53 protein-coding genes (2 of these 53 only partly in view) are annotated in these 56954 nt (G+C 71.3%); 16 read left to right on the top strand and 37 right to left on the bottom strand.

The genetic code is table 11. The features are described from left to right. Positions 1-152 carry the 5' end (the start) of a phosphoribosyl-AMP cyclohydrolase gene (gene hisI, locus ACZ7L4_RS14750; protein WP_472102524.1) on the bottom strand. 226 nt of this gene lie to the left of the window's left edge, so 152 of the gene's 378 nt are visible here — the first part of the coding sequence; it begins with the start codon at positions 150-152; its stop codon lies beyond the left edge, outside the window. Between the two features lie 71 nt (positions 153-223). Between hisI and ACZ7L4_RS14755 the strand changes: the two genes are divergently transcribed. After that, positions 224-859 (top strand): TIGR03085 family metal-binding protein, encoded by a 636-nt coding sequence (locus ACZ7L4_RS14755; protein WP_472102526.1) that lies wholly within the window; start codon positions 224-226, stop codon positions 857-859. Here ACZ7L4_RS14755 and ACZ7L4_RS14760 read toward each other — a convergent pair. The 11 genes from ACZ7L4_RS14760 to hisD form a co-directional block, all read right to left on the bottom strand. Next, positions 831-2087, bottom strand: coding sequence for a PucR family transcriptional regulator (locus tag ACZ7L4_RS14760; RefSeq protein WP_472102528.1), 1257 nt, complete (start codon positions 2085-2087; stop codon positions 831-833). The two genes, ACZ7L4_RS14755 and ACZ7L4_RS14760, sit on opposite strands and share 29 nt — an antisense overlap. A gap of 102 nt (positions 2088-2189) precedes the next feature. Further along, positions 2190-4145, bottom strand: coding sequence for a LuxR C-terminal-related transcriptional regulator (locus ACZ7L4_RS14765; RefSeq protein ID WP_472102529.1), 1956 nt, complete (start codon positions 4143-4145; stop codon positions 2190-2192). Between the two features lie 110 nt (positions 4146-4255). Continuing rightward, positions 4256-5188 (bottom strand): bis(hydroxyethyl) terephthalate hydrolase, encoded by a 933-nt coding sequence (gene bdeA / locus ACZ7L4_RS14770; protein WP_472102531.1) that lies wholly within the window; start codon positions 5186-5188, stop codon positions 4256-4258. A gap of 127 nt (positions 5189-5315) precedes the next feature. Next, positions 5316-6071, bottom strand: a complete 756-nt coding sequence (hisF, locus tag ACZ7L4_RS14775) for an imidazole glycerol phosphate synthase subunit HisF (RefSeq protein WP_472102533.1) — start codon at positions 6069-6071, stop codon at positions 5316-5318. Next, complete coding sequence (locus tag ACZ7L4_RS14780) at positions 6068-6475, bottom strand: RidA family protein (RefSeq protein WP_472102535.1); 408 nt, start codon at positions 6473-6475, stop codon at positions 6068-6070. The genes hisF and ACZ7L4_RS14780 overlap by 4 nt, the downstream gene beginning before the upstream one ends. After that, on the bottom strand, positions 6472-7221 hold the full coding sequence (priA, locus tag ACZ7L4_RS14785) for a bifunctional 1-(5-phosphoribosyl)-5-((5-phosphoribosylamino)methylideneamino)imidazole-4-carboxamide isomerase/phosphoribosylanthranilate isomerase PriA (protein WP_472102537.1): 750 nt from the start codon (positions 7219-7221) through the stop codon (positions 6472-6474). The genes ACZ7L4_RS14780 and priA overlap by 4 nt, the downstream gene beginning before the upstream one ends. Then, a complete protein-coding gene (gene hisH, locus ACZ7L4_RS14790) occupies positions 7218-7865 on the bottom strand; it encodes an imidazole glycerol phosphate synthase subunit HisH (RefSeq protein WP_472102539.1) in 648 nt (215 codons plus the stop codon). Before hisH ends, priA begins: the two co-directional genes overlap by 4 nt. Beyond that, positions 7865-8029, bottom strand: coding sequence for a hypothetical protein (locus tag ACZ7L4_RS14795; RefSeq protein WP_422406778.1), 165 nt, complete (start codon positions 8027-8029; stop codon positions 7865-7867). The genes hisH and ACZ7L4_RS14795 overlap by 1 nt, the downstream gene beginning before the upstream one ends. Beyond that, positions 8026-8625, bottom strand: a complete 600-nt coding sequence (hisB, locus tag ACZ7L4_RS14800; protein ID WP_422406779.1) for an imidazoleglycerol-phosphate dehydratase HisB — start codon at positions 8623-8625, stop codon at positions 8026-8028. Before hisB ends, ACZ7L4_RS14795 begins: the two co-directional genes overlap by 4 nt. Next, complete coding sequence (locus tag ACZ7L4_RS14805; protein WP_472102541.1) at positions 8622-9722, bottom strand: histidinol-phosphate transaminase; 1101 nt, start codon at positions 9720-9722, stop codon at positions 8622-8624. The genes hisB and ACZ7L4_RS14805 overlap by 4 nt, the downstream gene beginning before the upstream one ends. Continuing rightward, entirely contained in the window at positions 9719-11044 is a 1326-nt protein-coding gene (gene hisD / locus ACZ7L4_RS14810; protein ID WP_472102543.1) for a histidinol dehydrogenase, read from the bottom strand. The genes ACZ7L4_RS14805 and hisD overlap by 4 nt, the downstream gene beginning before the upstream one ends. 153 nt (positions 11045-11197) lie before the next feature. Between hisD and ACZ7L4_RS14815 the strand changes: the two genes are divergently transcribed. From ACZ7L4_RS14815 to ACZ7L4_RS14835, 5 genes are all read left to right on the top strand, one after another. Further along, entirely contained in the window at positions 11198-12781 is a 1584-nt protein-coding gene (locus ACZ7L4_RS14815; RefSeq protein WP_472102545.1) for an oxidoreductase, read from the top strand. 963 nt (positions 12782-13744) lie between these two features. Then, a complete protein-coding gene (locus ACZ7L4_RS14820) occupies positions 13745-14722 on the top strand; it encodes a hypothetical protein (RefSeq protein ID WP_472104013.1) in 978 nt (325 codons plus the stop codon). Between the two features lie 5 nt (positions 14723-14727). Next, the gene (locus ACZ7L4_RS14825) at positions 14728-15513 is read left to right on the top strand and encodes an LON peptidase substrate-binding domain-containing protein (RefSeq protein WP_472102547.1); all 786 of its coding nucleotides are present in this window, start codon (positions 14728-14730) and stop codon (positions 15511-15513) included. A gap of 45 nt (positions 15514-15558) precedes the next feature. Beyond that, complete coding sequence (ybaK, locus tag ACZ7L4_RS14830) at positions 15559-16065, top strand: Cys-tRNA(Pro) deacylase (RefSeq protein WP_472102548.1); 507 nt, start codon at positions 15559-15561, stop codon at positions 16063-16065. A 41-nt stretch (positions 16066-16106) separates the two neighbouring features. Beyond that, a complete protein-coding gene (locus ACZ7L4_RS14835; protein WP_465270599.1) occupies positions 16107-16181 on the top strand; it encodes a hypothetical protein in 75 nt (24 codons plus the stop codon). Between the two features lie 30 nt (positions 16182-16211). Here ACZ7L4_RS14835 and ACZ7L4_RS14840 read toward each other — a convergent pair whose 3' ends face one another. Then, positions 16212-16907: a FadR/GntR family transcriptional regulator gene (locus tag ACZ7L4_RS14840; RefSeq protein WP_472102550.1), complete on the bottom strand. Its 696-nt coding sequence runs from the start codon at positions 16905-16907 to the stop codon at positions 16212-16214. A gap of 138 nt (positions 16908-17045) precedes the next feature. On the opposite strand from ACZ7L4_RS14840, the gene ACZ7L4_RS14845 reads away from it, so the two are divergent. Beyond that, positions 17046-17987: a dihydrodipicolinate synthase family protein gene (locus ACZ7L4_RS14845; protein ID WP_472102552.1), complete on the top strand. Its 942-nt coding sequence runs from the start codon at positions 17046-17048 to the stop codon at positions 17985-17987. Further along, on the top strand, positions 17984-19450 hold the full coding sequence (locus tag ACZ7L4_RS14850) for a sialate:H+ symport family MFS transporter (RefSeq protein ID WP_472102554.1): 1467 nt from the start codon (positions 17984-17986) through the stop codon (positions 19448-19450). The genes ACZ7L4_RS14845 and ACZ7L4_RS14850 overlap by 4 nt, the downstream gene beginning before the upstream one ends. Positions 19451-19575: 125 nt before the next feature. Here ACZ7L4_RS14850 and ACZ7L4_RS14855 read toward each other — a convergent pair whose 3' ends face one another. The 4 genes from ACZ7L4_RS14855 to ACZ7L4_RS14870 form a co-directional block, all read right to left on the bottom strand. Then, the gene (locus ACZ7L4_RS14855) at positions 19576-20268 is read right to left on the bottom strand and encodes a DUF2567 domain-containing protein (RefSeq protein ID WP_472102556.1); all 693 of its coding nucleotides are present in this window, start codon (positions 20266-20268) and stop codon (positions 19576-19578) included. Between the two features lie 34 nt (positions 20269-20302). After that, on the bottom strand, positions 20303-21112 hold the full coding sequence (locus ACZ7L4_RS14860) for an ABC transporter permease (RefSeq protein ID WP_472104015.1): 810 nt from the start codon (positions 21110-21112) through the stop codon (positions 20303-20305). Positions 21113-21117: 5 nt separating this feature from the next. After that, positions 21118-22143, bottom strand: coding sequence for an ABC transporter ATP-binding protein (locus ACZ7L4_RS14865; protein WP_472104017.1), 1026 nt, complete (start codon positions 22141-22143; stop codon positions 21118-21120). Positions 22144-22356: 213 nt separating this feature from the next. Next, entirely contained in the window at positions 22357-23619 is a 1263-nt protein-coding gene (locus ACZ7L4_RS14870) for an NYN domain-containing protein (RefSeq protein WP_472102558.1), read from the bottom strand. Between the two features lie 279 nt (positions 23620-23898). On the opposite strand from ACZ7L4_RS14870, the gene ACZ7L4_RS14875 reads away from it, so the two are divergent. After that, positions 23899-24069: a hypothetical protein gene (locus ACZ7L4_RS14875; protein WP_385768816.1), complete on the top strand. Its 171-nt coding sequence runs from the start codon at positions 23899-23901 to the stop codon at positions 24067-24069. A gap of 89 nt (positions 24070-24158) precedes the next feature. Here ACZ7L4_RS14875 and dnaE read toward each other — a convergent pair whose 3' ends face one another. Then, positions 24159-27695: a DNA polymerase III subunit alpha gene (gene dnaE, locus ACZ7L4_RS14880; protein ID WP_472102561.1), complete on the bottom strand. Its 3537-nt coding sequence runs from the start codon at positions 27693-27695 to the stop codon at positions 24159-24161. Positions 27696-27875: 180 nt separating this feature from the next. Between dnaE and ACZ7L4_RS14885 the strand changes: the two genes are divergently transcribed. From ACZ7L4_RS14885 to ACZ7L4_RS14900, 4 genes are all read left to right on the top strand, one after another. Then, entirely contained in the window at positions 27876-29201 is a 1326-nt protein-coding gene (locus ACZ7L4_RS14885) for a DUF2252 domain-containing protein (RefSeq protein WP_472102562.1), read from the top strand. 64 nt (positions 29202-29265) lie between these two features. After that, positions 29266-29946: a hypothetical protein gene (locus tag ACZ7L4_RS14890; protein ID WP_472102564.1), complete on the top strand. Its 681-nt coding sequence runs from the start codon at positions 29266-29268 to the stop codon at positions 29944-29946. Positions 29947-30016: 70 nt separating this feature from the next. Beyond that, the gene (locus ACZ7L4_RS14895) at positions 30017-30868 is read left to right on the top strand and encodes a thioredoxin domain-containing protein (protein ID WP_472102566.1); all 852 of its coding nucleotides are present in this window, start codon (positions 30017-30019) and stop codon (positions 30866-30868) included. Between the two features lie 86 nt (positions 30869-30954). After that, complete coding sequence (locus ACZ7L4_RS14900; RefSeq protein ID WP_472102568.1) at positions 30955-32598, top strand: alkaline phosphatase D family protein; 1644 nt, start codon at positions 30955-30957, stop codon at positions 32596-32598. A gap of 3 nt (positions 32599-32601) precedes the next feature. Here the strand turns inward: ACZ7L4_RS14900 and ACZ7L4_RS14905 are convergent, their stop codons facing one another. Beyond that, positions 32602-33171, bottom strand: a complete 570-nt coding sequence (locus ACZ7L4_RS14905) for a dienelactone hydrolase family protein (RefSeq protein WP_472102570.1) — start codon at positions 33169-33171, stop codon at positions 32602-32604. 62 nt (positions 33172-33233) lie between these two features. Between ACZ7L4_RS14905 and ACZ7L4_RS14910 the strand changes: the two genes are divergently transcribed. Next, on the top strand, positions 33234-34340 hold the full coding sequence (locus tag ACZ7L4_RS14910) for a mechanosensitive ion channel family protein (RefSeq protein WP_450817243.1): 1107 nt from the start codon (positions 33234-33236) through the stop codon (positions 34338-34340). Between the two features lie 181 nt (positions 34341-34521). On the opposite strand, the gene ACZ7L4_RS14915 is transcribed toward ACZ7L4_RS14910, so the two are convergent. The 6 genes from ACZ7L4_RS14915 to ACZ7L4_RS14940 form a co-directional block, all read right to left on the bottom strand. Further along, on the bottom strand, positions 34522-35268 hold the full coding sequence (locus ACZ7L4_RS14915; RefSeq protein WP_472102572.1) for an SDR family NAD(P)-dependent oxidoreductase: 747 nt from the start codon (positions 35266-35268) through the stop codon (positions 34522-34524). Positions 35269-35309: 41 nt separating this feature from the next. After that, complete coding sequence (locus ACZ7L4_RS14920; RefSeq protein WP_472102574.1) at positions 35310-36896, bottom strand: Na+/H+ antiporter; 1587 nt, start codon at positions 36894-36896, stop codon at positions 35310-35312. 118 nt (positions 36897-37014) lie between these two features. After that, complete coding sequence (locus tag ACZ7L4_RS14925) at positions 37015-37494, bottom strand: GNAT family N-acetyltransferase (RefSeq protein WP_472102575.1); 480 nt, start codon at positions 37492-37494, stop codon at positions 37015-37017. Beyond that, positions 37491-38432: an RluA family pseudouridine synthase gene (locus tag ACZ7L4_RS14930; protein ID WP_472102577.1), complete on the bottom strand. Its 942-nt coding sequence runs from the start codon at positions 38430-38432 to the stop codon at positions 37491-37493. Before ACZ7L4_RS14930 ends, ACZ7L4_RS14925 begins: the two co-directional genes overlap by 4 nt. Before the next feature lie 85 nt (positions 38433-38517). Then, on the bottom strand, positions 38518-39126 hold the full coding sequence (gene lspA / locus ACZ7L4_RS14935; protein WP_472102579.1) for a signal peptidase II: 609 nt from the start codon (positions 39124-39126) through the stop codon (positions 38518-38520). Between the two features lie 97 nt (positions 39127-39223). After that, a complete protein-coding gene (locus ACZ7L4_RS14940) occupies positions 39224-40579 on the bottom strand; it encodes a TraR/DksA family transcriptional regulator (protein WP_472102581.1) in 1356 nt (451 codons plus the stop codon). A gap of 297 nt (positions 40580-40876) precedes the next feature. On the opposite strand from ACZ7L4_RS14940, the gene ACZ7L4_RS14945 reads away from it, so the two are divergent. After that, entirely contained in the window at positions 40877-41068 is a 192-nt protein-coding gene (locus ACZ7L4_RS14945) for a DUF1059 domain-containing protein (RefSeq protein ID WP_385768844.1), read from the top strand. A gap of 375 nt (positions 41069-41443) precedes the next feature. Further along, positions 41444-44581, top strand: a complete 3138-nt coding sequence (gene ileS / locus ACZ7L4_RS14950; protein ID WP_472102583.1) for an isoleucine--tRNA ligase — start codon at positions 41444-41446, stop codon at positions 44579-44581. Between the two features lie 389 nt (positions 44582-44970). Here ileS and ACZ7L4_RS14955 read toward each other — a convergent pair whose 3' ends face one another. From ACZ7L4_RS14955 to ACZ7L4_RS15010, 12 genes are all read right to left on the bottom strand, one after another. Beyond that, entirely contained in the window at positions 44971-46143 is a 1173-nt protein-coding gene (locus ACZ7L4_RS14955; protein WP_399234692.1) for a DivIVA domain-containing protein, read from the bottom strand. Between the two features lie 55 nt (positions 46144-46198). Beyond that, the gene (locus ACZ7L4_RS14960) at positions 46199-46483 is read right to left on the bottom strand and encodes a YggT family protein (protein WP_385769862.1); all 285 of its coding nucleotides are present in this window, start codon (positions 46481-46483) and stop codon (positions 46199-46201) included. 74 nt (positions 46484-46557) lie between these two features. Further along, positions 46558-47202, bottom strand: a complete 645-nt coding sequence (locus tag ACZ7L4_RS14965) for a cell division protein SepF (protein ID WP_385769864.1) — start codon at positions 47200-47202, stop codon at positions 46558-46560. A gap of 126 nt (positions 47203-47328) precedes the next feature. Further along, complete coding sequence (locus ACZ7L4_RS14970; RefSeq protein ID WP_472102585.1) at positions 47329-48057, bottom strand: YggS family pyridoxal phosphate-dependent enzyme; 729 nt, start codon at positions 48055-48057, stop codon at positions 47329-47331. Positions 48058-48063: 6 nt separating this feature from the next. Beyond that, entirely contained in the window at positions 48064-48804 is a 741-nt protein-coding gene (pgeF, locus tag ACZ7L4_RS14975) for a peptidoglycan editing factor PgeF (protein WP_472102587.1), read from the bottom strand. Between the two features lie 10 nt (positions 48805-48814). Beyond that, positions 48815-50062, bottom strand: a complete 1248-nt coding sequence (gene ftsZ, locus ACZ7L4_RS14980; protein WP_385769870.1) for a cell division protein FtsZ — start codon at positions 50060-50062, stop codon at positions 48815-48817. Between the two features lie 298 nt (positions 50063-50360). Beyond that, the gene (locus tag ACZ7L4_RS14985) at positions 50361-51164 is read right to left on the bottom strand and encodes a cell division protein FtsQ/DivIB (protein WP_472102589.1); all 804 of its coding nucleotides are present in this window, start codon (positions 51162-51164) and stop codon (positions 50361-50363) included. 28 nt (positions 51165-51192) lie between these two features. Beyond that, on the bottom strand, positions 51193-52281 hold the full coding sequence (murG, locus tag ACZ7L4_RS14990) for an undecaprenyldiphospho-muramoylpentapeptide beta-N-acetylglucosaminyltransferase (RefSeq protein ID WP_385769874.1): 1089 nt from the start codon (positions 52279-52281) through the stop codon (positions 51193-51195). A 6-nt stretch (positions 52282-52287) separates the two neighbouring features. Further along, the gene (ftsW, locus tag ACZ7L4_RS14995) at positions 52288-53616 is read right to left on the bottom strand and encodes a putative lipid II flippase FtsW (protein WP_472102591.1); all 1329 of its coding nucleotides are present in this window, start codon (positions 53614-53616) and stop codon (positions 52288-52290) included. Between the two features lie 91 nt (positions 53617-53707). After that, positions 53708-55138, bottom strand: coding sequence for a UDP-N-acetylmuramoyl-L-alanine--D-glutamate ligase (murD, locus tag ACZ7L4_RS15000; RefSeq protein ID WP_472102593.1), 1431 nt, complete (start codon positions 55136-55138; stop codon positions 53708-53710). Next, on the bottom strand, positions 55120-56193 hold the full coding sequence (gene mraY, locus ACZ7L4_RS15005; RefSeq protein WP_385769881.1) for a phospho-N-acetylmuramoyl-pentapeptide-transferase: 1074 nt from the start codon (positions 56191-56193) through the stop codon (positions 55120-55122). The genes murD and mraY overlap by 19 nt, the downstream gene beginning before the upstream one ends. Beyond that, positions 56193-56954, bottom strand: partial view of a UDP-N-acetylmuramoyl-tripeptide--D-alanyl-D-alanine ligase gene (locus tag ACZ7L4_RS15010; protein ID WP_472102595.1) — the 3' portion only. It continues 639 nt past the right edge of the window; the window shows 762 of its 1401 coding nt (coding positions 640-1401); its start codon lies off the right edge, out of view — the gene reads right to left on this strand; the stop codon is at positions 56193-56195. The genes mraY and ACZ7L4_RS15010 overlap by 1 nt, the downstream gene beginning before the upstream one ends.

Below are 56954 nucleotides of genomic sequence, written 5' to 3' on the forward strand. Positions count from 1 at the left end.
TGCAGCGCCTCGTCGTCCATCCAGCCGAGCATGAGCACCTCGCCGGTGTCGTACTGCTGGGCGATGGCGGGGACCAGGCCGTCGGCGCTGCGCTTGAGGCGCGCGGCGACGGCCGGGTCGAGGCTGCTGCGGGGTGCGGGCGCGCTGGTCATGTGGACCATTGTGCCGCGCCGAGTCGCACGTCCACTGTCCGGTGCGGCGCGGCCGGTCGTAGGCTGGCGGCATGTCGACCCATGCCAAGCGTGAACGACTTCTGCTCGCCGATCTGTTGGAGGCCTCGGGCCCCGACGCCCCCACGCTCTGTGAGGGCTGGAACACGCGGGACCTCGCCGCGCACGTGGTGGTGCGCGAGCGCCGCCCGGACGCTGCGGGCGGCCTCCTCGTCAAACAGCTCGCCGGGCGCCTGGAGCGGGTGCAGGCCGAGTTCGCGGAGAAGCCGTACGAGGAGCTGATCCAGCTGATCCGTACCGGTCCGCCGCGGTTCTCGCCGTTCTCGCTCAAGCAGATCGACGAGGCGTCGAACGCGATCGAGTTCTACGTCCACACCGAGGACGTCCGCCGTGCGCAGCCCGACTGGACGCCGCGCGAGCTCGACCCGGTCTTCGCCGACGTCCTGTGGTCGCGCCTGGAGCGGATGGCGCGGGTGATGGGCCGCAAGGCGCCCGTCGGCCTGGTGCTGCGCCGCCCGGACGGGCAGACGGCGGTGGCCCACCGCGGCGCCCCCGTGGTCACGGTCACGGGCGCGCCCTCGGAGCTGGTGATGTTCGCGTTCGGCCGGCAGGAGGCGGCGGACGTGGAGATGGAGGGCGAGAAGTCGGCGGTCGAGCGGCTCACGGAGACGAAGGCGCTGGGCCTCTGACCGCCTGAGGCGCCAGCCGGTACGCGCTGAGTGCGAGTCCCAGTTCGACGAGGTCGGCGGGGCGGGCGAGGCTCCGCCCTGTGAGCTGCTCGCAGCGGCGCAGCCGGTTCAGGACCGTGTTGCGGTGGCAGTAGAGGCGGGCGGCGGCGCGCTGCGCGGAGCCGTCGCAGTCCAGCCAGGCCGTCAGCGTGTCGAGCAGCAGGGTGCGATCGGCCTGCGGCAGGGCGAGCAGCGGACCGAGCACGCGGTCGGCGAGGAGTCGGCCGAGCGCGGGCGCGGCGGCGACGAGCGCGGCGGGCAGCTGCTCGTCCAGGAGCACGGTGCCGCCGTCCTGCGGGCAGACGCGCAGCGCGGTCTCGGCGAACCGGCGGGCGCCGCCCACCGCGGCGAGCCCTTCGACGGCGGGGCTGACGCCGACGCGGAGGCCGGGCTCGCGGCGGCAGAACTCCCGTACTCCCGCCGCGAGTTGAGCGACCTCCAGCTCGCCCAGGTCGACGATGGCGCGTTCGGTGTCGGCGGCGGTGTGCCACACGGCCCGTACGGCGCCCGGCAGCGTGGGCCGCGGGGTGCCCCGGCCGCCGCGGACGGCGATCAGCACCGCGTACCGGCCGCCTTCCGGCAGGTCGAGCGCGGTGGCGGCGTCCGGCAGGTCGGCGATGCGGAGCGCGCCGTCGAGGAGGGCGGCGGCCATGAGGCGGCGCCGGTTCTCGCGCCGCCAGGTGAGTTCGCGCTCGGCGCGCCGATAGGACTCGGCGACGTGCGTGCAGTGCTCGTCGACGAAATTCCACACGTCGACGGCGAGGTGGACAAGGAGATGCGCGTCCTCGGGGTGCCGCAGGGTCACCTCGTCGACGAGCGCCTGCCAGACCAGGGCGCCGCCGAGCCGGAAGGCGTGCGACACGGCGTCGAGCGGGAAGCCGCGGGCCGCGCGGTCGGCGCCGATCCGGGCGGAGCAGGCGCGGGCGGCGTCCCGGTTGCGCGGCGGATCGAGCAGCGAGGCGATGCTGTGCCGCAGCGAGCGCTGGATCTCCGCGCGTACGTCGCCGGGGTCCGCCTCGATGGCGGCGCGGTAGGCCGGCTCCTGCTCGTACAGCTCGGCCGCCAACCGCGCGGTGAGCGCGGGGAGTTGACCGAGGAGCGGCCGCGCCGCACGCCGCAGCACGGCGACCGCGTCCGACCCGGCGCCGGCCCGTGCTTGAGGTCGGGGACGTACGAGATGCGCGGGCATGGCGGTCCTCCACGGCTCGGCTCACGAGTCCGCAGAATGACATACCGTCTGGTCGGTCTCCAGCCCTCGGAGGAAACGAGCAGGTCACCGTGTGGTGACGGCTCAGGGCTCGGTGCGGTCCACCAGGCGGGCCAGTTCGACGCGGGAGCGGATGCCGAGCCGGTCGAAGACGTTGCGCAGATGGTGGTCCACCGTGCGGGGGCTCACCGAGAGGCGGCGGGCGACCTCGCGGTTGGTGTCGCCCTTCGCGACGCGGCGGGCGATGCGCAGCTGCTGGGGCGTCAACTCGGCCAGCCTGCCGGGCGGTTCGCCCGCCGCCGCCGACTCCCCCGTGGCGCGCAGTTCGGCGCCCGCCTGCGCCGCCCAGACCGTCGCGCCGCACCGCTCGAAGGCCACCAGGGCGTCCCGCAGCACCGCACGGGCCCGCGCCGGGCGCCGGGTGCGGCGCAGCCACTTGCCGTAGAGGGCGAGGGTGCGGGCCCGCTCGAAGTCGCCGCCCGCCCGCTCGTGCCGGGCCAGCGACTCCTCGAAGCGGGACTCGGCCGTCGCCGGGTCGCCCGCCGCCAACAGGGCACGGCAGCGCGCGAGTTGCGCCGGGGCGAGCGGATCGTGGCCGCGTTCGACCCACACCGTGAACTCGCCGACCGCGGCCTCGGCGCCGCCCGGTTCGCCCGCGAGCACCGCCGCCTCCACCAGGCAGGGCACGGCCAGCATTCGGATGCCGAAGTGCCCCCGCCGGGGGCCCGGGGCGACGAGCGGCCCGAGCCGGGCGGCGGCCCGTGCCGTGTCGCCGCGTGCCAGGTCCGCGCGGGCCAGGGCCCATTGGGCGAGCGTCGCGGCCTGTACGAGCCCGTGCCGGTGGGCGACGTGCTGCGCGGCGGCGGCGTGCCGGGCGACGGTGTCGACGTCGCGGTCGAGCGAGGCGACGAGGGCGAGGACGGCGTGCTGGTGCGCGAGCACGTTGCGCTGCCCCGCGGCGAGCGCGGCCCGCACACCTTCCTCGGCGTGGGCGCGGGCGCGGACGTGCCGCCCGGCGCGCAGCTCACCGTAGGCGAGCAGTTCCAGGGCGCGCGGCAGTTCGGCGTCCGCGTCCCGGTCCCGGGCGGCGGCCAGGGCCCTGCTGCCCAAGCGGCAGGCCGCCTCCACGTCCCCGGCGACGAGGGCCGCGGCCCCGGCCCGCAGCAGCGCCCCCGGCTCCCGCTCCCCTGCCGAGCGCGCCACGACCCGCCGCAACGCGACCCGCCCCACCCCCGCACGCGCCCCGAGGGACGCGGCCATGCCGACCCGGTAGTCGACAGCGGAGAGCGCGGGGGCCGCCGCGCGCGCACGGCCGCCGTGCTCGACCGCCTCCCGGTAGCCGCGCGCGTCCCCAAGGGCCCAGGCCGCCTCCGCCGCGCCGAGGCGCGCTTCGAGGGCGGCCGGTTCGGCGCACAGGCGGGCCGCCAGCAGGAGGGATTCACGGGCGTCCGCCACCGGGCCGTCCCGCAGCGCCAGCAGGCCGCGGACCAGCGCGGCACGGCCACGTACGACGTCGGAGCCCGCCGTGTCGCCCACCTGGCCGAGGAGTTCGCGCGCCCGGTGCGGGCGGCCCGCCAGGCGCGCGTGGTCCGCCGCCGCGACCAGGCGCTCGGCGCGGACCGCCGGGTCGTCGGCGAGGCCGGCCGCGTGGGCGAGGGCCGTGCAGCGCTCTCCGTGGGGCGCGTCCTGTGCCGCGGCCAGTTCCGCGCCGAGGGCCGGGTCCGGGTAGGGCGCGGCGAGCGAGCGGTGCAGCAGGCGCGCCGAGCGCTGCCGCTCCCCCGTCGCCGCGGCCGCGAGCAGCCGGTGCGCGGCCCTGCGCCGCTCCGGCCCCACGGCCTCGTACAGCCTGCGCCGCCCCGGCAGCCGCAGCCGGCCGTCGGGGCCGCGGTTCAGGCCCGCCCGCTCGGCCGCGTCGAGCGCGGCCGCGCCGAGCCCGGCCGCCGCGGCGGCCCGCAGCACGAGCCCCGCGTCGACACCGGCCCCCTCGGGGTCGGCCTCGTACGCGGCGGCGGCAAGCAACAGGACGGTTCTTCCGCTCACTTGGCGCACGGTAGCGCCGAACCGCCGCACGCACAGCGCCGGTTGGGCGGGAACCCAACCGGCGCTTGCGTACGCTGTACCGACGCACAGGGCGTCGGAGCCTCACAACGTCACGAGGTGTGCGGGCAGTTGCCCCGGTACTCCGCGATCGTCAGGCTCGAACTCGGCAGCGGGCAGAGGAACTGCTCGTACCGGGTGTCGTTGTCGATGAACCTCTTGAGCCACGAGATGCTGTACTTCGCGATCGTGGTGTTGGACGTGTTCGGCGTGAAGTGCGTGGCGCCGCGCAGCTCCAGATACGCCTTGTCCAGCGAGCCGGGAAGGCTCTGATAGAAGGGCTCGGAGTGCGAGGCGACCGGCGCGATGGTGTCGCCGTCGGCGCCCACGACGAGCGTCGGGGTCTTGACCTCGGGCCAGGTCTTGTCGAGGTTCCAGCCGGTCAGCGGGATCGCGGCCTGGAGCGAGGGCCGACTCTTGGCGGCCTCCAGCGTGCCGCCGCCGCCCATGGAGTGACCCATGACGCCGAGCCGGCTCGTGTCGATGCGGGTGCGCACCGAGCTCTTCTCGGTCAAGTAGTCGAGCGCGGACAGGAGTTGCCTGCCGCGGCTGTCCGGCTGGTCGAGCGTGGTGTTGGTGTCGATGGTGAAGACGACGAAGCCCTGCGAGGCGAGGCGCGGGCCCAGCCAGGCGATGGACGACTGGTACGCCGTGTAGCCCGGCGAGATGGCGACGGCGCCGAACGTGCCGTCCGACGTCGACGTCGGATAGTAGATGGTGCCGCCGCCGAAGCCGCTCACGCTCAGCGAGGACACGGAGGTCTGCGAGACGGCGTAGGAGCCGCGCGAGGCCTCGATGCTGGAGACGGTCGGGGCGGGGCCGCGCTCGTAGGGGTTCTCGGCCGCCTCCGCGGTCAGCGCCTGCTGGGTGGCGAGGCCGCCGAGGGCGAGGAGGGTGGCAAGTCCCGTACGGATGAGGCGGGTTCGGAATCTGCTCGCGGCTCGCCCTGCGTGCACGGGGGGCGCCGCACTTCTGTGCTGCTGCACGATGACGCGTTCCTCTCGGGAGGGCGGAGCCCGTCCCGAGGGCGCCGCCGTGGTCACTGACAGCGACCACGGTGGCGCCGGTTCCGCCTCACCCGCATCGGCGAAATCACCGGTCTCGCGGGAAAGTTCAGCGGACGGGGTGCCCGGCCTCGCGCAGCGTGTCCTTGACCTCGCCGATGCGCAGATCGCCGAAGTGGAAGACGGACGCGGCGAGCACCGCGTCGGCGCCCGCGGCGACGGCCGGTGCGAAGTGCTCCAGCTTTCCCGCACCGCCCGACGCGATCACCGGCACGGACACGTGCTTGCGGACGGCCTCGATCATCTCGATGTCGTAGCCGTCCTTGGTGCCGTCGGCGTCCATCGAGTTGAGCAGGATCTCGCCCGCGCCCAGCTCGGCGGCCCGGTGAGCCCATTCGACGGCGTCGATGCCGGCGGACTTGCGGCCACCGTGCGTCGTCACCTCGAAGGAGCCTTCAGGGGTGCGGCGCGCGTCCACCGACAGGACGAGCACCTGGCGGCCGAAGCGCTCGGCGATCTCGCGGATGAGGTCCGGGCGGGCGATGGCGGCCGTGTTGACGCCCACCTTGTCCGCGCCGGCGCGCAGCAGCTTGTCCACGTCGTCGGCGGTGCGCACGCCGCCGCCGACCGTGAGCGGGATGAAGACCTGCTCGGCGGTGCGGCGCACCACGTCGTACGTGGTCTCGCGGTTGCCGGAGGACGCGGTGATGTCCAGGAAGGTCAACTCGTCGGCGCCCTCGGCGTCGTAGACCTTCGCCATCTCGACGGGGTCGCCCGCGTCGCGCAGGTTCTGGAAGTTGACGCCCTTGACGACGCGGCCGTTGTCCACGTCGAGGCAGGGGATGACTCGGACGGCGAGCGTCACGGGGTGGCTCCTCGGAAGGCTTCGAGTTCTGCTTCGACCAGGATGCGCGGGTCGACGAAGCCCGAGACGACCACCAGGGTCGTCGCGGGGCGCACCTGTCCGAATACGTCGTTGTGGGCGCGGCCGACCTCGTCGACGTCCCGCGCGTGGGTGAGGTACATCCGGGTGCGGATCACGGACTCGGGGCCGAGCCCGAACTCCGCGATCGCCTCCAGGGCGTTGCCGAAGGCGACGGTCGCCTGCTCGTACGGGTCGCCCTCGCCGTAGAGGACGTCACCGCGGAAGGAGGTCGTCCCGCCGACGACGACCCGGTCGCCGGCGGCGACGGCGCGCGCGAAGCCGAAGGACTCCTCCCAGGGACTCCCGGACTGCACGCGCCGTACGCCGTCGTCGTCGGAGGTCATCGCGAGACGGCTTCCAGGGCCTCTTCCAGCGTGAACGCCTTGGCGTACAGCGCCTTGCCGACGATGGAGCCCTCGACGCCGAGCGGGACCAGCTCGGAGATGGCGCGCAGGTCGTCGAGCGAGGAGACGCCGCCGGAGGCGACGACCGGGCGGTCGGTCGCGGAGCAGACGTTGCGGAGCAGCTCCAGGTTCGGGCCCTGCAGCGTGCCGTCCTTGGCGATGTCCGTGACGACGTAGCGGGAGCAGCCCTCGGAGTTGAGGCGCTCGAGCGTCTCGTAGAGGTCGCCGCCGTCGCGGGTCCAGCCGCGGCCGCGCAGCGTCGTGCCGCGCACGTCGAGGCCGACCGCGATCTTGTCGCCCTGCTCGGCGATGATCTTGGCGACCCACTCGGGGTCCTCCAGGGCGGCGGTGCCGATGTTGACGCGGGTGGCGCCGGTGGCGAGCGCGGCGGCGAGCGAGTCGTCGTCGCGGATGCCGCCGGACAGCTCCACCTTGATGTCCATGGCGTTGGCGACCTCGGAGATCAGGGCGCGGTTGTCGCCGGTACCGAACGCGGCGTCCAGGTCGACCAGGTGCAGCCACTCGGCGCCGGAGCGCTGCCAGGCGAGGGCCGCCTCCAGCGGGGAGCCGTAGGAGGTCTCGCTGCCGGACTCGCCGTGCACGAGGCGGACGGCCTGGCCGTCGCGGACGTCGACGGCGGGGAGGAGTTCGAGCTTGTTGGTCGAGGAGCTCGGGGAAACAGTCACAGTACGGAGATCCAGTTCTTCAGCAGCTGCGCTCCGGCGTCGCCGGACTTCTCGGGGTGGAACTGCGTTGCCCACAGCGCGCCGTTCTCGACGGCGGCGACGAACGGGCCGCCGTGCGTGGACCAGGTGACCTTGGGCGCACGCATGGTGGGGTTGCGGACTTCGAGCTCCCAGTTCTGCACGGCGTAGGAGTGCACGAAGTAGAAGCGCTCGTCGGTGTTCACGCCCGCGAACAGCTGGGAGTCCTGCGGGGCGTCCACGGTGTTCCAGCCCATGTGCGGGACGACGTCGGCCTTCAGCGGTTCGACGACGCCGGGCCACTCGTCGAGGCCCTCGGCCTCCACGCCGTGCTCGATGCCGCGCGCGAACAGGATCTGCATGCCGACGCAGATGCCCATCACGGGGCGGCCGCCGGAGAGGCGGCGGCCGACGATCCAGTCGCCGCGGGCCTCCTTCAGTCCGTTCATGCAGGCGGCGAACGCGCCGACGCCGGGCACGAGCAGCCCGTCCGCGTTCAGCGCCTTGTCGTAGTCGCGGGTGATCTCGACGTCGGCGCCCGCGCGGGCGAGGGCGCGCTCGGCGGAGCGCACGTTCCCGAAGCCGTAGTCGAAGACGACGACGCTCTTGGTCTTGTCGGCCGACATCAGTAGAGCCACTCCAACCGCAGGATTCCGGCGACGAGGCACATCGCGGAACCGATCCCCATCAGCACCACGACGCTCTTGGGCAGTTGCTGCTTGTAGAAGGACCAGGCGCCGCCGGCGAGGAAGAGACCGACGAAGATCAGTACCGCCGCGAGGCCGCTCACAGCGCGCCCTTCGTGGAGGGAAGGATCCCGGCGGCGGCCGCGCGCGGGTCGATCTCGCTCGCGTAGCGCAGGGCCCGCGCGAGGGCCTTGAACTGGCATTCCACGATGTGGTGCGCGTTGCGCCCGTACGGCACGTGGACGTGCAGCGCGATCTGGGCCTGCGCGACGAAGGACTCCAGAATGTGCCGGGTCATCGTCGTGTCGTACTCGCCGATCATCGGCGCCATCTTCTCGGGCTCGGTGTGCACGAGGTACGGGCGGCCCGACAGGTCGACGGTCACCTGGGCCAGCGACTCGTCCAGCGGGACCGTGCAGTTGCCGAAGCGGTAGATGCCGACCTTGTCGCCGAGCGCCTGCTTGAAGGCGGCGCCGAGGGCGAGGGCGGTGTCCTCGATGGTGTGGTGCGAGTCGATGTGCAGGTCGCCCTCGGTCTTCACCGTGAGGTCGAACAGGCCGTGCTTGCCGAGCTGGTCGAGCATGTGGTCGTAGAAGCCGACCCCGGTCGCGACATCGACCTTTCCGGTGCCGTCGAGGTCGATCTCGACGACGACCGAGGTCTCCTTGGTCGCGCGTTCAACACGTCCTGTGCGGCTCATGCGCCGTACTCCTTCTTCACTTCGCGGGCCGCGTCCAGGAACGCGTCGTTCTCTTCGGGGGTTCCTACGGTGACGCGCAGCCGGCCCGGCACCCCGTTGTCGCGGATGAGGACACCGCGGTCGAGGATGAACTGCCAGACGGCGTGCGGGTCTTCGAAGACTCCGAACTGGATGAAGTTGGCGTCGGCGACGGTGACGTCGAAGCCGAGCGCCTCCAACTCCGCGACCACGCGGTCGCGTTCGGTCTTGAGCTGCTCCACGTACTGCAGCAGCGTGTCGGTGTACTCCAGGGCGGCGAGCGCCGTCGCCTGGTTCACGGCCGACAAGTGGTAGGGCAGCCGCACCAGTTGGACGGCGTCGACCACGGCCGGGTCGGCGGCGAGGTAGCCGAGCCGCAGCCCGGCGGCGCCGAAGGCCTTGGACATCGTCCGCGAGACGACGAGATTCGGCCGTCCTTCGAGCAGGGACAGCAGCGAGCTGCCGTGGCTGAACTCGGTGTACGCCTCGTCGACGACGACGATCGCGTCCCGCCCCGCGGCCTCGTACAGCGCGAGGACGTCCTCGGCCGCCACCGCGTTGCCGGTGGGGTTGTTGGGGCTGGTGATGAAGACGACGTGCGGCTTGTGCGTCCGGATCGCCTCGACGGCGGCCGGAACGTCGAGCGAGAAGTCCTCGCGGCGCGGGGCACTCACCCAGCCGGTGTTGGTGCCGCGGGCGAGCAGCGGGTGCATCGAGTACGAGGGCTCGAAGCCGAGCGCGAGGCGGCCGGGGCCGCCGAAGGCCTGGAGGAGCTGCTGGAGCACCTCGTTCGACCCGTTGGCCGCCCACACCTGCTCGTACGTGACCGCGTGGCCGGTCGTCCTGGTCAGGTACTTGGCGAGTTCGGTGCGCAGCTCGACCGCGTCCCGGTCGGGGTAGCGGTTGAGCTCGCGGGCCGCGTCGGCGACGCGCTCGGCGATCCGCTGGACGAGCGGCTCGGGCAGCGGGTACGGGTTCTCGTTCGTGTTCAGCCGGACGGCGACGTCCAACTGCGGTGCGCCGTACGGGGACTTGCCGCGCAGTTCCTCGCGTACGGGAAGGTCGTCGATCCTGGTCACTTGTTCTTGGGTACCTTCCACCCGAAACGGGCCTTGATCGCCGCGCCGTGCGCGGGCAGGTCCTCTGCGTCGGCGAGCGTCACCACGGTGGCCGCGACCTCGGCGAGGGCGTCCTTCGTGTAGTCGACGATGTGGATGCCGCGCAGGAAGGACTGGACGGACAGGCCGGACGAGTGGCAGGCACAGCCGCCCGTCGGCAGCACGTGGTTCGACCCCGCGGCGTAGTCGCCGAGCGAGACCGGCGCCCACGGGCCGACGAAGATCGCGCCCGCGTTCTTGACGCGCTGGGCCACGGCGGAGGCGTCGGCGGTCTGGATCTCCAGGTGCTCGGCCCCGTACGCGTCGACGACCTTGAGGCCGTCGTCGAGCGAGTCGACGAGGACGACCGCGGACTGCTGCCCCTTGAGAGCGGGCACGATCCGGTCCTCGATGTGCTTGGTGGCGGCGACCTGGGGTTCGAGTTCCCTCTCGACGGCTTCGGCCAGTTCGGGAGAGTCGGTGACGAGGACGGCCGCCGCCAGCGGGTCGTGCTCGGCCTGGCTGATCAGGTCGGACGCGACGTGCACCGGGTCGGCCGTGGAGTCGGCGAGGACCGCGATCTCGGTCGGGCCCGCCTCGGCGTCGATGCCGATGCGGCCCGTGAAGTAGCGCTTGGCAGCGGCGACCCAGATGTTGCCGGGGCCGGTCACCATGTTCGCCGGGGCGCAGGACTCGGTGCCGTACGCGTACATGGCGACGGCCTGGGCGCCGCCGACCGCGTACACCTCGTCGACGCCGAGCAGCGCGCACGCGGCGAGGATCGTCGGGTGCGGCAGGCCGCCGAACTCCTTCTGCGGCGGGGAGGCCAGGGCGACGGACTCGACGCCCGCCTCCTGCGCCGGCACGGCGTTCATGATCACGGACGACGGGTAGACAGACCGGCCGCCGGGCGCGTACAGGCCGACGCGCTCGACCGGCACCCACTTCTCGGTGACGGAGCCGCCCGGCACGACCTGCGTCGTGTGGCTCGCGCGGCGCTGCTCGCGGTGGACGATGCGGGCCCGGCGGATCGACTCCTCCAGGGCCGCGCGCACGGCGGGGTCGAGATCGGCGAGCGCCTTGGCGATGGCGTCGGCCGGAACCCGGACGGATTCCAGCGTCACTCCGTCGAATTTCTCTCCGTACTCGATCAGCGCCGCGTCGCCACGATGATGCACGTCCTCGCAGATCGGACGCACCTTCTCCAGGGCGGCCGAGACGTCGAAGTCGGCTCGGGGCAGCAGCGAGCGCAGGGCCTGGCCCTCGGGGAGGGCGGCGCCGCGCAGATCGATTCGAGAGATCACAGAACAATTCTCTCAGATGCGGGTTTACGCTCGGCGCCCCGTATCAGTGGCTGATATCGCGGCGGGTGAGCTGACCACCGGCGTTCAGACGGTCACACAGCGGGCATGAACGGTTGTACGAACCAGGGGTCGCACAGGGGAGGCAGAACAGTCGTGGTCGAGGGGACGACCGGCAACGGCAACGGGGACGTGCCGGACGGGCTGACCGCCACCGAGGTGGGGATGTGGCAGGCGTTCCGCAACGGCAGCCTCTACGACCTGCGCACCGGGGACGCCGAGCGGGACGATCCGCACGGCGGCCATCCCTGGGGCCCTGAGCGCAGCGTGCGGGCGCGGATCGCGGCGTGGCTGCTGCTCGACGGGCCGCCCGCCCTCGACGGCCGGGTGTCCTCGCTCAAGCTCCAGGGCGTGCAGATCACGGACGTGTTCGACCTCGCGGGCGGCAACGTCGTCCCGTACCTGGAGATGAAGGGCTGCCGCTTCGAGAAGGAGGTGCTCCTCCCGGAGGCGCACTTCACGACCGTGCGGCTCATCGACTGCTCGGTGCCCCGCCTGGAGGGCGCCCGGGTCCACACGGAGGGCGATCTGCACCTCGCCCGCTGCCGCTTCCACAACGGGGTCCGGCTCACCGACGCGCACATCGGCACGGACCTGCTGCTCAACCAGGCCGTCGTGTTCCACGACCGGCGCGGAAAGTCGATCATGGCGGACGGGCTCACGGTCGGCCAGGACCTCCAGGCCGAGCAGCTGGAGACACACGGCGAACTGAGCCTGCGCGGGGCGACGGTCGGCGTCTCGCTGTCGCTGCGGGGCAGCCGGCTGCGGAACACGCAGGGGCGGCGGGCCCTGAACGCTCCGCAGATGTCGGTCGAGCGGACGCTGTACCTCGGCCCCGCGGCGCTCGGCGGCCCGTTCCAGAACGGCGGCGGGACGCCCGCGCGCGGCACCCGCGTGCAGCGCTTCGAGTGCGTGGGCGGGATGCGGCTCGACGACGGCCGGTTCGGCGACGCGGTCGACCTGGACTCGGCGCGCTTCACGATGGAGAACGAGCAGGAGGTCTCGATGCGCCGCATCCAGACCCCGGAGCTGCGCTTCCTGTGCGAGAAGCCGGAGCGCGGGCGCATCGTGCTCTCCGGCGCGCGGGCGACCAACCTGGTCGACCGGTCGACCAGCTGGCCGGGTCCTGGCCAGCTCCGCCTCGGCGGCTTCCAGTACGAGAACCTCATCCCCACCGGCTCCTTCCCGCTCGCCCGCCGCCTCGACTGGCTCGCCGCCGCGACCCCCGAGTACAGCCCGGAGCCGTACGAGCAGCTGGCCACGGTGCTGCGCAACAGCGGCGAGGACTCCGACGCGCGCGAGGTGCTCCTCGCCAAGCAGCGCAGACGCCGCGAGACGCTGCCGCTCGCGGCGAAGGTGTGGGGCTACATCCAGGACTGGACGGTGGCGTACGGGTACCGGCCCGGGCGGGCCGCGCTGTGGATGGCGGTCGTCTGGGCGCTCAGCGCGGCCGCGTTCTCCCAGGCCCCGCACCCCCGCATCAAGCCCGGCGAGGGCCCGGTCTGGGACCCGGCCCTCTTCACCCTCGACCTCCTCCTCCCGGTCATCGACCTCGGCCAGGCCGCCGCGTGGCAACTCAGCGGCCCCTGGCTGTGGGCCTCGGCGATCCTGGTCCTCCTGGGCTGGATCCTGGCGACGACGGTGGCAGCGGGCGCGACGAGGTTGCTCCGCAGGAGCTAGGGGTGCGGTGGGGCGGCGCCGCCGTCGCCCCTGCGGGAACGGGGCCTCACGGGGTCCGGCGGTGCCCGGCCCCTTTCGCCTGACCGAGGGCGGGACCACCGGGTCCCGGCCGCCGCTCCCCTACGGGCACGCGGCCCGTGCCGACGGGCACCGTTGCCCATTGCCCCCTGCCGGGGCCAGGTCATCCCCCACCCACCCGCCCCCTCCGGGGGCTCCGGCCCCACGGGGTACCGGCCTGGGCCGACGGGCCCGTCCCGCCCGGGGCTCGGCACAGCCCAGAGCGCCGGGCGCCGCCGCATCGGACCGCCGGGCCCGGCGGTCGTCCTCACCCGGGTGCCGTCCGCCGCGCAGGACCCACCGGCTCTGGCCCCACGTGGTCGACGCGGTCCGGGCCCGCCCCAGTGGCTCCGCCGGAGCTGCTGGGATTCCTCCGGGCCCTGCGAACCCGCCCGCAGCCAAGCACCGGCCCCACCCACGGGGGCCGAAGCCCCCGGAGGGGGCGGGTGGGTGGGAGGTGGCCGGGCAGCGGTGCATCCGGGCGCCGTGCCTAGGAACCGGCGCCGCAAGGGCCAACCCCGGCCCCACACACCCGCACTGCAGACGCCATCCCCGGTCCTGCACACCCGCACCGCAGACACCAACCCCGGGCCCACAGGCCGGTACCGCAGACACCAACCCCAGCCCCGCACACCCGCACCGCAGACGCCAACCCGGACCCGCCCAGGCGCCACCCCGGCCCCCGCACCCGTACCCGTACCCGTACCGCAAGCGCCGCCCCCGGTCCCACCCACCCGTACCGCCAACCGCTCCCCCCTGCCGCCACAACCCCCAACCCCCGGCAAAAAGTCCGCCGGTGGGGGCAACCATCCGGCCGCCCCGGCCGTCATTCCAGCGCAACCACGTCCCCACGGCGCACAAGGAGGCCCCGTGCCGTTCCTGCGCGCCCTCGTCCGCACCACCCGCATGCTCCGCCACACCGCCGGCCTCGGCATCGGTCTCCCGCCGGACGAGGAACTGCTGCTCGACGCCCCGGACGACCGCCTCGCCCCCGCCCTCGTCGCCGCGGGCCGCGCCGAGTACGGACCCGCCGCGAAGGCCCTCGCCCAGACCCGCGACGCCGCCGAGTGGGAGAACCGGGACCGCGCCGTGCAGCGCCTCGCCTCGTTCGCCGCCGCCCGCCCCGAGTGGTTCGAGGCCTGGCAGGAGGCCTCGCCGCACGACCCCGACCTGCTCCTGGTCAAGGCCGAACTCGCCGTCACCCGCGCCCTCGCCGCCCCCGCCCACGCCGAGCTGCTCCGCGAGGTCACACCCCTGATCCTGGCCGCCGCCGAGTCCGACCCCCGCGACCCGGTCCCCTGGCGGATCGCCCTGGACCACGCCCGCGGCACCAACGCCCCGCACACCGAGTTCGAGCAGCTGTGGGCCCGCGCGGTGCGCCGCTCCCCGCACCACTACGGCTGCCACGTCGCGGCCCTGCGCTACCTCTCCGCCGCCTGGTACGGCTCCCACCGCGAGTGCTTCGACTTCGCGGAGCGCGCCGCACAGGACGCCCTGCCGGGCTCGCTGCTCCAGGCGCTCCCGGCCCGCGCGGCCCTCGCGTATCTGACCTCGGGCGCCCCGAAGACCGGCATCCCGCGCGCCCGCCTGGACGCCGCGGCCGACCTCGCCGCGGAGCTGTCCCGCAGTTACGAACCGGCGGACCCGTGGCCCGCCGAGGTGCGCAACCTGCTGACCTGCGTACTGGTCGAACTCGAACGCTGGGACGACGCCCTGGAGCAGCTGCGGCTCATCGGCCCGTACGCGACGACGTTCCCCTGGGACCGCCTCACGGACGACCCGCTGGGCCATTTCATGGAGCTGCGCGGACAGGTCCGACTGGAGGTCGCGGCGACGATGCCGCTGCGCGGCGGACCGCGCAGGTCCGACGACCATTACGCTTGACCGACGTGACCACCGTCCGACTTCCGCTGTTCCCGCTCAACTCGGTGCTGTTCCCGGGACTCGTGCTCCCGCTGAACGTGTTCGAGGAGCGCTATCGCGCCATGATGCGCGACCTGTTGAAGGCGTCGCCCGACGATCCGTCGGAGCCCGACACCGAACCGTCCACCTCGGAGGAGCCCCGCCAGTTCGTGGTCGTCGCGATCCGCGACGGCCACGAGGTCGCGCCCAGTGCGCCCGGAATGCCCGACGAGGTGACGACGAAGGAGGCGGGCGCGGGCCCGGCCGCGGGCTTCGGCGACGACCCGATCACGTCCTTCCACGCCGTCGGCTGCATCGCGGACGCCGCGACCATCAGGGAGCGCGCGGACGGCAGCTTCGAGGTCCTCGCCACCGGCACCCGCCGGGTGAAGCTGCACTCGGTCGACGCCTCGGGCCCGTATCTGACGGCCGAGGTGGAGGAGCTGGACGAGGAGGACGGCGAGGAGGCGGGCGCCCTCGCGGAGGGCGTGCTGCGCGCGTTCCGCTCGTACCAGAAGCGGCTCGCGGGCGCCCGCGAGCGCTCGCTGACGACGGGCGCCGAGCTGCCGGACGAGCCGTCGGTGGTGTCGTATCTCGTCGCGGCGGCCGCGGTCCTCGACGTACCGACGAAGCAGCATCTGCTGCAGGCCGAGGACGTGGCGTCCCGGCTGCGCGAGGAGCTGACGCTGCTGCGCGCGGAGACGGCGATCATCCGCCACCTGCCCTCGCTGCCGGCGACGGAGCTCACCCGCCAGTCGACCAGCCTCAACTGACGGCACCCAACCGACGTCACTCAACTCACGTAGGGAAGCGGCACGTTGGCGAAGAAGGCCAAGAAGCAGCAGAGCCAGTCCGGCGGAACCCCCGCCACCGTCGCCCTCACCACCGCGGGCACCGTCTTCACCGTGCACTCCTACGAGCACGACCCCGCGAGCGCCTCGTACGGCGAGGAGGCCGCGGAGGCGATGGGCGTCTCCCCGGACCGGGTGTTCAAGACGCTCGTCGCGGACGTGGACGGCACGCTCGTCGTCGGCGTCGTGCCGGTGGCGGGCCAGCTCGACCTGAAGGCGCTCGCGGCGGCGGTCGGCGGCAAGCGCGCCACCATGGCCGACCCGGCGCTCGCGGAGCGCACCACCGGATACGTACGCGGTGGCATCTCTCCGCTCGGGCAGCGCAAGAAGCTGCGCACGGTCATCGACTCCTCCGTCGAGAAGCACGACACGATCCACGTCTCCGCGGGCCGCCGCGGCCTTGAGGTCGAGCTGGCGCCGGGGGACCTCGCGGCGCTCACGGGCGCGGTGCTCGCGCCTGTCGGGCGTGCGTGACCCCTCGACGTACCCCGCCGCTTCGGCTAAGTACCGAGGACATGTCGAAGAAGACACGCAAGCGCAAGTGGCGGATCAAGAAGGGCAAGGCCAACCACGGGCGACGGCCCGCCTGAGGCCCCGTAAAAAGCCTGACCCCTTGAAGATCAGCGCGCGCTCAGCCGGCCGCGGATGTCGTCGAAGTGCGAATGCACGGCGTCCTCCGCGGCCTCCGCGTCCCCGGCCCGCACGGCGTCGACGATCCTGCCGTGCATCCGCGCCAGCTCCGCGCCGTCCGCGTTCTCCGGCGCCCGCCCGATGTCCTGCGGCCGCGACTGGTGAAAGGCGCTCCAGAACGCGTCGAGCAACTCGCTGAGCAGCCGGTTCGCCAGCGGCCCGTACAGCGCGAGATGGAACTCCCGGTCGGTCGCGGCGTCGATCGCCCCGCCGTCCGCGACCTCCTCGTGCATCCGCCGTACGAGCCCGTCGAGCACGTCGAGCTCCGTCTCGCCGAGCCGCCCGACGAGGCTGCTCATCAGGCCCGCCTCCAGCGCCTCCCGCATCTGCAGCAGTTCGAGCAGGCTGTCCTCGCCCCTGCGGTGCCCGACGACGGTGCGGAACGCGAGCCCGTCGATCAGCGGTTCGAGCGACATCGACCCGACGTACGTCCCGAACCCGCGCCGGATCTCGACGATGTGCTTGGCCTGCAAGGACTTCAGGGCCTCGCGCAGCGAGTTGCGGCTGACCGCGAAACGCTCCATCAGCTCGGTCTCGGTCGGCAGCGGATCGCCGGGTCCGAGGCCGCCCTCGACGATGAATTCCTTGATCTTCTGCTGCGCGTCGTCCGCGACCAGCGCTCGCATCCAGGCCCCTCCTGTGATCTGCCGGGCTCTTCGAACCCTTGACAGTGTCCACGACCGTGGCGCACTGTCACCTCCAGGACGTAGGACATCCTACGTCCCATCTCCGTACACCATCAGTTAACCCTGGAGACCACCGCCATGACTCTCCGAGCCCCGCTCCCCGCCCCCTTCAGGGGCGTCGTACCGCCGCTGGTCACCCCGCTCACCGCCGAGGGGGAGGTGGACGTCGCCTCGGTGCGGCGGCTCGCCGAGCACCTCATCGGCGCCGGGGTGCACGGCCTGTTCATGCTGGGCTCCAGCGGCGAGACCGCCTATCTCACGGACGCCCAGCGCCGCACCGCCCTGGAGGCCGCGGTCGACGCGGCGGCGGGCCGGGTCCCGGTCCTCGCCGGTGTCATCGAGACGACCACGGCCCGGGTCCTGGAGCGGGCCCAGGACGCCGTGAAGGCGGGCGCCGACGCGCTCGTGGCGACCGCGCCCTTCTACACCCGCACCCACCCGGCCGAGATCGCGGACCACTTCCGCCGCATCCGCGCCGGCGCGGACCTGCCCCTGTTCGCGTACGACATCCCGGTCGCGGTGCACAGCAAGCTCGGCCGCGACACGATCCTCGAACTCGCCGCCGACGGCACCCTCGCGGGCCTCAAGGACTCCAGCGGCGACGAGGGCTCCCTGCGCCGTCTGCTCGCCCCGCTGCGCGCGGCGGCCCCCACGTTCTCGGTGTTCACGGGCGCCGAGCTCACCGTGGACGGCGCCCTCCTCGCGGGCGTCGACGGCGTCGTCCCCGGCCTCGGCAACGTGGACCCGCACGGCTATGTCTGCCTCTACGAGGCCGCCCGCTCCGGCGACTGGGACGCGGCCCGCGCCGAGCAGAACCGGCTCGCCGCGCTCTTCGCGATCACGGACGCCGGCGACCCCGCCGTCATGGGCGGCTCGTCCTCCGCGCTCGGCGCGTTCAAGGCCGCCGTGCACCTGCGGGGCGTCATCGACTGCCCCGCCACGGCCGCCCCGCAGATCCCGCTGGGCGAGGCCGAGTTCGCGTACGTCCGCCGGCACCTCGTCGAAGCGGGTCTGCTGTGACGACGGCCGTGCGGGAACCCTGGTACCGGGACATCGGCCCCGCCCGGTGGAAGTCCTTCTTCGCCGCCTGGATCGGCTACTTCCTCGACGGCTTCGACTTCGTCCTGATCACCCTCGTACTGACCGAGATCGGCGACGACTTCGGGCTCTCCGGGGTCGAGCAGGCGAGCCTGGTCTCCGGCGCGTTCATCACGCGCTGGCTGGGCGGCGCGGTCCTCGGCGCGCTCGGCGACCGCTTCGGCCGCAAGGCGGCCATGGTCGTCTCGATCGTGCTCTACTCCTTCGGCACCTTCGCCTGCGGCTTCGCCTGGGACTACACGAGCCTGTTCACCGCGCGCCTGCTGATCGGCATGGGCATGGCCGGCGAGTACAGCGCGAGCGCCACGTACGTCCTGGAGAGCTGGCCCGCGAAGCTGCGCAACCGCGCGTCCGGCTTCCTGATCTCCGGCTTCTCGCTCGGCGGCGTCCTCGCGGCCGAGATCTACGAGCTGGTGGTCCCGGACCACGGATGGCGCTGGCTGTTCTACATCGGCCTGTTCCCCGTGGCGGTCGCGCTGTGGGTGCGGCGGGCGCTGCCCGAGGCGGAGGAGTGGCAGGAGCAGGTGGCGGACGCGGGGCAGCGGCCCAACCCGTTCCGCCCGCTGTTCGCCACGCGCCGCCTCGCGACGGTCAACACGGTCCTCGCGGTCGTCGCGACGGGCGCCCTGTTCGCGGTGTTCACGCCGCTCGGCGCGGGCGCGGTGCCGGTCCTGTCCGTGGTGGCGGCGGTCTGCCTGCTGGCCTTCACGGTCCAGCTGGGCGGCCGCAAGCGGTGGCTGCTGTACGTGGCGCTGACGGTGACCGTGTTCTGCGCGTTCCTGTACAGCTGGCCGGTGCAGGCGCTGCTCCCGACGTATCTGAAGACCGAGCTGGGCTACTCCCCCTCCGAGGTCACCGACGCCCTCTTCTGGGCGGGCTTCGGCACGGCCGTCGGCTGCGTCGTGGCGGGCTTCGTCGGCGACCGGTTCGGCACCCGGCGGGCGTACGCGGTGACGCTGCTCGTCGGCATCGCCTTCGTCTTCCCGGTGTTCGCGGTCCACGACAGCCCGGTGGGGCTCGGCATCCTGCTGTTCTGCATGCTCGCCTGCATGCAGGGCATCTCGGGCCTGCTCCCCAAGTACATCGCGGGCCACTTCCCGACCGAGACGCGCGCGGCGTCCCTCGGCTTCACGTACAACGTGGGGGCGCTCGGCGGCGCGGTCGCGCCGGTGCTCGGCGCGCGGCTCGCCTCGGGGATGTCGCTCGGCCAGTCCCTGGCGATCCTGACGTTCGCGCTCACGCTCGTGGTGATCGTCCTCATCGGCTTCGACGTCCCGAACCGGCTGAACCGCCTGGTCGACCGGGAGGGACCGAGCGACTATCTGGCCGAGGAACCACTCGCGCCACGCGGAAAGGTGAGCAATTCAAGCCCCTGCGGCGATTGAGCAGCGGGGTCCGGGGCAGAGCCCCGAGACCGCAACACCGGTACGGCAAGATCAGCCCCGCCGGCGATTGAGGCGCGGGGTCCGGGGCAGAGCCCCGAGACCGCAACGCCGGTACGGCTGAGCCGCTACGGGGCCGTAGGCGTGGCGGAGCCGTCCCCCTGCACCCCGTAGGGCGTAGCGAAATACGGGTCCGGGTCCCGCGGCCCGAACAGACCCGTGAGGCCCAGGTGCACGACCAGCGCGGCCAGCGGCCACGCCAGCAGCGCCCCCTTGGCGTTCAGCTCCAGGGGGGCGTCGAACACGACACCCTTGCCGACCTCCTTGGCGTGCGCGGCGACGTTCTGCGTCGGCCCGAGCCAGATGCCGAACCGCCAGGCGAGCACCCCGCCGAGCAGGCTGCCCAGGGCCAGGCCCACGACCAGCGGTACGCCGCCGCGCCTGCGCCACAGGAAGACGGCGGCCCCGGTGACGACGCCGAACGCGAGCCCGAGCAGGGCGAACGTTCCGTCGATGCCGATGGCCTGCTCGCCCTCGGTGTCCTTGAGGTAGACCGCCGAGGCGTCCGAGACCAGCGGGACCCGGGGCGCGAGCCACAGCCACAGCGCGCCGAGCGCGAGCCCCACCACCGCGACGCCGATCGTCACGACGACGGCCTCGCGCAGTTCGGCCCGGAGCCCCGGACCGTCCTCCTCGTGCTCCTGCGGGGCGGCGGGTGCGGGCGGCAGATGTCCGGTCATGGGGTCGGGGGCCTGCCAGGGGTCGCTGTGCCCGTTGTTGTGCGGGGGCTGATGGGGTGGCGGTGTCAGCGGTGCGGTCACCCTGCCATCGTGCCAGGCGTCGCTGTGCGGCGCGTCACCGGACGGCGGCCCGCCGGTACGCCCACGTGGCCACGGCCAGGGAGGCGACGCCGACGGCCGCGCAGACGCCCAGGTCGAGCAGGACCACGCCCCAGTCGGGGTGCTCGGCGAAGGTCCGCGCGAACGCCTCGACCCCGTACGTCGACGGGAGCAGGTCCCGCCCCCACTGCACGAACTCCGGCATCCGGTCGGCCGGAAGCACACCGAGCAGCAGCGCCGCAGACATGCCCAACTGGCCGAGCAGCGTGGCCAGTTCGGGCCGGGGCGCGAGGAGGCCGAGCGCGGCGCCGAGGCCGGCGAGGGCGGCGCCCGCCAGCGGGATCACCGCGGCGAGCACCCACAGGTGGGCGAGCGGCAGCTGGAACATCACGCAGCCGACGACCGCGGTGACCACGGTCCCCGGCACGGTGAACGAGGCGTACGCGCCCGCGGCGCCGAGCACCACGGAGGCGGGCGGCACCGGCAGCGTCGCGTAGTGGTCGAGCCCGCCGGCGGCCCGCAGCTGCCCGAAGTACTGGGCGAGCAGGTTCAGCGCGACGAACGCGACGACGAGCACGGCGGACCCGGCGACGACGGCCTGGGCCTCGCGGCCGCCCTGGTCGACGACGCCGCGCATCAGGATCATGATGCCGATGCTCTGGAACGTCGCCACGAACAGCAGCGGGATCCGGGCCACGCGGGCGCGGCTGAGCTGCGCCCGGTAGACGGCGGCGAGCGAGGGCAGGAAGCGGGCGCGGGGCGCGAGCAGTTCCTCGGTCACCTCGGGCACGGACGCCTGGCGCGCGGGGGCCGCCTCGACGGGAATGACACTCACGCCTTCACCAGGCCCTTCACGCCGCTGCGGCTGCCGCCGAGGGCCAAGTACACGTCCTCCAGGCTCGGCGTCGCGAGCGTGAAGTCGTCGAGGAAGTCGAAGGCCGGGCCGCCGGTGACGGCGGCGACGGCGGAGCGGGCCGCGTCCGGTGCGAGCCGCAGCGACCAGCGCCGCCCGGATTCCACGGCGTGCGGCCGCAGCCGCGCCACCTCTTCGAGCCCCATCGGAGCCTCCTGGCGCCACACGAGTTCCACACGCACCTCGCCGGCGACGCGTTCCTTGAGTCCGGCCGGGGTGTCGCAGGCGATCACGCGGCCCTGGTCGAGCACGGCCACCCGGTCGAGCACGGTCTCGGCCTCGATCACGTTGTGGGTGACGAGCAGCACGGTCGTGCCGCGCTCGGCCCGGCGGCGGTCCACGGCGGACCATACGGCGCGGCGGGCCACGGGGTCCATGCCGGTGGTCGGCTCGTCGAGCACGAGCAGCGGGCGTTCGCCGACGAGGGCGGCGGCGAAGCAGGCGAGCCGGCGCTGGCCGCCGGACAGCTTCTTGATCGGGCGGGAGGCCAGGGCGGTGAGGCCAAGTTCGTCGAGGACGTCGTCGCGGGCGGCCCGCGCGTCCTTCAGGGGGAGGCCGCGGAGGCGTCCCGTGGTCTCGGCGGCCAGCGCGACGGTCAGCTCGTCGAGGGCGGTCGACTCCTGGCCGAGGTAGGCGAGGATGCGGGAGGCGCGCTCGGGGTGCCGCACGATGTCGTGGCCGAGGATCTCGACGCTTCCCGCGTCAGGGCGCATCAGGCCGGTCAGCTGCCGTACGAGGGTGGACTTGCCCGCGCCGTTCGGCCCGAGGAGGCCGAAGATCTCCCCGCGCCCGATGTCGAGCCGTACGTCGTCCGTGGCCCGCAGCTCCGGGGTGCCGGGCGCGCCGCGGCGCCCGCGCGAGGCCGGATAGGTCTTCTTGAGCCCCCGCACCGCGCACACCACAGCGCCCCCATGACGCTTCGGGGCGACGGCATCGGTGCGCATACTCACGAGGGACGAGCCTACGGGGTCCGGCGTTCACGATTGCACGCGGGGCGGGACATTTCCCCGGACCGGACGAGTCGGTTTCGCGGCACCGGCGTCACGGAATGTTTCCGCCACACCGGCGTTGCGCCCTCGGGGCTCCGCCCCGGACCCCGCTGCTCAATCGCCGCAGGGGCTTGAAATATCGGTGCCGCGCAACACGAATACGCGGGCCTAGTCGGCGGCCGCCGCGTGTTCCGCCGTGCGGATGTCGATCTCGCGCCAGAAACCCGCCCGGATCGCATACCGGTCGTGTTCGTCGATCTGGTCGTCCTTGTGCGCCAGCAGCCCGAACCTCGCCGCGTACCGCAACAACTCCCCGTCGATCCGGTGCGGCACCCGCGGATACATGGTCGCCAGCTTCTGCAACTGCGCCTGGTCCCCCAACCGCTCCCGCCACCTCCGCGCGAACACCTGCCCCACCTCGTACGGATCCCCGCCGATCGCGGTGATGTCCTCCTCGCGATCGGCCCACCGCTGCTCCGCCGTGGTGAGCTGCGCCAACGTAGGCAAGGACGCCACATCGGCCGGCTCCCCGCCCCCACCGGGCCGCTCGACCCACCCCTTGTCGGACGACCACCGCAGCGTCGCGTTCGCGGGATGTTGGGCGGCCTGCGCCCCCGGCCCCCGCAGCGCGGCGAGATCCTTGGGCGTGGGCACGCCCTTGCCGACCCCGGCCCGCTCGTCCTCCGCCGAGGACGCCGCCGATGACGAAGCCACCGCACCGTTCTCCCCGCGCGCGGCGGGCGCGTGCTGCACGGACGTACCCTCCCCCGACCCCTCCTCCGGACGCCCCGCGGAGGAAAGCGCGGACTCCGGCAGCGGCGCGGACAGGATCGCGGCGATCTCCGGACGCGGCACGTGCGGCGGGGCGCAGATCCCACCGAGCTCCTTGGCGCGTACCGCCTTGGTGATCCAGGCCCGGTCGAGCACCCGCCGCTCGTCGGCCTCCGCGACCAGGTCCTCGGACTGGTTGTAGTCGCCGTCGGCGGCCTGCACGGCCCAGAGGTGGACGGCGACCCCGTGCTCCTTGGCGGCCATCATGCCGGGCAGCAGGTCCCCGTCCCCGGTCACGAGCACGATGTCCGAGCAGGCCCGGTTGCGCGCGAGCTCGGTCAGCTCGGCGTGCATCGCCGCGTCGACGCCTTTCTGCGCCCACCGCCCGTCGCTCCTGGTCAGGGCGCCAAGGCGGACCGTGACCCGCGGCATCACCCGCAACCGCCGGTGCTCGGGCTGCGGCACCCGGTCGGGCGCCCCGTCGAACCAGTAGATGCGCAACAGCTCCCGGCCGGTCTCGGCCTCGGCGCGCTCGCGCAGACCCTGGATGAGGGCGGCGTGGTCCACATGGATCCGGGAGCGGGACGGCTCGCCCGCGAGCAGGCTCGCCGCGGCCCCCAGCAGATATCCGGCATCCACCAGAACGATGCAACGATCCACGCGATCCACCCTCTTTCCGCCGACTTGCAAGGAGTCCGGACACGCTCCACGGGACGGCTCCCGCGGCTTCGCTTCGGGTTTCCTTCGAGTCTGCCCGACCGCGCGGGGGTTAACGGCCCGAACTGGATCTTCGGCGTGGCGGAAGCCGTGAACCCGGCGCGGGCTATCGACGACCGACACCCGTTACGAACGGTAATACTCCGAAATGCGTTCTTCCTCCGCCTGTGTGAATCTGAAGCCGGCCCTGGCCCCTAGATCCCCCGCAGGAGGCAGATCACCATGGCCAAGAACCGTAAGCAGAACCGCCATCAGCAGAAGGCTGCCGAGCAGGCCCGCCCGGACGAGCAGGCCCGGTCCTCGGCCATGGAGGCTCAGGCCAAGTCGGCCGTGGAGGCGACTCCGGGCGACGTGGCCCGCAAGCACCGCGAGCGTCGCTTCGGCCACAACTGAGGCACCTCGTAGGGAAGTTGGCACACAGCGAGGGGCGCACCCGGAAGTCCGGGTGCGCCCCTCGCGCGTGTCTCGCCGCAGTCAGCAGGTCACATGAGGCAGGCCGGGCCGAGCAGCACCTTCAGGTCGCCGTAGAGCGACGGGTCGGGCTTCACCCGGTGCCGGTCGAGCCGCAGCACCGTGGTCTTGCGCGGCCCCTGGAGCTTGATCCGTACCTCGCTGTCGCCCCGGTGGTTGGTGAGGATCTCGCCGAGCCGGCTGATCATCGGCGGGGTCACCTTCAGGGCGGGGATGGTGAGGATCACCGGCGCGTTGGTGCCCGCGTTCGACAGGTCGGGGACCTGCATCTCCATGGCGACAAGGCGCGGCACGTCCTCGCGCTTGTCGAGGCGGCCCTTGACGAAGACGACGGCGTCCTCGACGAGCTGCGTGGACACCAGCTGGTACGTCGCCGGGAAGAACATGCACTCGATGGAACCGGCGAGGTCCTCGACGGTCGCGATCGCCCAGGCGTTGCCCTGTTTGGTCATCTTGCGCTGGAGGCCCGAGATGATGCCGCCGACCGTGACGACCGCGCCGTCCCCGAAGTCGCCGCCGGTGAGCTGGCCGATGCCCGCGTCCGCCTTGTCGGACAGGACGTGCTCCAGGCCGAAGAGCGGGTGGTCGGAGACGTACAGGCCGAGCATCTCGCGCTCCTGGGCGAGCAGGTACGTCTTGTCCCACTCGTCGGTGGAGAACTCGACGTCGAGGCCGAAGCCCGGCTCGTCGCTCTCCCCCTCGCCCATGCCGCCGAAGAGGTCGAACTGTCCCTCGGCCTCCTTGCGCTTCACCGCCACGACGTTGTCGATCATCGGCTCGTACTGGGCGGTGAGCCCCTTGCGGGTGTGTCCCATCTGATCGAAGGCGCCCGCCTTGATCAGGGATTCCGTCGTCCGCTTGTTGCAGGCGGCGGCCTCGATCTTGTCCAGGTAGTCGGGGAACGAGGTGAACTTCCCCTTCGCCTTGCGGGCCCGGACGATCGACTCCACCACGTTCGACCCGACGTTGCGGACCGCTTCCAGGCCGAAGAGGATCACGTCGTCGCCCTGGGCGGCGAAGTTGTGCACCGACTCGTTCACGTCCGGCGGGAGGACCTTGATCTTCATGCGCCGGCACTCGTTCAGATAGACGGCCGACTTGTCCTTGTCGTCCTTCACCGAGGTGAGCAGCGCGGCCATGTACTCGGCCGGGTAGTTCGCCTTCAGGTACGCGGTCCAGTAGGTGACCAGGCCGTACGCGGAGGAGTGCGCCTTGTTGAACGCGTATCCGGCGAACGGCACCAGGACGTCCCACAGGGCCTGGATCGCCTGGTCGGAGAAGCCCTTCTTCTTCGCGCCCTCCTGGAAGAGCACGAAGTTCTTCGCCAGTTCCTCGGGCTTCTTCTTGCCCATCACGCGGCGGAGCACGTCGGCCTCGCCGAGCGAGTACCCGGCGACGATCTGTGCGGCCTTCTGCACCTGCTCCTGGTACACGATCAGGCCGTAGGTCAGGCCGAGCGTCTCCTTCAGGGGCTCTTCGAGCTCCTTGTGGATCGGCGTGATCTCCTGCCGGCCGTTCTTGCGCTCCGCGTAGTTGATGTGCGAGTTCATTCCCATCGGGCCCGGCCGGTACAGGGCCGAGACGGCGGAAATGTCCTCGAAGTTGTCGGGCTGCATCTGGCGGAGCAGCGAACGCATCGGGCCGCCGTCGAACTGGAACACGCCGAGCGTGTCGCCCCGGCAGAGCAGTTCGTACGTCTTGGGGTCGTCGAGCGGGACGTCGAGCATCTCCAGCTTGATGCCCTTGTTCGCCTCCACCATCTTCACGGCGTCGTCCATGATGGTGAGGTTGCGAAGCCCCAGGAAGTCCATCTTGAGCAGGCCGAGCGACTCGCACTGCGGGTAGTCCCACTGCGTGATCGTCACGCCGTCGGTGTGCCGGGTCCACAGCGGGGCGTGGTCGACGATCGGCTCGCTGGACATGATGACGCCGGCGGCGTGCACGCCCATCTGCCGGACCAGGCCCTCGACGCCCTTGGCGGTGTCGATGACCTTCTTGACGTCCGGCTCGTTCTCGTACATCCCCCGGATCTCGCCGGCCTCGCTGTAGCGCGGGTGCTGGGGGTCGGTGATGCCGGAGAGGTCGATGCCCTTGCCGAGGACGTCGGCGGGCATCGCCTTGGTGAGGCGGTCGCCCATCGCGTACGGGTAGCCGAGCACGCGCGCGGAGTCCTTGATCGCGTTCTTGGCCTTGATCTTGCCGTAGGTGCCGATCATGGCGACCTTGTCGGCGCCGTACTTCTCGGTCACGTACCTGATCACTTCGACGCGCCTGCGCTCGTCGAAGTCGATGTCGACATCGGGCATGGAGACGCGCTCGGGGTTGAGGAACCGCTCGAAGATCAGGCCGTGCGTGATCGGGTCGAGGTCGGTGATGCCCATGGCGTACGCGACGATCGAACCGGCCGCGGAACCACGGCCCGGGCCCACCGCGATGCCGTTGTTCTTGGCCCACATGATGAAGTCGGCGACGACCAGGAAGTATCCCGGGAACCCCATCTGGATGATGATGTCCATCTCGTACTCGACCTGCTTCTGGCGGTCCTCGGGGACGCCGCCCGGGTAGCGGCGGTTCATGCCGACCCGGACCTCCTCCTGGAACCAGGTGACCTCCGTGAAGCCTTCCGGGATGTCGAACTTCGGCATGAGGTCGCGCTTCTCGAACATGCCGGTCGTGTCGATCTGCTCGGCCACGAGCAGCGTGTTGCGGCAGCCCTCCTGCCAGGCGTCCGAGGAGTCGATGGCGTACATCTCGTCCGTCGACTTCAGGTAGTAGCCCGTGCCGTTGAACCTAAAGCGGTCCGGGTCGGAGAGGTTCTTGCCGGTCTGGATGCACAGCAGTGCGTCGTGCGCAGTCGCCTCGTCCGCGTACGTGTAGTGCGAGTCGTTCGTCACCAGCGGCGGGATGCCGACCTTCTTGCCGACCCGCAGGAGGTCCTCGCGGACCCGGTGCTCGATGTCGATGCCGTGGTCCATCAGCTCCAGGAAGTACCGGTCCTTGCCGAAGATGTCCTGGTACTCGGCGGCCGCCTTCACCGCCTCGTCGAACTGGCCGAGGCGCAGCCGGGTCTGCAGCTCACCGGAGGGGCAGCCGGTGGACGCGATGATGCCCTCGCTCCACTGGGAGAGCGTCTCCTTGTCCATGCGGGGCCACTTCTGCAGCCAGCCCTCCGCGTACGCGTCCGAGGACAGCTTGAACAGGTTGTGCAGCCCCGTGCTGTTCGCCGCCCACATCGTCTTGTGGGTGTAACCACCGGAACCGGAGACGTCGTCGCGCTTCTGGTGCGGCTGGCCCCACTGGACCTTCCGCTTGTTGCGCCGGGACTCCGGGGCGACGTACGCCTCGATGCCGATGATCGGCGTGATGCCCGCCTTCTCCGCGGTGTGGAAGAAGTCGTACGCACCGTGCAGGTTGCCGTGGTCGGACATCGCGATGTGCGTCATGCCCATGTCGCCGGCGGCCTTGAACATGTCCTTGAGCCGCGCCGCACCGTCCAGCAGCGAGTACTGGGTGTGCACATGCAGGTGCGTGAAGGGCGGCTTTGACACGGTTGGGGCCTCCAATGGCGAACACGCGGCGACGGATCGGGGACAGCTTGGAAGTCTACGACCGGTCACTGACAACGGCCGGGCACTCCGGAGTACGGTCGTGCGTTGGACGGATCAGAACATCTGTCCCACGCGTCAGTACGGCGCACCGGACCATCCCGCACCAGGAGGCACCCAGCGATGTCGGAACCGCAGCCCACCGCTGAGCAGCGCGGCGAGCAGATCCTCTCCGTCTTCGACACCGCGTTCGGCGAGCTCCTCGCCGCCGACCCCGCGGCCTTCCGGGTCAAGTTCCGCAAGATGGCGGCCTCGGCCTTCGCGTTCTACCGCGGGACGGCCTGCCTGTTCTACGGAGACGTGGAGCGCGAGCAGCACGGCGGGCCTTACCTGGACGAGCGCACCAGCCGGGTGTGGATCCACGGCGACCTGCACGCGGAGAACTTCGGCACGTACATGGACTCCACGGGCCGCCTGATCTTCAACGTGAACGACTTCGACGAAGCGTATGTGGGCCCTTTCACATGGGACCTCAAGCGCTTCGCCGCCTCCGTGGCGCTGATCGGCTACTCCAAGGCGCTGAGCGACGAGCAGATCACGGACCTGGTGCGCACGTACGCGGCGGCCTACCGCGAGCGCATCCACGCGCTGGCGACCGGCGCCAAGAGCGACGAGGTGCCGCCCTTCTCGCTCGACACGGCCGAGGGGCCGCTCCTGGAGGCGCTGCGCGACGCCCGCTCGCTGACCCGTTTCGGCCTGCTGGAGTCCATGACGGAGATCCGCGAGTTCGAGCGCCGCTTCGCGGAGGGCGGCGGCTCCATCGAGCTGGACGCGGCGACGCGCTACAAGGTGCTCGCGGCGTTCGACGGGTACCTGGAGACGCTTCCCGAGGCCTCCCTGTCCCGCCCGGACTCGTACCGGGTGAAGGACGTGGTCGGGCGCCGCGGCATCGGCATCGGCTCGGCGGGCCTGCCCTCGTACAACATCCTCCTGGAGGGCAACAGCGACGCCCTCGAGAACGATGTCGTGATCTACATGAAGCAGGCCCAGACCCCGGCCGTGTCGCGGCACATCACCGACCCGGCGGTCCGCGGCTACTTCCAGCACGAGGGCCACCGCACGGTCATCTCGCAGCGCGCCCTGCAGGCGCACGCCGACCCGTGGCTCGGCTGGACGGAGCTCGACGGGGCGGGGCAGCTGGTCGCCGAGATCTCGCCGTACGCGGTGGACCTGGACTGGAGCGACATCGACGACCCGGAGGAGATCGCGGCGGTCGTCGCCGACCTCGGCCGGGCCACGGCGACGATGCACGCGGCGGCGGACGACCAGTCCGGCGAGTCGCTCGTGCCGTTCTCCACCGAGCGCGCCATCGACGCGGCGATCGCGGCCGACGAGGAGGGCTTCGCGCCCCTGCTGGTCGACTTCGCGCACTCCTACGGCGCACGCGCGCGTGCGGACCACCAGATCTTCGTGGACCTGTTCCGCAACGGCCGGATCCCGGGCCTGTGAAGGATCCTGTGAATGAGCCCCCTTTAGGCATCGTTTACAGGAACCCATGGCACACTCTGCCGCGATGGACGACATATCCGGGACCCAGCTACGAGTGACGCGCGCGGCGCTGTTCACGGCGTGCGTCGTGACGCTTTCCGTCGCGTCGCACGTGCTGCTGTCCCGGGCCCCGCTGCCGCTCACGACGATCGCGGCGATCGCCGCGGCCGTCTTCGTGATCGCGTACGCGCTGGCGGGCCGGGAGCGCGGCTTCGGCCGGATCGCCGCCCTGCTCGTCCCCCTGGAACTGGCCGCCGACACGGTCTTCACGACCGGCCAGCACGTCTGTTACGGCCAGGCCGGCGGCCCGGTCGCGGGACCGCTGCGCCAGTTCGGCTTCGACGTGCTGTGCGCCGGGAACGTGGGCACCCCGCTGGCCCGGATGACGGGCGGCGGCTCGGAGCGGGCCGCCGTGCTCTTCGCGCACACCGACCCGGCGGCCTCCTGGCTGCTGCTCGGCGCGCACGTCGCGGTCGGCCTGCTCGCGGCCGCCTGGCTGCGCCGCGGTGAGCAGGCCCTGGCCCAACTGCTGCGCGCGGTGGCCGCCTTCGCGTTCCGGCCGCTGCTCATCGCGTTCGCCGCGGTCACCGTCCGGCGCGAGCCGGGCATCCGGCTGCCGCGCGTCGCCACGCGCGTACCGGCCTCCCGCACCCGGCTCTGGGTGCACTCCGTAGGACGGCGCGGGCCGCCGTGCCCGGCCGCCTGAGCCACCGTTCGGCTCGGGCTCCCGGCACGGCAGTCCCCATCCGCATGTCACACACCTACGGAGCACGACCATGAGCAAGCGCAACACCCAGCAGGCGAAGTCCGCGGCCCGCGAGCGGCTGCGCGCCGAACGCGAGCGCCAGGCCAAGCGGGACAAGACGAAGCGGCAGGCCGTCGTCGGCGTCTCCATCGTCGCGGTCCTCGCGATCGCCGGCGGCGTCGGCTACGCGGTGATGCAGGCCAACAAGCCCTCCCACTGGGAGACGGCGATGGACGCCAAGTCCTCCGCCGTGAAGGCGCCCAAGAACACGACGGGCAAGGACGGCACGACCGTCGTCATCGGCAAGGCCGACGCCAAGAAGACGATGAAGATCTACGAGGACTCGCGCTGCCCGGTCTGCGCCTCCTTCGAGCAGACCGTCGGCCCGCAGCTCCACAAGGACGTCGAGGCCGGCAAGTTCAAGCTCCAGTACGTCGGCGGCACGTTCCTCGACGGCGACAGCTCGGCCAAGGGCGACGTCGGCACCAACGGCGAGGGCTCCAAGAACGCGCTGAGCGCGCTCGGCGCCGCCCTCAACGTGAGCCAGGACGCCTTCCTGGACTACAAGACGGCGCTCTACTCGGCGAAGTTCCACCCCGAGGAGAGCGACGACAAGTTCAAGGACGACGACTACCTGATCAAGATCGCCGACACCGTCGACTCGCTCAAGGGCAACAAGGCGTTCCAGAAGGCCGTCACGGACGGCACGTACGACGCCTGGGCGATGAAGATGTCCAAGTCCTTCGACACCAACAAGGACGGCGTCACCGGCACCCCGAGCCTGGTCGTGGACGGCAAGAAGCTGACCGGTTCGGACGGCCAGAACGCTCCGATGACCGTGGCCGAGTACAAGACCGCGACCGAGAAGGCCCTGAAGGGCTGACGGCCGGTCCACGCACGGAAGAAGAGCGGGCGAACCTTTCGGGTTCGCCCGCTCTTTGTATCTACCAGTCAGTAGTCTGACCGGCTGTGACCAGTCGATTCCATGAAAACGCCCCGACCCGCCGTACGGTCGTCAAGGTCGCGGCCGCCGGCGCCGCGCTCGCCGCGCCGCTCGCCGCCGCGGCCCCCGCCCGGGCCGCCGAGGCCCCCGCGTTCCTGCACGGCGTCGCGTCCGGCGACCCGCTCCCCGACGGGATCCTGCTGTGGACGCGCGTGACGCCGAACGCCGACGCGGTGCCCGGCTCGGGCGCGGGCCCCGACACGCGGGTGAGCTGGGAGATAGCGGAGGACAAGGCCTTCCGGCAGATCGTCGGCCGCGGAACCGTGACCGCGAACGCCGCCTCCGACCACACGGTCAAGGCCGATGTAAGGGGCCTGCGCCCGGCGACCGCCTATTACTTCCGCTTCTCCGTGGACGACGTCCGCTCCCCCGTGGGCCGCACCCGCACCACCCCCACCACCGACGCCTCCCCCGACGGGCTGCGCTTCGGCGTCGTCTCCTGCGCCAACTGGGAGGCCGGCTACTTCTCCCCGTACCGGCACCTGGCCGCCCGCACGGACCTGGACGCGGTCCTGCACCTCGGCGACTACCTCTACGAGTACAAGACGGGCGAGTACCCGACCGCCGACTACACGGTCCGGCAGCACCGGCCCACCCACGAGATCGTCTCGCTCGCCGACTACCGCACCCGGCACGGCCAGACCAAGACCGACGCCGACGTCCAGGCGATGCAGGCCGCGCACCCGCTGATCGCGATCTGGGACGACCACGAGTTCGCCAACGACGCCTGGTCGGGCGGCGCGGAGAACCACACGCCGGGCACCGAGGGCGACTGGGCGGCGCGTCAGCGGGCCGCGAAGCAGGCCTACTTCGAGTGGATGCCGGTCCGCCCGTCCACCGAGGGCACGGTCTTCCGCCGCCTGCGCTTCGGCAAGCTGGCCGACCTCCACCTGCTCGACCTGCGCTCGTTCCGCTCCGAGCAGTCGAGCGTCGGCAACGGAGCGGTGGACTCCCCGGAGCGTACGATCACCGGCCGCGCCCAGCTCGACTGGCTGAAGTCCGGCCTCAGCGCCTCTGACGCGCGCTGGAAGCTGGTCGGCACCTCGGTGATGATCTCGCCGGTCGCCTTCGGTTCGCTGCCCGCCCACATCGCGGGCCCGCTGGCCGAGCTGCTCGGCCTCCCGAAGGAGGGCCTGGCGGTCAACGTCGACCAGTGGGACGGCTACACGCACGACCGCGCCGAACTCATCTCCCACCTGCGCGAGAACGCCGTCCGCGACACCGTCTTCCTGACCGGCGACATCCACATGGCGTGGGCCAACGACGTGCCGGTCAAGGCGGCGACGTATCCGCTGTCGCCCTCGGCCGCGACGGAGTTCGTGGTCACGTCCGTGACCTCGGACAACCTGGACGACATCCTGCACGTCGCCCCCGACACGCTCTCCACGGTCGCCGAGGGCGCCATCAAGGCGGCCAACCGGCACGTGCGCTGGCTGGACATGGACCGGCACGGCTACGGCGTCCTGGACGTCACGGCCGCGCGGACGCAGATGGACTTCTACGTGGTCTCCGACCGCGCGGACCGGAACGCGACGTCGGCCTGGCAGCGCTCGTACCGCACCCTCACGGGCACCCAGAAGGTCGAACGGGCGGACGCCCCGGTCGCCTAGTACCTACAGCGTTTCGAGGAAGCCGAGCGCCACCCGCCAGGTGGCCTCGGCGGCCTCCTCGTCGTAGTCCGGCAGGTCGGGGTCGGTGTAGAGGTGGCCCGCCCCGGCGTACCGGTAGACCTCCACGTCGGCTCCCACGCGGCCCATCTGCAGGTACCAGGCGGTCAGCCAGTCGTCCGTCTCGAACGGGTCGGGCTCCGCGACGTGCAGCTGGACCGGGAGCTCGTCGACGGCGACCCCCTCCGCGATGTCGGACGTGCCGTGCAGGAGCAGCAGCCCCTTCGCCTTGTCGTCGCCGAGGGCGAGGGTCTGCGCGGTCGCGGCGCCGAACGAGAACCCGGCGTAGACCAGACCCCGGTCCGAGTAGGGCGCGGCCGCCAGGACGGCACGCTTGAGCAGCTCGTCCTTGCCGATCTCGTCCTTGAAGGCCATGCCCTCCTCGACGGTGTCGAAGGTGTTCCCCTCGAAGAGATCGGGGGTCCACACCTCGTGCCCGGCGGCCCGCAGCCGCTCGGCGGCGGCCTCGACGGCGGGCCGCAGTCCGAACGCCGAATGGAAAAGCATGATGTTCATGGGCTCCATGGTGCCAGGGCCCCCGCAGGTTAGACGCGCCCGATCCCGGTTACCGTCGTGGCATGGAGAACGTACTGCGCCCACTGATCGTCATTGGTGGCTCGGTCGTGCTCACACTGTTGGTGGGGTGGGCGGTCGACCGGTTGCTGCAACGCACCGACCAGCGCCACCACGAGACGCCGCTGTGGGGACTGCTGCGCCGCTGCCGGCTGCCGCTCCAGCTCGTGCTCTGCGCCGCGCTCCTCAAGGGGTCCTACGACCAGTCGGGGATCGCCGAGGACCACTACAGCGGCATTGGAGAAACGCTCAGCCTGGTCCTGATCGGCGCCACCGCCTGGCTCGCCGTCCGGATCTCGTCGGCGATCGTCGAGTCGACCTACGCGCGCTACGCCACCGCGCAGCGCGACCCCGCCCGGGTCCGCCGCGTGCGCACGCAGGTCACCCTGATCCAGCGCGTCGTCATCGCGGTCGTCGGCGTGGTCGCGGTGGCCGCGATGCTCCTGACGTTCCCGTCCTTCAGGGCGGCGGGGGCCTCGCTGCTGGCCTCGGCGGGCCTGTTGGGCATCGTCGCCGGTGTCGCGGCGCAGTCCACGCTCGGGAACCTCTTCGCGGGCCTGCAGATCGCCTTCGGCGACATGGTGCGGATAGGGGACACCGTCGTCGTGGACGGCGAGTGGGGCACGGTCGAGGAGATCACCCTCACGTTCCTCGCCGTGCGCACCTGGGACGAGCGCCGCATCACGATGCCGGTGTCGTACTTCACGTCGAAGCCGTTCGAGAACTGGTCGCGCGGCGGCGTCCAGATGACCGGCACCGTCTTCTTCCACCTCGACCACAGCGCGCCCGTGCCCGAGATGCGCGAGAAGCTGCACGACATCCTGCGCGAGTGCGCCGCCTGGGACGGCCGCGACTGGGGCCTCGCCGTCACCGACACGACGCCCAGCACCCTCCAGGTCCGCGCCCTGGTCACGGCCAAGGACGCGGACGACATCTGGACGGTGCGGGTCACGGTCCGCGAGCAGCTGGTCCGCTGGCTGACCGAGCAGCACCCGTACGCGCTGCCGCGGATCAACACGGCGACGGCCCTGGTCGCCCCGGACGAGTCGGACTCCCTGCCGGAGCACGTCCTCAGCCGCAACGGCCGCGCGCCCCGGACGGGTCGGGGCTAGGGCCCTTCTGACGGATCTTGCTGGAGTCGCGGGGTCTGGCACGCACATCTGCGGCGTTGTCGTCGGTTGCCAACGCTCCGCGTTGACGCCCTCCTCCGCCTTGCAGCTGCACGCACCAGACCCCGCTCGCGGAGCCGAATGAAGCGGCCTCCCGCATCCAGCCTGATCCGTCAGAAGGGCCCTAACGCCCCTGCAGTTCCCCGCCGTTGACCTGGACGATCTGGCCGGTGACATGGCCGCCTCCCGGCGACGCCAGCCACAGCACCGTGGCCGCGATGTCCTCGGGCGTCCCCGCACGGCCGGTCGGGATGGCGTCGACCCGGCGCCGGTGCTCCGCCTCGGGCATCGAGGGCCCGAAGAACTCGGTGTCCTCGATGTAGCCGGGCGCGATGGCGTTCACGGTGATGCCGCGCGGGCCGAGCTGCTTGGCGAGGTCGTACGTGTACGGGTGCAGGGCCGCCTTGGAGGCGCCGTACGAGCCCTGGTTCGAGCCGCGCAGGGCGGCGATGGAGGACACGAACACGATCCGGCCGCCCGGCGAGGCCAGGTGCTCGCGCAGCGCCTCGGTGAGCAGCACCGAAGTGAGCGTATTGACCCGGAAGTCGGTGTTCCAGGCGTGGGCGACGGCGTCCAGCGGATCGCCGCCCTCCGGCGCCGGGTCGCTCCGGCCGCCGAACCCGCCGGCGCTGTGCACGATCACGTCGACCGTGCCGTCGAACGCCTCGAGCGCGAAGTCCGCGGCGCCGCGCGCCCCTTCGACCGTGCCGAGGTCGGCCGGGTACTTCAGGGCGCCGGACACACCGGCCTTCTCCAGGACCTCGATCCGCCTCCCGACCAGCAGCACCCGGTCGCCCTCCGCGGCGAAGGCCCTGGCCGCGGCGAGACCGATGCCCGTACCGCCTCCGGTGATCATCACGTTGCGTGCCATGCACACGAGCCTAGGCCGCCACATGCGCCCCGGGGCGATCTCTAACGCAAACTGCGCACATCCAGCTTCCTGAGCACCCGGTCGACCACCTCCGGGTCGGAGCCCGGTTCGCTGCGGGCCGCGAGGACCTCGTGGCGGGCCGCCGACATCATCTCCGCCTGGATCCGGCGGATCCGCTTGATCCGCTCGACTCGCTTGGTCTGCTTCTCGCGCCGCTCGTCCGCGCCGATCTCCGGGTTGATGCGCAGGCCGATGTCGAGCGCGCGGCGCAGCATCTGCTCCGTCACCTCGTCCGGCAGCTCCTCGACCTCCTCGATCTCCCTGAACCGGCGCTTCGCGGCCTTGGCGGCCCGCATCGCGAGCTGCCGCTCGAACTCCCGCTCGGCGGTGTCGTCGCTGCGCACCCCCAGCTTGCGCACCAGCCACGGCAGGCTCAGGCCCTGCAGCACCAGGGTCGCCATGATCACTCCGAACGCCAGGAAGACGATCTCGTCCCGCTGCGGGAAGGGCGAGCCGTCGTCCATGGTCAGCGGGATGGCGAGGGCCAGGGCCACCGAGGCCACTCCGCGCATTCCGGCCCACCACATGACGACCGTCTCGCGCCAGCTCACCGGGATGTCCTCGTCGACGTCGCGCCGCAGGTGCATCCGCCGGGTCACCCATGTCATCGGCAGCAGCCACAGCAGCCGTACGACGATGACGACGGCGACGACCGCGCCGGCCCAGCCCAGCATCTCGCCCCAGCGCCCCTCCGCGGTCCTGACGACGTTGTGCACCTCCAGGCCGATGAGACCGAACGCGACGCCGGTGACGAGGGTGTCCACGACGTCCCAGAAGGCCCGCCCGGTGAGCCTCGTGAGCACGTCGTCGGCGTCGAAGGCGTGCTCCGCCAGGAACATCGCCGTGGTCAGGACCGCGAGCACGCCCGAGCCCTTGAGCTCCTCGGCGAGCACGTACGAGGCGTAGGGGATCAGGAGCGTGAGGCCGATCTGGAGCGTGGCGTCGCCGAGATAGCCGATGAGCTTGTTGGCGATCCAGCCGAGCCCCCAGCCGACGGCGACGGCGACGACCGCGGACAGCACCAGGTCGAGCGCGGCGTGCGGCAGCGAGAAGGTGCCGCTGACGGCGGCGGCGATCGCCACGTGGTACAGCACGATCGCCGTCACGTCGTTGAACAGGCCCTCACCCTCCAGGATCGACACCATGCGCCGGGGCAGCCCCAGTTGGCCCGCGACGGCGGTCGCGGCGACCGGGTCGGGCGGCGCCACCAGGGCGCCGAGCGCGACGGCCGCGGCGACCGGCAGGCCCGGCACGATCGCGTCGGCGGTGAAGGCGACCGCGGCCGTGGTGACGAAGACCAGGGCGACGGCCAGTAGGAAGATCGGCCGTTTGTTGGCCGCGAACTGCCGCCAGGACGTGCGGTGCACGGCCGCGTACAGCAGCGGTGGCAGCACGAGCGGGAGGATCAGGTCCGGGTTGATGTCGACATTCGGCACCGCCTGGATCAGCGCGAGGGCGATGCCGAGCAGGGTCATCAGGACCGGGGACGGCAGGCCGAGCCGGTCACCGAGCGGGACGGTCAGCACGGCCCCGAGCAACAGCACGAACAGCAGGGCCAATTGATCCACCGGGGACTCCGACCAGACTCGACGATCATGTGCGTTCCGGCCTCAAGAGTGCCACGCGCTTCAGATCAAACCGGTCTTTTGGGACCCGGGGCCGCGACGCCTGGGCGTCGGGAAGGCCCTAGCTCAGCGTCTTCCGCATCGCGCGGTGGTCGATGCCGGCGTCGAGGAACTCGGGCCCGTACGCGACGTACCCCAGGCGCTCGTAGAACCCCAGCGCGTGCGTCTGCGCGTGCAGGTCCACGGCGGCGAGCCCGCGCCCGCGGGCGGCGTCCTCGACGGCCTGCACCAGCGCGGCGCCGACCCCGAGACCGCGCGCCGCCTTCGTGACGGCGAGCCGCCCGAGGGCGCCGACGTCCGCCGCCCCGCCGTTCTTCACGGCTGCCGCCTCGCCGGTCAGGAGCCGGCCGGTGCCGAGCGGCTCCCCGTCCGTCCGGACGGCCAGGACGTGCACGGCCCCGGCGTCGTACGCGTCGTACTCGAGGTCCTCGGGCACGCCCTGCTCTGCGACGAAGACTTCCTTGCGCACGGCGAAACAGGCCTGCCGGTCCGCCTCGCTCTCGGCGACGCGGGTTATGTACGCGGTGACGGGGACGCTCATGCGCTTTCCGCCCTGACCCGGTCCAGCGCCGTCTGCAGGTCCTCCGGGTACGCGCTCTCGAACTCGACCCACTGGCCGTCCGCCGGGTGCTCGAAGCCGAGCCGCACCGCGTGCAGCCACTGCCGCGTGAGGCCGAGCCGCTTCGCGATCGTGGGGTCCGCGCCGTACGTCAGGTCGCCCACGCAGGGGTGCCGGTGCGCGGACATGTGGACGCGGATCTGGTGGGTGCGCCCGGTCTCCAGCTTGATGTCGAGGAGCGAGGCGGCACGGAAGGCCTCGATGAGGTCGTAGTGCGTGACGGACGGCTTGCCGTCGGCGGTCACGGCCCACTTGTAGTCGTGGTTCGGATGGCGGCCGATCGGGGCGTCGATGGTGCCGCTCATGGGGTCGGGGTGGCCCTGCACCAGCGCGTTGTACCGCTTGTCCGGGACGCGCTCCTTGAACTGGCGCTTCAGCGACGTGTACGCCCGCTCCGACTTGGCGACGACCATCAGGCCCGACGTGCCCACGTCGAGCCGGTGCACGATGCCCTGGCGCTCGGCGGCGCCGGAGGTGGAGATCCGGTACCCGGCGGCGGCGAGGCCGCCGATCACGGTGGTCCCGGTCCAGCCGGGGCTGGGGTGGGCGGCGACGCCCACCGGCTTCATGATCACGACGATGTCGTCGTCGTCGTGCACGATCTCCATGCCCTCGACGGGCTCGGCGACGATCTGCACGGGAGCGGGCGCCTGCGGCATCTCCACTTCCATCCAGGCGCCGCCGTGCACCCGCTCGGACTTGCCCACGACCGAGCCGTCGACCGCGACCTTTCCGGCGGCGGCGAGCTCGGCGGCCTTGGTGCGGGAGAAGCCGAACATGCGCGAGATGGCGGCGTCTACGCGCTCGCCCTCCAGGCCGTCGGGTACGGGCAGGGTGCGGACCTCGGGAATCGTGCTCACCCGTCGAGTATGCAGGAGCCCACCGACACTCCCGCACCTGAGCCCCGTGACCTGGGGCTCACTCCCCGCGCCCGGCCCTTGTGCCTCAGTCCTTGTGGACGGTCCCGTCCGGGTCGATGCCGCGGAAGGACAGCAGCACGATCAGGATGCCGCCGCACACGATCGCCGAGTCGGCGAGGTTGAACACCGGGTAGTGCTTCGGCGCGATGAAGTCCACCACGGCGCCCTCGAAGACGCCCGGCGCCCGGAAGATCCGGTCCGTGAGGTTGCCGAGCGCGCCGCCGAGCAGCAGGCCGAGGGCGATCGCCCAGGGCGTGCTGTAGAGCTTGCGGGCGAGCCGCGCGATCACGACGATCACGGCGGCCGCGATCAGGGTGAAGATGATCGTGAAGGCCTCGCCGATGCCCCAGGCGGCGCCCGGGTTCCTGATCACCTCGAGCTGCAGCCAGTCACCGATGATGTGGATGGCGTCGCGGTGCTCGAGCTTCGCCACCACGATCAGCTTGCTGCCCAGGTCCAGGACGTACGCGAGCGCGGCCACGACGAACAGCGCGGCGATCCGCCGCCTGCCCCTGGGCCGGTCCTGGACCTGCTCCTCGGCCTGCTCCGGAACCGGCTTGTCGGCCTGCTCCGGCTCGGTTGCCCCCGTGTCCGGGGAATCCGGCGTACCGATGATGCGCTCCGCCTCTGCCACGTGAGTCCCTCAACCTAGTACCTGACTGAGGACGAGAGTACGGCACGCGGGGCCGCGCCCCCATGGGCCGGTGCCCCTGTGCGGGCGCGGCGATCGCTCAGTACCGGCGCTCCTGCTTCTGCTTGCACTCGACGCACAGGGTGGCGCGCGGGAACGCCTGCATGCGGGCCTTCCCGATCGGGTTCCCGCAGTTCTCGCAGAGCCCGTACGTGCCCGCGTCGAGCCGCTCCAGGGCCCGCTCGGTCTGCAGCAGCATCTCCCGCGCGTTGGCCGCGAGGGCCATCTCGTGCTCGCGGGTGATGTTCTTGGTGCCGGTGTCCGCGTCGTCGTCGCCCGCCCCGTCGCCGGAGTCGCGCATCAGTCCCGCGAGGCCCTCCTCGGCGGAGGCGATCTCGCTCCCGAGCCGCAGCACCTCGGTCTGCAGCTCGGCGCGCGCCTCCTCGGCCTCCTCCGGGGTCCAGGGATCCTCGCCCGGACGGACGGCCAGCTCACCGGGTTCGGCGGTGCCGCGCGCCTTGGGAACCGCGCCCGGCTTCTTGGTCGCCGTGGCCGTGCCCTGAGTCTTCTTCGCAACCACTGTCGTGGCTCCCGTCGTCTTCGCGGCCTCGGCCGCGTCCTCGGCCGCGGAGGCGACCGTCTTCTTCGCGCCCTTGCGCCCGCCCGCCCGGCCGACGCCGTCCCCCTTCTGCCCCGTCTCCTTGCCCTCCGCCTTCGCGGCCGAGGTCTTCTTCCTGGCCGCGGTCTTCTTGGCACCCGCGCTCCCGACAACGTCCGAGGCGGCACCTTCTTCGGCACCGCCGACGGCCTTCCCGTCGACCACCTCACCCGCGGCCGCCTCGCCTGCGGCCGCCTTGCCTGCGGCCGACTTGGCTGCGGTCGACTTGGTCGTAGCCGACTTGGCTGCGGTCGACTTCTTGGCCGCGCTCTTCGCCGACGCCGCCTTCTTAGCCGTGCCTTCCTCCGGGGCCGCCTTCGTAGCCGCGGCCTTGTCCGGCGCGGCCTCCGTGGCCGTCACCTTCTCCGCCGCCGCCTTCTTAGCCGTGGCTTCCTCCGGGGCCGCCTTCGTAGCCGCGGCCTTGTCCGGTGCAGCCTCCCTGGCCGCGCCCGTCTCCGGCGCGGCCTCCGTGGCCGTCACCTTCTCCGCCGCCGCCTTCCTGGACGTCGCCTTCTCTGGCGCGGCCTTCCCAGACCCGGCCTTCTCCGACGCGGCCTTCCCAGACCCGGCCTTCTCCGACGCCGCCTTCGTAGCCGTCGCCTTCGCACTCGTCTGCTTGCGGGCCGTCGTCGTGTGCGACGCGGCGGCCGTCTTCTTCTTGCCGGTGGGCGTCTCCTTCGGCTCCGGCGTCGCGGACGCCTTCGCTCCGGCCGCACCCTTCCCGGAACCGCCGGAGGCTGCCGCGCCCGTGGTTCTCCCGGACTCCGACTGCTGATCGGCGGTCTTCTTCGCCACCATGGTCGCGGCCCCTTCACAATTTGTGATCTTGCTCGCGAATCGTGCTGGGACGATAAATCGACTCAGGGCCCACGGCAACGGGACGAACACCCACCGCGGAGCAACTTGCAAGCGTTGTGCCCAGCTCCCCGCCCGGTAATCCGCCGCTCCCCGTACCGCGCCCGCCGACGCGCGCCGTGTCGCCATTCGGGTCACTCCCCCGACCCGGCCGCCCACGGACCGGTGCCGCCCCATCGAACCGCTCCGCCGCCCTTTCCCGGACATAGAATTGACCAAAAGGACAGAAGGTGCATCATCATGCGCAAAGTAGCCGATTGCCGGGACATGCCCAGCGAGATGAACTGCACGCTCACCATCTCCGGCGAGGAGGAAGAGGTCGTACGCGCGGCCTCCGAGCACGCCGCCTCCGTGCACGGTCACGCCGACGGCCCCGAACTGCGGGAGATGGTCCGCTCCGGCCTCAAGGACGAGATCCCGCAGCACGCCTGACCCCACCCGCTCCCGACCCCGTCCCCCGCCCCTCGCAAAACCGGTCGGCCGCCCCATCCCGGGCGCCGTACACTGGGCGGAGCGAAAAGCGTGGATGGGGCCGAGTAGCGGCGTACGCAGCCAAGAGCGAACCGGGGACGGTGGAAGCCCGGTGGCGAGCGCGACGCGAAGATCACCCCGGAGCCGCCGGAAGAACGCCGCAGCGCACAGCCCGCGGCCAGTAGACCCGGCATCGCGACCCCAATGAGGGGGCTCACCGGAGCGCACCACGCCCCGGCGGGCCAAGGAGGGTGGTACCGCGGGAGCGCGCCGCACACGGCGCAGCAGCCTCTCGTCCCTCCGACGGAAGAAGGCAGATCCGCCGGAGGAAGACTGATGACGCAGTACCGCCAGGTGCCCGCCCAGGTCGACCTGCCCGCCCTCGAGCACGCGGTGCTCGACTTCTGGGACGAGCAGAAGATCTTCGCCAAGACCCTGGAGCAGTCCGAGGGGCGCCCCGAGTGGGTGTTCTACGAGGGCCCGCCCACGGCCAACGGCATGCCGGGCGCCCACCACATCGAGGCCCGCGTCTTCAAGGACGTGTTCCCCCGCTTCCGCACGATGCGCGGCTTCCACGTGGCCCGCAAGGCGGGCTGGGACTGCCACGGCCTCCCGGTGGAGCTGGCGGTCGAGAAGGAGCTCGGCTTCAGCGGCAAGAAGGACATCGAGGCGTACGGCATCGCCGAGTTCAACGCCAAGTGCCGCGAGTCCGTGACCCGGCACACCGACGCCTTCTCCGACCTGACGACCCGCATGGGTTACTGGGTGGACCTCGACGACGCGTACCGGACGATGAACCCGGAGTACGTGGACTCGGTCTGGTGGTCGCTGAAGGAGATCTTCAACAAGGGCCTGCTGGTCCAGGACCACCGCGTCGCCCCCTGGTGCCCGCGCTGCGGCACCGGCCTCTCCGACCACGAGCTGGCGCAGGGCTACGAGACGGTCGTCGACCCCTCCGTCTATGTCCGTTTCCCGCTCACCTCCGGTCCGCTGGCGGGCCAGGCCTCGCTGCTGATCTGGACGACGACCCCCTGGACCCTGGTGTCCAACACGGCGGTCGCCGCGCACCCCGACGTGACGTACGTCGTCGCCACGAACGGCGAGGAGAAGCTCGTCGTCGCCGAGCCGCTCGTCGAGAAGGCGCTCGGCGAGGGCTGGGAGACGACCGGCGAGTCCTTCACCGGCGCGGAGATGGAGCGCTGGAAGTACCAACGTCCGTTCGAGCTGGTGGAGTTCCCGGCCGAGGCGCACTACGTCGTCAACGCCGACTACGTGACGACCGAGGACGGTACGGGTCTGGTCCACCAGTCCCCCGCCTTCGGTGAGGACGACCTCAAGGTCTGCCGCGCGTACGGACTGCCGGTCGTGAACCCGGTGCTGCCCGACGGCACGTTCGGCCCCGAGGTCCCGATGGTCGGCGGCGTCTTCTTCAAGAAGGCCGACGAACAGCTGACCGAGGACCTCCAGAACCGCGGTCTGCTCTTCAAGCACATCCCGTACGAGCACAGCTACCCGCACTGCTGGCGCTGCCACACGGCGCTGCTCTACTACGCGCAGCCGTCCTGGTACATCCGCACCACGGCCATCAAGGACCGTCTCCTCCAGGAGAACGAGAAGACCAACTGGTTCCCGGACACGGTCAAGCACGGCCGCTTCGGCGACTGGCTGAACAACAACATCGACTGGGCGCTGTCCCGCAACCGCTACTGGGGCACCCCGCTGCCGATCTGGCGCTGTGAGGAGAACCACCTCACCTGCGTCGGCTCGCGCGCGGAGCTGGGCGAGCTGACCGGCACGGACCAGTCGTCCCTGGACCCGCACCGCCCGTACATCGACGACGTCACGTTCACCTGCACCCACGAGGGCTGCTCCCTCGAAGCGGTGCGCGTGCCGGAGGTCATCGACGCCTGGTACGACTCGGGCTCGATGCCGTTCGCGCAGTGGGGCTACCCGTACAAGAACAAGGAGCTCTTCGAGAGCCGGTACCCGGCGCAGTTCATCTCCGAGGCCATCGACCAGACCCGCGGCTGGTTCTACACGCTGATGGCGGTCGGCACGCTGGTCTTCGACAAGTCGTCCTACGAGAACGTGGTCTGCCTCGGCCACATCCTCGCCGAGGACGGCCGCAAGATGTCCAAGCACCTGGGCAACACGCTGGACCCGATCCCCCTCATGGACCGGCACGGCGCGGACGCGGTGCGCTGGTTCATGGCGGCCGGCGGCTCCCCCTGGGCGGCCCGCCGCGTCGGCCACGGCACGATCCAGGAGGTCGTCCGCAAGACGCTCCTCACGTACTGGAACACGGTCGCCTTCCAGGCCCTGTACGCCCGTACGTCCGAGTGGGCGCCCAGCGAGGCGGACCCGGCCCCGGCCGAGCGCACCGTGCTCGACCGCTGGCTGCTGTCCGAGCTGCACCTCCTCACGGACGAGGTCACGAAGGCCCTGGAGGCCTACGACACGCAGCGTGCCGGCAAGCTGCTCTCGGCGTTCGTCGACGACCTCTCCAACTGGTACGTGCGTCGCTCGCGCCGCCGCTTCTGGCAGGGCGACAAGGCCGCGCTGCGCACCCTGCACGACGTGGTGGTGACGATCACTCAGCTGATGGCGCCGCTCACGCCGTTCATCGCGGAGCGTGTGTGGCAGGACCTGGTCGTGCCGGTCACCCCGGGCGCCCCGGAGTCGGTCCACCTGTCGTCGTGGCCTGAGGCCGACACGTCGGCGATCGACCCGACCCTGTCCACGCAGATGGCGCTGGTCCGCCGGCTCGTCGAGCTCGGCCGCGCCACGCGCGCGGAGTCGGGCGTCAAGACCCGCCAGCCGCTCTCCCGCGCCCTCGTCGCGGCGACGGGCTTCGCGGACCTCTCCCCCGAGCTCCGGGCCCAGATCACGGAGGAGCTGAACGTCTCGTCGCTCGCCTCCCTGTCGGAGGTCGGCGGCAGCCTCGTGGACACCACCGCCAAGGCGAACTTCCGGGCGCTCGGCAAGCGGTTCGGCAAGCGCGTCCAGGACGTGGCGAAGGCGGTCGCGAACGCGGACGCCGCGGCGCTCTCCCTGGCCCTGCGCGAGGGCACCGCCTCGGTGGAGGTCGACGGCGAGAAGATCGACCTCGCGCCCGATGAGGTCATCATCACGGAGACCCCGCGCGAGGGCTGGTCGGTCGCGTCCGACTCCGGCGCGACGGTCGCCCTCGACCTGGAGCTCACGGAGGAGCTGCGGCAGGCGGGCCTGGCCCGTGACGCGATCCGCCTGATCCAGGAGGCCCGCAAGAACAGCGGCCTGGACGTCGCGGACCGGATCGCCCTGCGCTGGACCTCCACGGACCCGGCGGTGATCTCGGCCCTCTCGGAGCACGCCGACCTGATCTCCGACGAGGTCCTGGCGACGGACTTCGCCCAGTCCGAACCGGACGCCACCTACGGCTCCGCCTTCACCGACGAGGGCCTGAGCCTCTCCTTCGCCCTCCGCAAGGCCTAGCCGCACGGGGTTGCGCCCCGGGGGCTCCGCCCCCGGACCCCCCTTGCCCTCAATCGCCGGGGCGGGCTTGAAATACCGAGCCCGCCCCGGCACATCAAGCCCGGCTGGGCAAATCAAGCCCCGCCGGCGATTGAGGCGCGGGGTCCGGGGCAGAGCCCCGCGGCCGGCGGACGGACGACCGCGACGTTCCACGCCCGAAGGGGCGGTTGGCCAGAAACGTTTTTCTGGCCAACCGCCCCTTCGGCGTTTCGTACCCCCTGCGCACACCTGACCACCCACCCCCACCGGACCACAAAAAGACCTCGGCCCGGATCGCAGAAACGATCCGGGCCGAGGCCTGAATGAATGCCGACGCCCAGCTACTACCAGGCGTTACGCACCCGCGCGACTCAGTTGTCGTCCTCGTCGATGAGGAACCCACGCATCGGCGACGGAGCCTGCCCCATCGGCGACGGACCCTGCGGCCGCACCGGAGCCATCGGCTGCGTCATCGCGGGCGACATCTGCTGCTGACCGCCGCCGTACGACGGACCGCCGCTCTGCTGGTTGCCACCCATCGACTGGTTGCCACCGTAGGACGGCGCACCCGCACCGGCCGGAGCCATGGAAGGCGCCGGGGACGGCGGCAGGCTCGCGGTCGCCGGCGTACGCGGCGGGGCCAGCGAGTCGTCGGCCTGGGTCTCCAGCTGGCGCAGCTGCGACTCCAGATACGACTTCAGACGCGTGCGGTACTCGCGCTCGAAGCCGCGCAGGTCCTCGACCTTGCGCTCCAGCGTGGCGCGGGCGGACTCCAGGGAGCCCATCGCGACGCGGTGCTTCTCCTGCGCGTCCCGCTCCAGGGCATCGGCCTTGGCACGGGCGTCACGCTCGAGACCCTCGGCACGGCTGCGCGCCTCGCCGACGATCTTGTTCGCCTCGGAGCGGGCCTCGGCGATCGCCTGGTCGGCGGTCTGCTGGGCCAGCGAGAGGACACGGGCGGCGCTGTCGCCGCCGGGGCCCTGACCGGGCTGCGGCAGCTGCGGGCCGCCGTGGCCGCCCATGGGACCGCCCATCGGGCCGCCCAGCTGCGGCTGCTGGCCCATCGGACCCTGGCCCATCGGGCCGGGACCCTGCGGGCCACCCTGCGGACCGTGTCCACCAGGACCGGCCGGCAGCTGCGGGGCACCGCTCGGCAGCTGGGGCGGGCCACCCATGGGGCCGCCCATCTGCTGCTGCGGCGGGCCCGATATACCCGCGGGCACCGGGGCGCCCGGGCCTCGCATGCCCTGCGGGGGACCCTGCTGCTGGTCCTGCGGACCCTCGGGTCCACCGGGACCGCCGGGCCCACCAGGGCCGCCGGGCCCACCGGGTCCCTTGCGCATGCCGCCCTGCTGCTGGTTCTGGGCAGCGGCACGGGTGGCTGCGGCAAGTTTCGCGCGCAGGTCCTCGTTCTCTCGAAGAAGACGAGTCAGTTCGGCTTCGACCTCATCGAGGAAGGCATCGACCTCGTCCTCGTCATAGCCTTCTCGGAGGCGGACGGTCGTGAACTGCTTGTTCCGCACGTCCTCGGGGGTCAACGGCATCTCTTCACCTCAACGTTGTCGTCGGCATTCGGCAAGACCGTAGTTGACATCGTGCTCACAGCCGGCTCACGACGGAGATCAGGATGTAGACGATGATCATCAGTACGAAGAAGGACAGGTCGAGCGCCACGCCCCCGAGACGCAGCGGCGGAATGAACCGCCGCAGAAGCTTGAGCGGTGGATCAGTGACAGTGTAGGTGGCCTCCAGGACCACCACCATCGCCTTGCCGGGTTGCCACGAGCGGGCGAACTGGAAGACGTAGTCCATGACCAGCCGGAAGATCAGCACGATGAGGAAACACATCAGCGCGATGTAGACCACATCAAAAAACACGCCCATGTCGGCGGTTCCCTCTCCCCTGTGTCTCGTGCCTCGTGACTAGTTGGTTGCTAGCCGTCGAACTTTGCTGCGTCTCAGCTCTGGTTGAAGAACCCGCCCTCTGCGATACGGGCCTTGTCCTCCGCCGTGACATCGACGTTAGCAGGCGACAACAGGAACACCTTCTGTGTCACCCGCTCGATGCTTCCGTGAAGACCGAACACAAGACCGGCGGCAAAGTCGACAAGTCGCTTCGCGTCGGTGTCGTCCATCTCCGTCAGATTCATGATCACCGGAGTGCCCTCACGGAAGTGTTCCCCGATGGTACGGGCCTCGTTGTAGGTCCGGGGGTGCAAAGTGGTGATGCGGTAGGGCTCCCGCTCGGACACGACCTTGGGCATGATCACCGGTGCGTTCTTCTCCAGGCTCTGACGTTCAGGTGTGATGGATGCCACGGGGGCGATTCGTGCCGGACGTCCGGATTCAGCGGCAAGCGAAGCAGGTTGGCGCACCGGTTCACGCTGCGCCGGGGGCTGCACTACTCTGACCGATTCCTCCACATCCGTGGCGGCATGGGAGCTGTGTGACTGATGCGACGGCTCGTGCCGTCGACGGTCACGCTCGGGCTCCGGGTCGAGTTCGGGCTCGAAGTCGTCATCGGGGTCGAATCCCCGGCCGTCGTACCCATCGTCCTCCACGAGGCCGAGGTAGACCGCCATCTTGCGCATCGCGCCGGCCATTCTCTGAGTCCTCCGCTCTGTGGTGGATCGGCTGACGTCAACCAAAGTGCCCGCGATCCACGTGGCCTCCCCGCCCATCAGCGAGAATGACCATATTTTCTGCTGTGGTCCGACTTCTTCGCGACGTTACCCGAGCCGGGGTCGGACACCGAGGACCGCGGTACCGACGCGCACATGTGTCGCTCCGGCCGCCACGGCCTGCTCGAGATCCGAACTCATCCCTGCCGAGACCATGTTCGCAGCCGGATGGGCCGCGCGCACGGCAGTCGACAAATCCATGAGCCGCTCGAACGCCGCCTGTTGCCGCCCCGCGTAGTCCCCGGTGAGCGGCGCGACGGTCATCAGTCCGTCGAGCCGCAGCCCCGGAGCCTCGGCCACGCGAGCGGCCAACTCCTCCACCCCGCCGGGACCGACGCCCCCGCGCTCCCCCCGGCCGTCCGCATCGGCGTCGAGCGCGACCTGGATCAGGCAACCCAGTTCGCGCTCGGCCCGCACGGCCTCCTTGGAGAGCGCCGTGACGAGCTTGCCCCGATCGATGGACTGCACCAGATCGGCGTAACTCGCCACAGAACGGACCTTGTTGGTCTGAAGCTGACCGACAAAGTGCCAAGTAAGCGGTAGATCCGAGCATTCCGCGGCCTTGGGTGCCGCGTCCTGGTCCCGGTTCTCCGCCACGTGCCGCACGCCGAGGCCGGACAGGATCCGCACATCGCTCGCCGGGTAGGTCTTCGTGACCACGATCAGGGTCACGTCGTCCCGCTTGCGCCCGGCCGCCGCGCAGGCCGCGGTGATACGTTCCTCCACCGTGGCCAGGTTCGCGGCGAGCTCTGCCGTACGTTCCTGAAGGTTCGTCATGTCGTCTCAGTCCAGCCAGACATAGCCGGCGAGTCGGCCGGTGGCCTTGTCGCGGCGGTACGAGAAGTGATCGTGCGACTCAAGTGTGCACACCGGCGACCGCTCCCGGTCACGCACCCCGAGCCGCTCCAGCTGAGCGTGCACACCGGCGGTCACATCGACGGCCGGAGTGCCCCAGCTGGTCTCGGCGTACGCCGCCGGTTCCACCGCCGCGACCTCGGCCCGCATCTCGGCCGGCACCTCGTAGCAGCGCCCGCAGACCGCGGGCCCCGTACGGGCGATGATCCGGTCCGGCTCCGCGCCCCGCTCCACCATCGCCCGCACCGCGGCGGGCACGACTCCGGCGACCATGCCGGGACGTCCCGCGTGCGCGGCGGCGACGACCCCGGCGACGGGGTCAGCGAGGAGAACGGGGGTGCAGTCGGCGGTGAGCACGGCGAGCGCGAGTCCGCGCCGCGAGGTGACGAGGGCGTCGACGCTCGGAATGTCGCCCTCGGTGGGCCAGGGCCCGTCCACCACCGCCACGTCGGGCCCGTGCACCTGGTTCATCCACACCACGCGGGACGCGTCGAGGCCGAGTGCCCGCGCGGCCAGCTCCCGGTTGCGCAGGACGGCCTCGGGGTCGTCGCCGACCGCGCCTCCGAGGTTCAGCTCCTCATACGGAGCGGCGCTCACCCCGCCCCACCGGTCGGTGAAGGCGAAGTGGGCGCCACTCGTAGCAGACACAGTGTGATGTTGTCCTATCACTGTCGCGTGGTTACTTGAGGAAGTCCGGCACGTCGAGCTCCTCGGCCTGGCTGTCCGGGTAGGACGGCCGGGGAACCTGCGGCGGGGCGGGCGGGGCCACCGGCGCCTCGTTCACCGGAGCGGGCGCCTCGGCCGGCGGGGCCGGGGTCGGCGTCTGCGGCTGGGACTCCTCGCGCTGGGTGACGCTGCCGAGGTTGCCGAAGCTCGGACGCGCGGGCTCGGGGGCCGGCGTCGAGGGCCGCGCCGGCGTCGCCGGTTCCTCGCGCTTGGCGGTCTGCGAACCGACCACGTTCTCCCGCTTGTTCGGCGGCTGCCCGCCGTCGAAGCCGGCGGCGATGACGGTGACCCGCACCTCGTCGCCGAGCGCGTCGTCGATGACGGCGCCGAAGATGATGTTCGCCTCGGGGTGGGCCGCCTCGCTGACCAGCTGCGCCGCCTCGTTGATCTCGAAGAGACCGAGGTCGGAGCCACCGGAGATGGAGAGCAGCACGCCGCGGGCGCCGTCGATGGACGCCTCGAGGAGCGGCGAGGAGATCGCCATCTCGGCCGCGGCCACCGCGCGGTCGTCGCCGCGGGCCGAGCCGATGCCCATGAGGGCGGAACCCGCCTCGGACATCACGGACTTCACGTCCGCGAAGTCGAGGTTGATGAGACCCGGGGTCGTGATGAGGTCGGTGATGCCCTGGACACCGGAGAGCAGGACCTGGTCCGCCGACTTGAAGGCGTCGAGGACGGAGACCTGCCGGTCCGAGATGGACAGGAGCCGGTCGTTCGGAATGACGATGAGGGTGTCGACCTCTTCGCGGAGCTCGGCGATGCCGTCCTCCGCCTGGTTCGCCCGGCGCCGGCCCTCGAAGGTGAACGGCCGGGTGACCACACCGATCGTGAGGGCGCCGAGAGAGCGCGCGATGTTGGCCACGACGGGTGCGCCGCCGGTGCCGGTGCCGCCACCTTCACCGGCGGTGACGAAGACCATGTCGGCCCCCTTGAGGACCTCCTCGATCTCCTCGCGGTGGTCCTCGGCCGCCTTGCGGCCGACGCCCGGATTGGCTCCGGCGCCGAGTCCGCGGGTGAGTTCACGGCCGACGTCGAGCTTGACGTCCGCGTCGCTCATCAACAGGGCTTGCGCATCGGTGTTGATGGCGATGAACTCGACGCCCTTGAGACCGACCTCGATCATCCGGTTGATGGCATTGACACCACCGCCGCCGACACCGATGACTTTGATGACTGCGAGGTAGTTCTGCGGTGCTGCCACGTCGAAGGCCTCTCGCCTCGAGTTACGTGTCGCCGCCTCGCGTTCAACGGTGCGACGACTGATGCCGAATTGGGGCGGTCCGGACTACTAGTTGACTACTAGTCGACTGCCGACCCGAACCCTAACGCTGAAGTTTAGGGTTACCAGTGTGTCTGTTTCCTGGACTCTTCCGAACCTGACACTAAGTCGACAAGTGGCGCCCGTTCAACGAACACGCCGAACCTCCCGTTTTTCTTTTCACCCTATGTGATCAGCCGTGTCGATGCCCAACCAGGGTGCTGGCCTGCATCGATGTGCGTCAACTCCCGGACGCGGCAGGGGCCGTGGGAACACTCACGTCCAAGTGCCTGGCCTTCGGGGCGGCTTTCATGAGAGCGGTAAGAGTGCGTGCTTTCGTGTCGCCACGCTCGGCACTCCCCCAGGCGACGGTCCGCCCCCCGGTCAGCTCCAGCGAGATGGCGTCGTACGAACGGACCTTGACCGCCCGCGTGTCCCGCGCGACCTGCTTCGGGAGCTGTCCGGCGACCCGCACCGCCTCGCGTACGAGCCGGTCGGGGCCGAAGCGCCGCAGGCTGGCCTCGGCGCCGCCCTGATCCGGCGTCAATTCGAGGAGGGGAACATGCTTCAGCGGCTTGTCGACGGTCGCGAAACGAACGCCTTCCCGGTCGACTTCGACGAACTTGTCTGAATTTCTGCCGTCTTCGACAATCAGGACCGGCTTGCGTTCCGTCACTTTCAGCCCGATTCCGTGCGGCCATGAACGGACCACATCAACCGAGTCAATTCGGGGCAATTTCCGGCGCAGCCGGTTCTCGATCGCGTCGGTGTCGACGGAGATCAGCGGGGCGCCGACCGGCACGGCGGCCGCGTCCCGGACCTGAGACGGCGTCAGGACCCGGGTGCCGGAGGGCTTGACGCGCTCCACGCGCAGCCACGGCGAGCCGTACAGCAGCCAGGTGCCGCCCGCGCCGAGCAGGACGAGCAGCACTCCGGACACGACGAGGGTGCGCACGCTCGGCATGCGCACCCATCGCGCGGCGGGGGGCGGCTCGGACGCCTCGGACGACTCTTGTTCGCGATCCGTCGTGGTGGGTCCGGCCACTGTTCCCTGCCTTACCTTCGTCTGCTCACTAGCGACGCGAGTTGATCGCCTCGTACACCATCCCGACGAGCAGGTCGTCGGCGTCCCTGCGGCCGAACTCGGCGGCCGCGCGGGACATCTCGTACAGCTTGTGCGGGTCGGCGAGCACGGGCAGGACATTGGCCTGCACCCACTCGGGGGTCAGCTCCGCGTCGTCGACCAGCAGTCCGCCGCCGGCCTTGACCACCGGCTGGGCGTTGAGCCGCTGTTCGCCGTTGCCGATGGGCAGCGGGACGTAGGCGGCCGGGAGCCCGACGGCGGAGAGTTCGGCGACGGTCATCGCGCCCGCGCGGCAGAGCATCATGTCGGCCGCGGCGTACGCGAGGTCCATCCGGTCCACGTACGGTACCGGGATGTACGGGGGCATCCCCGGCATCTGCTGGACCTGCGGCAGTTCGTTCTTGGGGCCGACCACGTGCAGCACCTGGATGCCGGAGCGCTGCAGGAGCGGCGCGACGCGGGTGACGACCTCGTTGAGGTGCCGGGCGCCCTGGGAGCCGCCGGAGACGAGCAGCGTCGGCAGGTTCGGGTCGAGGCCGAACGCGGCGCGCGCCTCGGGCCGCACCCGGGCCCGGTCGAGCGTGGCGATGGTGCGGCGCAGCGGGATGCCGATGTAGCGGGAGCCGCGCAGCTTGCTGTCGGGCGTGGAGACCGCGACCTGCGCCGCGTACCGCGAACCGATCTTGTTCGCCAGGCCGGGCCGCGCGTTGGCCTCGTGCACCACGATCGGCACTCCGAGCCGCTTGGCCGCGAGGTAGCCGGGCAGGGCGACATAGCCGCCGAAGCCGACGACCGCGTCCGCCTTCGTACGCTCCAGGATCTGCTCGGCCGCCTTGATGGTGCCGCGCAGCCGGCCGGGGACGGTGATCAGCTCGGGCGTGGGCTTGCGCGGCAGTGGGACGGCGGGGATCAGGCCCAGTTCGTAACCGCGCTCCGGTACGAGACGGGTCTCAAGGCCGCGTTCCGTGCCCAGGGCCGTGATGCCCACGGTCGGGTCCTGCCTGCGCAGGGCGTCCGCGAGGGCGAGCGCCGGCTCGATGTGGCCGGCGGTCCCCCCACCGGCGAGTACGACATGCACCGAAATTCACCGCTCTCTGGACGGGCGCGCCGCGGCACGCCGTCGCATCGTGTTCCATCTCATCCCCCGGACTCCCGGGCTCCGCCGCATGGCGAGGGCCGCCCGCGCCGCCGGCTCGTCCCGCGCGAACGCGATCAGGAGACCCACGGCGAACATGGTCGGAAGCAGCGCGGACCCCCCGTACGAGAACAGCGGGAGCGGGACTCCGGCGATCGGCAGCAGGCCGAGCACCGCACCGATGTTGACCACGGCCTGTGCCGTGATCCACGTCGTCACGCCTCCCGCGGCATAGCGGACGAAGGGGTCCTCCGTGCGTCCGGCCACGCGGATACCCGCATAGCCTAGAGCCGCGAACAGGGCGAGCACCGACAGCGTCCCCGCCAGGCCCAGTTCCTCACCGGTGATGGCAAAGATGAAGTCGGTGTGCGCTTCGGGAAGTTGTCCCCATTTTTCCACACTCGCTCCGAGGCCGGAACCGAAGAGTCCGCCGGAGGCCAGGGCGTAGATCCCGTGCAGTCCCTGCCAGCACATGTCGCCGGGTCCCGCGTCGGCGCTGCCCAGGCAGGCCAGGCGCGCCATCCGGTTCGGGCTGGTCTTGATCAGCAGCAGGCCGATCACGGCGGCCACCGAGAGCACGCCCACGAAGAGCCGCGTCGGCGCCCCGGCCGTCCACAGCAGGCCGAACAGGATGGCGGTCAGCAGGATCGCGGTGCCCATGTCGCCGCCGAGCATGATCAGCCCGAGCAGCATGAACGCCACCGGAACGAGCGGCACCAGCATGTGCTTCCACTGCGTGAGCAGCCGCTTGTCGTGCTTGCGCGCCAGCAGGTCGGCGCCCCAGAGGATCAACGCCAGCTTCCCGAATTCGCTGGGCTGCAGCATGAAGGGGCCGCCGAGCGAGATCCAGTTCTGGTTGCCGTTGATCGACACTCCTATCCCCGGCACCTGCACGAGGACCATCAGGAAGACGCTGACGGCAAGGATCGGATAGGCGAGCGCCCGGTGCAGCTTCACCGGCATCCGCATCGCGATCAGCAGCAGGACGCCGCCGAGGACGGCCGCGACGAACTGCTTCTTGAAGAAGTACGAGCCGGACAGGCCCATCTGCAGGGCCGTGATCATCGAGGCCGAGTAGACCATGACCAGGCCGAGCACCGTGAGCAGCAGCGCGGCCCCGATGATCAGGTAGTACGCGGTGAGCGGCCGGTCCCAGGCGCGCTTGGCCTGGGAGTACAGGCGGCTTACCGGGTTGACCCGGGCCCGGTAGACCTTGCTGGTCTTCCGCGGCGGCGCGAGGGGGCGCCCGGTCGTGCGGGGAGGACTGCTACCGGCCATGACCGTCCCCCACCGATGAGCCGTACGTCTGCGCTGCCACGTTCCCCTCCCGAAGGGTGCCCGGCGTCACCGGGCGCCCTCTCGAGCCCCGTCAGACGCTGGTGGCGCCCAGTTCGCGGACCGCTTCCGCGAACGCCTCGCCACGCTTGTTGTAGTTGGTGAACATGTCCATCGACGCGCAGGCCGGGGCCATCAGCACGGTGTCCCCTTCGCGGGCGAGCCGCGCGGCCTCCTGGACCGCCGCCGACATCGCCCCAGTGTCGGTCCGGTCGAGGTCGACGACCGGTACTTCCGGGGCGTGTCGCTGCAGGGCTTCCCGGATCAGGGCGCGGTCCGCGCCGATCAGGACGACGCCGCGCAGCCGCTTCGCCGCGCCCGTCACCAGCTCGTCGAAGGTGGCGCCCTTGGCTAGCCCGCCGGCGATCCACACGATGGACTCGTAGGAGGCCAACGACGCCTGGGTGGCATGGGTGTTGGTCGCCTTGGAATCGTCCACGTACGCGACACCGGCCACGTCCGCGACGTGCTCGATGCGGTGGGCGTCGGGGCGGAAGTTCCGCAGGCCGTCGCGGACGGCCTGGGGCTCGACGCCGTAGGCGCGGGCGAGGGCCGCCGCGGCGAGGGCGTTGGCGATGTTGTGCGGGGCCGGCGGGTTGACGTCGGTGACCTCGGCGAGCTCCTGGGCGTTCTTCTGCCGGTTCTCCACGAAGGCGCGGTCGACCAGGATGCCGTCCACGACGCCGAGTTCGGAGGGGCCGGGAGTGCCGAGGGTGAAGCCGATGGCGCGGCAGCCCTCCTCGACGTCGGCCTCGACGACCAGGTCCTCGGTCGCCTTGTCGGCGACGTTGTAGACGCAGGCGACCTGGTTGCCCTCGTAGATGCGGCCCTTGTCGGCGGCGTACGCCTCCATGGAGCCGTGCCAGTCGAGGTGGTCGGGCGCGAGGTTCAGGACGGCGCCGGAGTGGGCACGCAGCGAGGGCGCCCAGTGCAGCTGGTACGAGGAGAGCTCGACGGCGAACACGTCGTAGGCCTCGTCGCCCTGGAGGACGACGTCGATGATCGGCGTACCGATGTTGCCGACGGCGGCCGTGCGCAGGCCCGCGGCCTCCAGGATCGACGCGAGCATCTGCGTCGTCGTGGTCTTGCCGTTGGTGCCGGTGATCGCGAGCCAGGGGGCCGCGTTCGGGCCGCGCAGGCGCCAGGCGATCTCGACGTCGCCGACGACGTCCACGCCCGCGGCCGCGGCCTCGGCGAACAGCGGTGAGGAGGGCTTCCAGCCGGGAGAGGTGACGACGAGTTCGGTGCCCTCGGGCAGCGTGGTCGAGTCACCGAGCTGGACGGAAATCCCCTCTTCTTTAAGAAGGGCCGCCTTTTCACGGTGTGCCTCGCTGTCGCCGCCGTCCACGACGGTCACCGACGCGCCGAAGCCGGCCAGGGCGCGGGCGGCGCTGATGCCGCTCACGCCGAGACCGGCGACGGTGATGTTCATGCCCTGCCAGGAGGTCACTTCTTGGCTGCCCATCCCGCGTAGAAGAGGCCGAGTCCGACGATCACGCACATGCCCTGGATGATCCAGAAGCGGACCACGACAAGGACTTCGGACCACCCCTTGAGTTCGAAGTGGTGCTGCAGTGGCGCCATCCGGAAGACGCGCTTTCCGGTCATCCGGAACGAGCCGACCTGGATGACGACGGACATCGTGATGAGGACGAACAGGCCGCCCAGGAGCGCGAGGAGAAGCTCCGTGCGCGAGCAGATCGCGAGGCCCGCGAGGGCGCCGCCGAGGGCCAGCGAGCCCGTGTCACCCATGAAGATCTTGGCGGGCGAGGTGTTCCACCACAGGAAGCCGAAACAGGCGCCCATCAGGGCCGATGCGACCACCGCCAGGTCGAGCGGGTCTCTGACCTCGAAACACGCCCCTGGGTTGGTGAGGGTCTGCGCGTTGGCGCAGGACTCCTGGAACTGCCAGACACCGATGAAGGTGTACGCGCCGAAGACCATCACGGAGGCGCCGGTGGCGAGGCCGTCGAGGCCGTCCGTCAGGTTCACGCCGTTCGACATCGCGAGGATCATGAACAGCGCCCAGACCACGAACAGGACCGGGCCGATCGACCAGCCGAAGTCCTCCACGAAGGAGAGCTTGGTGGAGGCGGGGGTATTGCCTCTGACGTCCGCGAACTGCAGTGAGATCACCGCGAAGGCGATACCGACGATCAGCTGTCCGGCCATTTTGGCCTTGGCTCTCAGGCCCAGCGAGCGCCGCTTGACGATCTTGATGTAGTCGTCGAGGAAGCCGACGAGCCCCATGCCCGCCATCAGGCCGAGCACGAGCAGACCCGACAGGGTCGGCGCGGCGCCGGTGATCAGCTTGCTGAGGAAGTACGCGATGAGGGTCGCCAGGATGAAGGCGATACCACCCATGGTCGGCGTGCCGCGCTTGCTGTGGTGCTCGCGCGGGCCGTCGTCACGGATGAACTGGCCGTAGCCCTTGCGCGCAAGGAGCTTGATCAGCAGCGGCGTTCCGGCGAGCGTCAGGAAGAGACCGATGACGCCCGCGAACAGGATCTGCTTCATCATCAGGCATCAACCCCACCCTGCACGTCGGAGAGCAGCGCCTGTGCCACGCTCTCCAGGCCCACCGACCTGGATGCCTTCACGAGCACGACGTCTCCCGGGCGCAGCTCGCTGCGCAGCAGGTCGATCGCCGCCTGTGCGTCGGACACGTGCACCGACTCCTCACCCCACGAACCCTCGTTATAGGCGCCCAGTTGCATCCAGGACGCTTCCCTGCCCCCGACTGCAACGAGCTTGCTGACGTTGAGCCGGACGGCGAGCCGTCCGACGGCGTCGTGCTCGGTCAGCGCCTCGTCGCCCAGCTCGGCCATCTGCCCGAGCACCGCCCACGTGCGACGTCCCTTGCCCATGGCCACCAGGGCGCGGAGAGCCGCGCGCATGGACTCGGGGTTCGCGTTGTAGGCGTCGTTGACGATCGTGACGCCGTCCGAGCGCTCGGTGACCTCCATCCGCCAGCGGGACAGGTTGCCCGCCTCGGAGAGCGCGAGGGCGATCTCCTCCACGGACATGCCAAGGTCATGGGCGACGGCGGCCGCGGCGAGCGCGTTCGACACGTGGTGCTCACCGTACAGGCGCAAGGTCACTTCGCTGCACCCGGAGGGTGTGTGCAGGCTGAAGGCCGGCTGTCCGGTCTCCGTGAGCCGGACGTTCTCTGCGCGTACGTCGGCATTGTCGGCCTCTCCGAAGAAGAGCACCTTCGCCTTCGTGCGCGAGGCCATGGCCCGCACCAGCGGGTCGTCCGCGTTGAGGATCGCGGTGCCGTC

It is taken from the genome of Streptomyces sp. NPDC107575, assembly GCF_055657265.1.

Excerpts from the sequence above, each read along its gene's own strand:
- ACZ7L4_RS14890 (WP_472102564.1), top strand. The coding sequence starts at position 29,266 with ATGGACGACATATCCGGGACCCAGCTACGAGTGACGCGCGCGGCGCTG.
- ileS (WP_472102583.1), top strand. The coding sequence starts at position 41,444 with ATGACGCAGTACCGCCAGGTGCCCGCCCAGGTCGACCTGCCCGCCCTC.
- hisB (WP_422406779.1), bottom strand. The coding sequence starts at position 8,625 with ATGAGCCGCACAGGACGTGTTGAACGCGCGACCAAGGAGACCTCGGTC.
- ACZ7L4_RS14940 (WP_472102581.1), bottom strand. The coding sequence starts at position 40,579 with ATGGTGGCGAAGAAGACCGCCGATCAGCAGTCGGAGTCCGGGAGAACC.
- ACZ7L4_RS14960 (WP_385769862.1), bottom strand. The coding sequence starts at position 46,483 with ATGGGCGTGTTTTTTGATGTGGTCTACATCGCGCTGATGTGTTTCCTC.
- mraY (WP_385769881.1), bottom strand. The coding sequence starts at position 56,193 with ATGATGAAGCAGATCCTGTTCGCGGGCGTCATCGGTCTCTTCCTGACG.
- ACZ7L4_RS14905 (WP_472102570.1), bottom strand. The coding sequence starts at position 33,171 with ATGAACATCATGCTTTTCCATTCGGCGTTCGGACTGCGGCCCGCCGTC.
- ACZ7L4_RS14885 (WP_472102562.1), top strand. The coding sequence starts at position 27,876 with ATGTCGGAACCGCAGCCCACCGCTGAGCAGCGCGGCGAGCAGATCCTC.
- ACZ7L4_RS14760 (WP_472102528.1), bottom strand. The coding sequence starts at position 2,087 with ATGCCCGCGCATCTCGTACGTCCCCGACCTCAAGCACGGGCCGGCGCC.
- ACZ7L4_RS14925 (WP_472102575.1), bottom strand. The coding sequence starts at position 37,494 with ATGAGCGTCCCCGTCACCGCGTACATAACCCGCGTCGCCGAGAGCGAG.
- ACZ7L4_RS14955 (WP_399234692.1), bottom strand. The coding sequence starts at position 46,143 with ATGCCGTTGACCCCCGAGGACGTGCGGAACAAGCAGTTCACGACCGTC.
- ACZ7L4_RS14970 (WP_472102585.1), bottom strand. The coding sequence starts at position 48,057 with ATGACGAACCTTCAGGAACGTACGGCAGAGCTCGCCGCGAACCTGGCC.
- ACZ7L4_RS14915 (WP_472102572.1), bottom strand. The coding sequence starts at position 35,268 with ATGGCACGCAACGTGATGATCACCGGAGGCGGTACGGGCATCGGTCTC.
- ACZ7L4_RS14910 (WP_450817243.1), top strand. The coding sequence starts at position 33,234 with ATGGAGAACGTACTGCGCCCACTGATCGTCATTGGTGGCTCGGTCGTG.
- ACZ7L4_RS14755 (WP_472102526.1), top strand. The coding sequence starts at position 224 with ATGTCGACCCATGCCAAGCGTGAACGACTTCTGCTCGCCGATCTGTTG.
- ACZ7L4_RS14875 (WP_385768816.1), top strand. The coding sequence starts at position 23,899 with ATGGCCAAGAACCGTAAGCAGAACCGCCATCAGCAGAAGGCTGCCGAG.
- ACZ7L4_RS14780 (WP_472102535.1), bottom strand. The coding sequence starts at position 6,475 with ATGACCTCCGACGACGACGGCGTACGGCGCGTGCAGTCCGGGAGTCCC.
- ACZ7L4_RS14945 (WP_385768844.1), top strand. The coding sequence starts at position 40,877 with ATGCGCAAAGTAGCCGATTGCCGGGACATGCCCAGCGAGATGAACTGC.
- ACZ7L4_RS14865 (WP_472104017.1), bottom strand. The coding sequence starts at position 22,143 with ATGCGCACCGATGCCGTCGCCCCGAAGCGTCATGGGGGCGCTGTGGTG.
- murD (WP_472102593.1), bottom strand. The coding sequence starts at position 55,138 with ATGGGCAGCCAAGAAGTGACCTCCTGGCAGGGCATGAACATCACCGTC.
- hisH (WP_472102539.1), bottom strand. The coding sequence starts at position 7,865 with ATGTCGGCCGACAAGACCAAGAGCGTCGTCGTCTTCGACTACGGCTTC.
- ACZ7L4_RS14840 (WP_472102550.1), bottom strand. The coding sequence starts at position 16,907 with ATGCGAGCGCTGGTCGCGGACGACGCGCAGCAGAAGATCAAGGAATTC.
- ACZ7L4_RS14965 (WP_385769864.1), bottom strand. The coding sequence starts at position 47,202 with ATGGCCGGCGCGATGCGCAAGATGGCGGTCTACCTCGGCCTCGTGGAG.
- ACZ7L4_RS14845 (WP_472102552.1), top strand. The coding sequence starts at position 17,046 with ATGACTCTCCGAGCCCCGCTCCCCGCCCCCTTCAGGGGCGTCGTACCG.
- ACZ7L4_RS14895 (WP_472102566.1), top strand. The coding sequence starts at position 30,017 with ATGAGCAAGCGCAACACCCAGCAGGCGAAGTCCGCGGCCCGCGAGCGG.
- ftsW (WP_472102591.1), bottom strand. The coding sequence starts at position 53,616 with ATGGCCGGTAGCAGTCCTCCCCGCACGACCGGGCGCCCCCTCGCGCCG.
- ACZ7L4_RS14820 (WP_472104013.1), top strand. The coding sequence starts at position 13,745 with ATGCTCCGCCACACCGCCGGCCTCGGCATCGGTCTCCCGCCGGACGAG.